This is a genomic window from Actinomadura sp. NPDC023710 (assembly GCF_040639875.1).
GTDB lineage: Bacteria > Actinomycetota > Actinomycetes > Streptosporangiales > Streptosporangiaceae > Spirillospora > Spirillospora citrea.
The window spans coordinates 1-57,671 of the sequence record NZ_JBFAGB010000051.1 but is presented as its reverse complement, the minus strand read 5'-3'; the positions used below and the strand labels follow the sequence as shown (position 1 = coordinate 57,671).

The 57,671-nt window shown below is 73.6% G+C and carries 47 protein-coding genes (1 of these 47 running past the window's edge); 18 read left to right on the top strand and 29 right to left on the bottom strand.

Annotated elements, in window-relative coordinates; translation table 11 throughout:
- The 3 genes from AB0H37_RS39345 to panD form a co-directional block, all read right to left on the bottom strand.
- Positions 1–280 carry the 5' portion of a protein kinase gene (locus AB0H37_RS39345; RefSeq protein WP_360617723.1) on the bottom strand. Its footprint begins 3,275 nt before the window's first position, so the window shows 280 of its 3,555 coding nt (coding positions 1–280); the start codon lies at positions 278–280; its stop codon lies beyond the left edge, outside the window.
- Between the two features lie 105 nt (positions 281–385).
- A complete protein-coding gene (locus AB0H37_RS39340; RefSeq protein WP_360617722.1) occupies positions 386–1,954 on the bottom strand; it encodes an AMP-binding protein in 1,569 nt (522 codons plus the stop codon).
- Between the two features lie 2 nt (positions 1,955–1,956).
- Positions 1,957–2,358, bottom strand: coding sequence for an aspartate 1-decarboxylase (gene panD, locus AB0H37_RS39335; RefSeq protein ID WP_179834583.1), 402 nt, complete (start codon positions 2,356–2,358; stop codon positions 1,957–1,959).
- Between the two features lie 73 nt (positions 2,359–2,431).
- On the opposite strand from panD, the gene entS reads away from it, so the two are divergent.
- Entirely contained in the window at positions 2,432–3,679 is a 1,248-nt protein-coding gene (gene entS, locus AB0H37_RS39330; RefSeq protein ID WP_329091447.1) for an enterobactin transporter EntS, read from the top strand.
- Between the two features lie 7 nt (positions 3,680–3,686).
- Here entS and AB0H37_RS39325 read toward each other — a convergent pair whose 3' ends face one another.
- The 3 genes from AB0H37_RS39325 to AB0H37_RS39315 are packed head-to-tail and all read right to left on the bottom strand — an operon-like array spanning position 3,687 to position 9,164.
- Positions 3,687–7,049 (bottom strand): amino acid adenylation domain-containing protein, encoded by a 3,363-nt coding sequence (locus tag AB0H37_RS39325; RefSeq protein ID WP_360617719.1) that lies wholly within the window; start codon positions 7,047–7,049, stop codon positions 3,687–3,689.
- Between the two features lie 52 nt (positions 7,050–7,101).
- Positions 7,102–8,118, bottom strand: a complete 1,017-nt coding sequence (locus AB0H37_RS39320) for an iron chelate uptake ABC transporter family permease subunit (protein WP_360617718.1) — start codon at positions 8,116–8,118, stop codon at positions 7,102–7,104.
- On the bottom strand, positions 8,115–9,164 hold the full coding sequence (locus tag AB0H37_RS39315) for an iron chelate uptake ABC transporter family permease subunit (RefSeq protein ID WP_360617717.1): 1,050 nt from the start codon (positions 9,162–9,164) through the stop codon (positions 8,115–8,117). Before AB0H37_RS39315 ends, AB0H37_RS39320 begins: the two co-directional genes overlap by 4 nt.
- A 125-nt stretch (positions 9,165–9,289) precedes the next feature.
- On the opposite strand from AB0H37_RS39315, the gene AB0H37_RS39310 reads away from it, so the two are divergent.
- The 6 genes from AB0H37_RS39310 to AB0H37_RS39285 all read left to right on the top strand — a co-directional run bounded on the left by AB0H37_RS39310 (position 9,290) and on the right by AB0H37_RS39285 (position 13,425).
- Complete coding sequence (locus tag AB0H37_RS39310; protein WP_329091454.1) at positions 9,290–9,964, top strand: TetR family transcriptional regulator; 675 nt, start codon at positions 9,290–9,292, stop codon at positions 9,962–9,964.
- Positions 9,957–10,859, top strand: a complete 903-nt coding sequence (locus AB0H37_RS39305) for an ABC transporter ATP-binding protein (protein WP_360617715.1) — start codon at positions 9,957–9,959, stop codon at positions 10,857–10,859. The genes AB0H37_RS39310 and AB0H37_RS39305 overlap by 8 nt, the downstream gene beginning before the upstream one ends.
- Positions 10,856–12,493: an ABC transporter permease gene (locus tag AB0H37_RS39300; protein ID WP_360617714.1), complete on the top strand. Its 1,638-nt coding sequence runs from the start codon at positions 10,856–10,858 to the stop codon at positions 12,491–12,493. Before AB0H37_RS39305 ends, AB0H37_RS39300 begins: the two co-directional genes overlap by 4 nt.
- A 114-nt stretch (positions 12,494–12,607) precedes the next feature.
- The gene (locus tag AB0H37_RS39295; protein WP_329091460.1) at positions 12,608–13,003 is read left to right on the top strand and encodes an STAS domain-containing protein; all 396 of its coding nucleotides are present in this window, start codon (positions 12,608–12,610) and stop codon (positions 13,001–13,003) included.
- Positions 13,004–13,022: 19 nt separating this feature from the next.
- Complete coding sequence (locus AB0H37_RS39290) at positions 13,023–13,205, top strand: hypothetical protein (RefSeq protein WP_360617713.1); 183 nt, start codon at positions 13,023–13,025, stop codon at positions 13,203–13,205.
- A gap of 13 nt (positions 13,206–13,218) precedes the next feature.
- The gene (locus tag AB0H37_RS39285; RefSeq protein WP_329091464.1) at positions 13,219–13,425 is read left to right on the top strand and encodes a hypothetical protein; all 207 of its coding nucleotides are present in this window, start codon (positions 13,219–13,221) and stop codon (positions 13,423–13,425) included.
- A 22-nt stretch (positions 13,426–13,447) separates the two neighbouring features.
- Here the strand turns inward: AB0H37_RS39285 and AB0H37_RS39280 are convergent, their stop codons facing one another.
- The 7 genes from AB0H37_RS39280 to AB0H37_RS39250 form a co-directional block, all read right to left on the bottom strand.
- Complete coding sequence (locus AB0H37_RS39280; protein ID WP_360617711.1) at positions 13,448–15,214, bottom strand: ATP-binding protein; 1,767 nt, start codon at positions 15,212–15,214, stop codon at positions 13,448–13,450.
- A gap of 312 nt (positions 15,215–15,526) precedes the next feature.
- Positions 15,527–16,201: a response regulator transcription factor gene (locus AB0H37_RS39275; protein ID WP_179834572.1), complete on the bottom strand. Its 675-nt coding sequence runs from the start codon at positions 16,199–16,201 to the stop codon at positions 15,527–15,529.
- Positions 16,192–17,991, bottom strand: a complete 1,800-nt coding sequence (locus AB0H37_RS39270; protein ID WP_360617709.1) for a histidine kinase — start codon at positions 17,989–17,991, stop codon at positions 16,192–16,194. Before AB0H37_RS39270 ends, AB0H37_RS39275 begins: the two co-directional genes overlap by 10 nt.
- A gap of 303 nt (positions 17,992–18,294) precedes the next feature.
- Entirely contained in the window at positions 18,295–18,975 is a 681-nt protein-coding gene (locus tag AB0H37_RS39265; protein WP_360617707.1) for a GntR family transcriptional regulator, read from the bottom strand.
- 171 nt (positions 18,976–19,146) lie between these two features.
- On the bottom strand, positions 19,147–20,322 hold the full coding sequence (dinB, locus tag AB0H37_RS39260; RefSeq protein ID WP_218935132.1) for a DNA polymerase IV: 1,176 nt from the start codon (positions 20,320–20,322) through the stop codon (positions 19,147–19,149).
- A 103-nt stretch (positions 20,323–20,425) separates the two neighbouring features.
- Positions 20,426–23,350: a glycoside hydrolase family 48 protein gene (locus tag AB0H37_RS39255; RefSeq protein WP_360617704.1), complete on the bottom strand. Its 2,925-nt coding sequence runs from the start codon at positions 23,348–23,350 to the stop codon at positions 20,426–20,428.
- A gap of 110 nt (positions 23,351–23,460) precedes the next feature.
- Entirely contained in the window at positions 23,461–24,498 is a 1,038-nt protein-coding gene (locus tag AB0H37_RS39250) for a LacI family DNA-binding transcriptional regulator (protein ID WP_179834568.1), read from the bottom strand.
- 292 nt (positions 24,499–24,790) lie between these two features.
- Here AB0H37_RS39250 and AB0H37_RS39245 point away from each other — a divergent pair, with 292 nt between their 5' ends.
- Together AB0H37_RS39245 and AB0H37_RS39240 are read left to right on the top strand one after the other, a co-directional pair.
- Complete coding sequence (locus AB0H37_RS39245; protein ID WP_360617703.1) at positions 24,791–26,284, top strand: cellulase family glycosylhydrolase; 1,494 nt, start codon at positions 24,791–24,793, stop codon at positions 26,282–26,284.
- Between the two features lie 41 nt (positions 26,285–26,325).
- Positions 26,326–28,056 (top strand): glycoside hydrolase family 6 protein, encoded by a 1,731-nt coding sequence (locus AB0H37_RS39240; RefSeq protein WP_360617702.1) that lies wholly within the window; start codon positions 26,326–26,328, stop codon positions 28,054–28,056.
- A 132-nt stretch (positions 28,057–28,188) separates the two neighbouring features.
- On the opposite strand, the gene AB0H37_RS39235 is transcribed toward AB0H37_RS39240, so the two are convergent.
- The 4 genes from AB0H37_RS39235 to AB0H37_RS39220 form a co-directional block, all read right to left on the bottom strand.
- Positions 28,189–29,256: a lytic polysaccharide monooxygenase gene (locus AB0H37_RS39235; protein ID WP_329091482.1), complete on the bottom strand. Its 1,068-nt coding sequence runs from the start codon at positions 29,254–29,256 to the stop codon at positions 28,189–28,191.
- A 123-nt stretch (positions 29,257–29,379) separates the two neighbouring features.
- Positions 29,380–30,207, bottom strand: coding sequence for a carbohydrate ABC transporter permease (locus AB0H37_RS39230; RefSeq protein ID WP_179834565.1), 828 nt, complete (start codon positions 30,205–30,207; stop codon positions 29,380–29,382).
- A complete protein-coding gene (locus AB0H37_RS39225) occupies positions 30,204–31,196 on the bottom strand; it encodes a sugar ABC transporter permease (protein WP_329091484.1) in 993 nt (330 codons plus the stop codon). The genes AB0H37_RS39230 and AB0H37_RS39225 overlap by 4 nt, the downstream gene beginning before the upstream one ends.
- Complete coding sequence (locus tag AB0H37_RS39220; RefSeq protein ID WP_360617700.1) at positions 31,193–32,494, bottom strand: extracellular solute-binding protein; 1,302 nt, start codon at positions 32,492–32,494, stop codon at positions 31,193–31,195. Before AB0H37_RS39220 ends, AB0H37_RS39225 begins: the two co-directional genes overlap by 4 nt.
- A gap of 268 nt (positions 32,495–32,762) precedes the next feature.
- On the opposite strand from AB0H37_RS39220, the gene AB0H37_RS39215 reads away from it, so the two are divergent.
- Genes AB0H37_RS39215 through AB0H37_RS39205 form a run of 3 tightly spaced genes read left to right on the top strand, consistent with a single transcriptional unit; the run spans position 32,763 to position 37,662 of the window.
- Positions 32,763–33,824 carry a LacI family DNA-binding transcriptional regulator gene (locus AB0H37_RS39215; RefSeq protein WP_360617730.1) on the top strand — a complete coding sequence of 354 codons (1,062 nt, stop codon included), beginning with the start codon at positions 32,763–32,765 and terminating at the stop codon, positions 33,822–33,824.
- Positions 33,821–36,142 carry a glycoside hydrolase family 3 N-terminal domain-containing protein gene (locus AB0H37_RS39210; protein WP_360617699.1) on the top strand — a complete coding sequence of 774 codons (2,322 nt, stop codon included), beginning with the start codon at positions 33,821–33,823 and terminating at the stop codon, positions 36,140–36,142. Before AB0H37_RS39215 ends, AB0H37_RS39210 begins: the two co-directional genes overlap by 4 nt.
- The gene (locus AB0H37_RS39205) at positions 36,139–37,662 is read left to right on the top strand and encodes a glycoside hydrolase family 43 protein (RefSeq protein WP_329091490.1); all 1,524 of its coding nucleotides are present in this window, start codon (positions 36,139–36,141) and stop codon (positions 37,660–37,662) included. Before AB0H37_RS39210 ends, AB0H37_RS39205 begins: the two co-directional genes overlap by 4 nt.
- Here the strand turns inward: AB0H37_RS39205 and AB0H37_RS39200 are convergent.
- Positions 37,659–38,864, bottom strand: coding sequence for an ROK family transcriptional regulator (locus AB0H37_RS39200; protein ID WP_360617698.1), 1,206 nt, complete (start codon positions 38,862–38,864; stop codon positions 37,659–37,661). The genes AB0H37_RS39205 and AB0H37_RS39200 overlap by 4 nt on opposite strands.
- Before the next feature lie 91 nt (positions 38,865–38,955).
- Between AB0H37_RS39200 and xylB the strand changes: the two genes are divergently transcribed.
- Both xylB and xylA read left to right on the top strand, forming a co-directional pair.
- The gene (gene xylB / locus AB0H37_RS39195) at positions 38,956–40,338 is read left to right on the top strand and encodes a xylulokinase (RefSeq protein WP_360617697.1); all 1,383 of its coding nucleotides are present in this window, start codon (positions 38,956–38,958) and stop codon (positions 40,336–40,338) included.
- A 10-nt stretch (positions 40,339–40,348) separates the two neighbouring features.
- Positions 40,349–41,509, top strand: a complete 1,161-nt coding sequence (gene xylA, locus AB0H37_RS39190) for a xylose isomerase (protein ID WP_329091494.1) — start codon at positions 40,349–40,351, stop codon at positions 41,507–41,509.
- Positions 41,510–41,642: 133 nt separating this feature from the next.
- Here xylA and AB0H37_RS39185 read toward each other — a convergent pair whose 3' ends face one another.
- Genes AB0H37_RS39185 through AB0H37_RS39170 form a run of 4 tightly spaced genes read right to left on the bottom strand, consistent with a single transcriptional unit; the run spans position 41,643 to position 45,122 of the window.
- Entirely contained in the window at positions 41,643–42,851 is a 1,209-nt protein-coding gene (locus tag AB0H37_RS39185) for an ABC transporter permease (RefSeq protein ID WP_229810546.1), read from the bottom strand.
- Positions 42,848–43,534, bottom strand: a complete 687-nt coding sequence (locus tag AB0H37_RS39180) for an ABC transporter ATP-binding protein (RefSeq protein WP_179834557.1) — start codon at positions 43,532–43,534, stop codon at positions 42,848–42,850. The genes AB0H37_RS39185 and AB0H37_RS39180 overlap by 4 nt, the downstream gene beginning before the upstream one ends.
- Positions 43,531–44,637 (bottom strand): peptidoglycan-binding protein, encoded by a 1,107-nt coding sequence (locus AB0H37_RS39175; protein WP_360617693.1) that lies wholly within the window; start codon positions 44,635–44,637, stop codon positions 43,531–43,533. Before AB0H37_RS39175 ends, AB0H37_RS39180 begins: the two co-directional genes overlap by 4 nt.
- On the bottom strand, positions 44,574–45,122 hold the full coding sequence (locus AB0H37_RS39170; RefSeq protein WP_360617691.1) for a hypothetical protein: 549 nt from the start codon (positions 45,120–45,122) through the stop codon (positions 44,574–44,576). The genes AB0H37_RS39175 and AB0H37_RS39170 overlap by 64 nt, the downstream gene beginning before the upstream one ends.
- A gap of 171 nt (positions 45,123–45,293) precedes the next feature.
- On the opposite strand from AB0H37_RS39170, the gene AB0H37_RS39165 reads away from it, so the two are divergent.
- Positions 45,294–45,950, top strand: a complete 657-nt coding sequence (locus tag AB0H37_RS39165; RefSeq protein WP_360617689.1) for a response regulator transcription factor — start codon at positions 45,294–45,296, stop codon at positions 45,948–45,950.
- Complete coding sequence (locus AB0H37_RS39160) at positions 45,947–47,215, top strand: HAMP domain-containing sensor histidine kinase (protein WP_360617687.1); 1,269 nt, start codon at positions 45,947–45,949, stop codon at positions 47,213–47,215. The genes AB0H37_RS39165 and AB0H37_RS39160 overlap by 4 nt, the downstream gene beginning before the upstream one ends.
- Here the strand turns inward: AB0H37_RS39160 and AB0H37_RS39155 are convergent.
- Positions 47,198–48,268, bottom strand: a complete 1,071-nt coding sequence (locus tag AB0H37_RS39155; RefSeq protein WP_360617685.1) for a hypothetical protein — start codon at positions 48,266–48,268, stop codon at positions 47,198–47,200. The genes AB0H37_RS39160 and AB0H37_RS39155 overlap by 18 nt on opposite strands.
- A gap of 49 nt (positions 48,269–48,317) precedes the next feature.
- A complete protein-coding gene (locus AB0H37_RS39150) occupies positions 48,318–49,271 on the bottom strand; it encodes a sensor histidine kinase (RefSeq protein ID WP_360617683.1) in 954 nt (317 codons plus the stop codon).
- A gap of 232 nt (positions 49,272–49,503) precedes the next feature.
- Here AB0H37_RS39150 and AB0H37_RS39145 point away from each other — a divergent pair, with 232 nt between their 5' ends.
- The gene (locus tag AB0H37_RS39145) at positions 49,504–50,010 is read left to right on the top strand and encodes a DUF664 domain-containing protein (RefSeq protein WP_360617681.1); all 507 of its coding nucleotides are present in this window, start codon (positions 49,504–49,506) and stop codon (positions 50,008–50,010) included.
- Here AB0H37_RS39145 and AB0H37_RS39140 read toward each other — a convergent pair.
- The 5 genes from AB0H37_RS39140 to AB0H37_RS39120 form a co-directional block, all read right to left on the bottom strand.
- The gene (locus tag AB0H37_RS39140) at positions 49,983–51,326 is read right to left on the bottom strand and encodes a glycosyltransferase family 4 protein (protein ID WP_360617679.1); all 1,344 of its coding nucleotides are present in this window, start codon (positions 51,324–51,326) and stop codon (positions 49,983–49,985) included. The two genes, AB0H37_RS39145 and AB0H37_RS39140, sit on opposite strands and share 28 nt — an antisense overlap.
- Positions 51,327–51,386: 60 nt before the next feature.
- Complete coding sequence (locus AB0H37_RS39135) at positions 51,387–52,580, bottom strand: Ig-like domain-containing protein (RefSeq protein WP_360617677.1); 1,194 nt, start codon at positions 52,578–52,580, stop codon at positions 51,387–51,389.
- Positions 52,581–52,772: 192 nt separating this feature from the next.
- Positions 52,773–53,915: an Ig-like domain-containing protein gene (locus AB0H37_RS39130; RefSeq protein WP_360617728.1), complete on the bottom strand. Its 1,143-nt coding sequence runs from the start codon at positions 53,913–53,915 to the stop codon at positions 52,773–52,775.
- A 227-nt stretch (positions 53,916–54,142) separates the two neighbouring features.
- Positions 54,143–54,865 (bottom strand): VC0807 family protein, encoded by a 723-nt coding sequence (locus AB0H37_RS39125; RefSeq protein ID WP_329091513.1) that lies wholly within the window; start codon positions 54,863–54,865, stop codon positions 54,143–54,145.
- Between the two features lie 279 nt (positions 54,866–55,144).
- A complete protein-coding gene (locus tag AB0H37_RS39120; RefSeq protein ID WP_179834547.1) occupies positions 55,145–56,071 on the bottom strand; it encodes a LysR family transcriptional regulator in 927 nt (308 codons plus the stop codon).
- Positions 56,072–56,216: 145 nt separating this feature from the next.
- Between AB0H37_RS39120 and AB0H37_RS39115 the strand changes: the two genes are divergently transcribed.
- Positions 56,217–57,551: a pyridoxal phosphate-dependent aminotransferase gene (locus AB0H37_RS39115; protein ID WP_329091515.1), complete on the top strand. Its 1,335-nt coding sequence runs from the start codon at positions 56,217–56,219 to the stop codon at positions 57,549–57,551.
- Positions 57,552–57,671 lie beyond the last annotated feature (120 nt).

Here is a 57,671-nt window from a genome sequence, read left to right as displayed (position 1 = left end):
CGTACTCGCTGACGACGTACGGGAGCGCGTTGTCCAGGTCGACGGCGAGGACGCGCGCCGTGCAGAACTGCGAGACGCGCCGCACCGCCTCGACCTCGCGGACGAACAGGTCGCGGTGCAGGGCCGAGTAGTCGCCGTGGAGCGCCTTGACCGCGACCCGCACGCCGTCCGGGCCGTACCCCTCGTACACGACACCCTGCCCGCCGGCGCCGAGCCGGCCTGCGAGAAGGTAGTCGCCGAGCCTCGTCGGATCACCGGGTCCCAGCGGATCGGCTGCCACAAAAGGTCTCCTCGCCTAATAGACATGATTGTCCATTAGGATGCCGACCCCGGCGGCGGCGTTCGCGTGAAACGGGTAACACCGGTCGACGAACCGGTGACGATCTCATCGGAGGCGGGCGGCGAGCGCCTTCTTGCTGATCTTGCCGACCGGTGTCCGGGGGAACGCGGTGGCCGTCTCCAGGCGGTCGGGGTGCTTGTAGGCGGCGACGCCGCGGGTGCGGAGGAAGTCCTTGATCTCGCGCAGGCCGGGCGCCTTCTCCCCCTCCCTGATGACCAGGAAGGCGCAGGTGCGCTCGCCCATGACCGCGTCGGGGACGCCGACCACGGCCGCGTCGTGGATCGCCGGGTGGGCCAGGAGGTGGTTCTCCAGTTCCTCGGCGGAGATCTTGTCGCCGCCCCGGTTGATCTGGTCCTTCTCGCGGCCCTCGACGATGAGGTGACCGGACGGCAGCTCCCTGACCAGGTCGCCGGTGCGGTAGAAGCCGTCCGGGGTGAAGGAGCGGGCGTTGTGCTCGGGGGCGCGGTAGTAGCCGCGGAGGGTGTACGGGCCCCGGGTCAGGAGTTCGCCCACGTCGCCTGGCGCCACCTGCTTGCCGTCCTCGTCCACGACGCGGATCTCGTCCGCCGGGGAGAGGGGGCGGCCCTGGGTCCGTTCGATCAGGTCGCGCGGGTCGTCCAGGCGGGTGTAGTTGAGGAGGCCCTCGGCCATGCCGAAGACCTGCTGGAGCTGGCAGTCCAGGGCGTCCGGGATCTCGGCGGCGCGTTCGGCGGCGAGCTTGGCGCCGCCCACCTGGAGCAGCTTCAGGGACGAGATGTCCTCGTCCGACCAGGTCACCGCGTCCTGCCAGAGGAGGGCGATCGGGGGGACGACCGCGCAGGCGGTGGCACGCTCGCGTTCGATGAGGGGGAACGCCTCGTCCGGGGAGCCGGAGGGCGAGAGGACGACCGTGCCGCCCGTGGCGAAGACGCCGAGGATGCCGGGGCAGGCCAGGGCGAAGTTGTGCGCGGCCGGGAGGACGACCAGGTAGACGGTGTCGCGGTCGAAGCCGCAGAGCTCGGCGCTGGCCTCCAGGTTGTAGACGTAGTCGCGGTGCGTCCGTGGGATCAGCTTCGGAAGGCCGGTGGTGCCGCCGGAGAGCAGGAAGACGCCCACGTCGGAGGGGGCGGGGGCGGGGGCCGCCGCCGGCTCGGCGTCGATGGAGGCCAGAGAGGTGAACTCCTCGGCCTCACCTTCGACGATCACGTGTTCCACGGGGAGCGTGCGGGCCAGCTCGCGGTAGTCGAAGTCGCCGTCGCGGTCGGCGCAGATGTAGGCGCGGGCCTCGGAGAGCTCGCAGAGGTAGCGGATCTCGCTCTCGCGGTGCGCGGGGAGCGCGAGGACGGGCGCGGCGCCGATGCGGACGAGGGCGAGGAACGCGACGATGAAGCCCGCGGTGTTCGGAAGCTGTACGACGACGCGGTCGCCGCGTCGCAGGCCCAGGGCGAGGAGACCGGCAGCGGTGCGGGCGGCACGGGCGTCCAGTTCGGCGTAGGTGAGGCGGTCGTGGCCGGCGACGAGGGCGGGGGCGGCCGGGTCGCCGCGCAGGACGTCCCCGAGGAGGCGGTCGGTCCAGTGGCCCTCGGCCTTGTAGCGGGCTTCGAGGTCGGCGGGCCAGGGGGTGAGGCCGTCCACGGTCACCGCCCCGCGAGCTGGGCGGGGGCGCCGGGGACCGGCTCGGCCGGGTCGGAGCCGAGGGCGACGATGCGGTTCGCGGCGTCGACGTGGACGACGCGGGGCTCGTGCCGGGACGGGTCCTCCACGCCGGCGTAGGTGATGATGATCACCAGGTCGCCGGGCTGGACGAGGCGGGCGGCCGCGCCGTTGACGCCGATGACGCCGCTGCCCGCCTCGCCGGTGATGGCGTAGGTGACGAGCCGGGCGCCGTTGTCGATGTCGACGAGGTGGACCTGCTCGCCCTCCACGATGTCGGCCGCGGCCATCAGGTCGGCGTCGATCGTCAGCGAGCCCACGTAGTGCAGGTCCGCCTGGGTGACGGTCGCTCGGTGGATCTTCCCGTTCATCAGCGTCCGCTGCACGGCTCCTCTTTCTCACGATCAACTAAGGCTAGGCTAACCTTAGCTACTCGATCGGCAGAGGAGAACCCCGAGGATGCTCCGGCGACTGGTCATCGACGTCGGGCCGCTGCGCGACAGCAGGCCGTTCCGCAACGTGTTCATCGCCCGCACCGTCTCGGTCTTCGGGATCGGCATGCTGGCGGTGGCCCTTCCGGTGCAGGTGTACGACCTCACCGGGTCCACCGTGCACGTGGGCGGGGTGTCCGCCGCCGAGGGCTTCGCGCTCCTCGCCGGGTTCCTTTGGGGCGGGGTGCTGGCCGACCGGCACGACCGGCGGCGCCTGATGCTGCGGGCGCGGGCGGCGGCCGGGATCGGGTTCGTCCTGCTGGCGCTCAACGCGTTCCTGCCCGCCCCCTCGCTGGCCGCCCTGTACGCGCTGGCGGCGTGGGACGGGCTGATGACCGGCGTCAGCATCACCGCGCTGCTGGCCGCGACACCGGCGCTGGTCGCACCCGACAAGCTCGTCGCGGCGGGGGCGCTGAACGCGCTGACCGTCCGGCTCGGGTCGATGGCCTCCCCCGCGCTCGGCGGGCTCGTGGTGTCGGCGTTCGGCGTGGGCTGGAACTACGCGGCCGCGGCGGCCGGGACGCTCGGCACCCTCGCGCTGCTGACCGGGCTGCCGCAGCTCAGGCCCGCCGCCGTGGAGGAGGCGGACGCCAATCCGCTGAGGTCCGTCTGGGACGGGTTCCGCTTCGTCGCCTCGCATCGGGTCGTCGGGTCGCTGATGCTCCTCGGCCTGCTGTTCATGGTCGCGGGCGGCATCCCCGTCCTGATGCCGGCGTTCGCGAGCCGGAGCCTTGACGGCGGCGCCACCACGGTGGGGCTGCTGTTCGCCGCGCCGGCCTGCGGCGCGGTGCTGGCCTCCCTGACGAGCGGCTGGGCCGGGCGGGCCCGGGCGCCGGGCCTGGCGCTGCTCGTCGCGTCCGTCTCCGGATTCGTCGCGCTCGCGTGCCTCGGCCTCGCCCGTCACCCGGCGCTCGCCGTCGCGATCCTGTTCGTCTACGGGTTCGTCCAGTCGATCGAGGAGATCCTGCGGTACGGGCTGATCCAGTCCCACACGCCCGACTCGCATCTCGGACGGGTGAACGCGCTGTGGTCGGCGCAGGAGACGGGCGGCGGCGCCATCGGGTCGCTCGGCGCCGGGGCGCTCGGCCGGTACCTCGCCCCGGGCGCCGCCATCGTCCTGTACGGGACGGTCAGCGCCGTCCTCGCGCTGGCACTGGCGCTGACCCTCACCGGACTCCGGACCGCGACGCTGCGGCCGGAGCCCGAGCCCGGCTGACCCTGGCTCACCCGAGGCGCGCGGTCAGTTCCTCCTCGGTCATGGCCTCGACCTCCAGCCAGATGGCGGCGACGGATTCCAGGCGCCCCGGCGTCTCCTCCAGTTCGGTGAAGCGGCGGCAGATCCGCGCGATCGTCCGCTCTGCGAACAGGACGCGGACGGGCAGCGCCGTCGTGTCGAGCGCCTCGCGCAGCCGCGCGAGCACGGTGGTGGCGAGAACGGAGTCGCCGCCGAGGGCGAAGAAGTCGGCGTCCGCGCCGACGCGTTCCCTCCCCAGCACCTCGGCGACGATCCGGGCCAGCACCTTCTCCAGGGACGTCTTCGGCTCGGCGCGGGTCGCGGACGCCCCGCCGGCCTCGGCGGCGGCGAGGGCCGTGAGCGCCCTGCGGTCGACCTTGCCGTTCGCGGTGAGCGGCAGTTCGTCCACGCGCACGAGCAGTTCCGGGACCATGTGCGGGGGCAGCAGGTCGCGGACGCGGGCGAGCACGGCGTCCCGGTCGGTCTCGGCGGGCGCCACCACGGCGGCGGCGAGGCGGCCGCCGGCGAGGAGCGCGACGGCGCGCGCCACGGCGGGATGGTCGCGCAGCGCGGCCTCGACCTCGCCGAGCTCGATCCGGAACCCGCGCACCTTCACCTGGTGGTCGCGGCGGCCGAGGAACTCGATGGTCCCGCCCGGGCGGTAGCGGGCGAGGTCGCCGGTCCGGTACCAGCGCGTGCCCTCCCAGAGGACGAACCGGTCGGCGGTCCGGGCCGGGTCGCGGGCGTAGCCGTCCGCGACGCCGGCGCCGCCGATCCACAGCTCGCCGGTGACCCAGTCGGGGCGGTCGCGGCCCAGCTCGTCCACCACCCGGCACGCGACCCCGCGCAGCGGCACCCCGTACGGGACGGCGTGCCAGTCGGCGGGGACGTCGCCGGCGACCTCCTGCACCGTCGAGTGGATCGCCGTCTCCGTCGTGCCTCCGAGGGCCACGAAGCGGCAGCCCGGCGCGTTCTCGCGCAGCAGGCCGGGCAGGTGCGTCCCCACCCAGTCGCCGCCGAGCAGGACGAGCCGCAGGCTCTCCGCCCGGCCCGCGCGCAGGAGCATCTCCAGGACGGACGGGACGCAGTTCAGCACGGTCACCGACCAGCGCCGCGCCAGTTCGCCCCACCGGGCGGCGTCGCGCCGCTCGTCCTCGTCCGGGACGACCACGGCGCCGCCCGCGTGCCAGGCGGCGAACAGGTCGAACACCGACAGGTCGAAGTCGAGCGCCGAGATCGCGAACGTGACGTCGTCCGCCCCCATCGCGAACCGCTCGACCAGGTCGCCGATGGTGTTCATCGCCGCTCCGTGCGAGACCTCCACGCCCTTGGGCTCGCCGGTCGACCCGGAGGTGAACAGCACGTAGGCGACCTGGTCGGGACGCACCGCGACCGGCCCGGGCGGCGGGTCGGCCTCGGCGACGCCGCCTGGGGTGAGCGAGGCGGCGACCCCGGCGCTCGCGCGGATCCTCGCGCGCCGCGCCTCCGGCTGCTCGGGGCCGATCGGGACGTAGGCGGCGCCGGCCGCCAGCACTCCGAGCGCGGCGGCGGCCTGGCCGGGCCCCTTGGGGAGTTCGATCGAGACCCGGTCGCCGGGGCGGACGCCCTCGGCCGCCAGCCCCGACGCGATCCGCAGGGCGCGGTCGGCGAGCTCGCCGTAGGTCATCGTCCCGTCGTCGCCCCAGTGCAGGGCCGCGGCGTCCGGGCGGCGCGCGGCGTGCTCGAAGAAGCCCTCGGTCAGCGTGCGGGGCGGCGGCGCGGGCGTGGCGTTCGACCCGTGCCTGACGCGGAGCTGGGACGGTGTGGCGGCGATGCCGAGGGGCGTGTCCCAGTCGGCGCCGGGCGCGCCGAGACGGGTGATCGCGGCGGTGTAGGCGTCGAACATCGCCTCCGCGACGCCGTCCGGGAACGCGGGCAGGCGCACGTCCCAGTTCAGCAGCAGGCCGCCGGACACCTCGGTCACCTGCGCGTCCAGCAGCACCTGCGGGCCCTGCGAGATGATCCATCCGGGTTCGCCGAACAGCTCGCGGACGCGGTCGCCGAACAGCTCGCCCAGGTTGAGGGCGCTCGTGTAGACGATCGGGGCGAGCACCTGCTCACCGCGCAACCGCGACAGGTCCCGCAGCACCTCCAGCCCCGAGTAGTCGCTGTGCGCGCCGGCCGTGTGCAGGTTCGATTGGAGAGCGCGGGCGCGCTCGACGAACGGGAGGTTCTCGGTGAGGTCGGCCTCCAGCATGATGGACCCGGTGAAGTCGCCGACGACCTTGTCGACGTCGGGGTGGACGGGCTCGCGGTGGAACAGCGGCAGGTTGAGCAGGAACCGGGGCGTCGCCGACCAGGCGCCCATCACCTCGGCGAACACCGCCGCGAGCGCCATGGCGGGGGTGACGCCCTCGGCGTGCGCGCGGGCGATGAAGCGGTCCTTGGCGTCCGGCGGCAGCCAGTGGTGCTTGCGCTCGACGCGGTTCCCCGGCTCCGCGACGACCGGCAGCTCGGGCGGGCCGGGGAGGTCGGCGAGGCGGTCGGCCCACCAGCGGCGGTCGGCGGCGCGGGCCTCCGCGCGGGGGTCGTCGGCGAGGTAGCGGGCGTAGCCGTAGCGGATCGGCGCGAGGGTCTCGCCCTCGTACAGCGCGGCGAGGTCGGCCAGCATGACGCGGTAGCTCATCGCGTCGGCGGCGACCATGTCGACGTCCAGGTGGAGGCGCGCGGCGCCGTCCGGGAGGAGGCTGAGCCGGGCGTCGAAGACGCGGCCGTCCTCGATGGGGAGCCGCTGCCGCGACATCTCGTCCCGGACGCGCTCCAGTTCGGCGTCCGGGTCGGAGGAGGAGCGCAGGTCGTGGACGGTGACGAGCGGACCGGGACGTTCGGGCAGGATCTGCTGCGTCCCGTCGTCGCGGACGGCGGCGCGCAGCATCGGGTGCCGCCGCACCAGAGCGCCCACGGCCGACTCGAAACGGGCCGGGTCGATCGCGCGCCCGTCCAGCTCGACGTACAGGTGGGCGGCGACCGAGCCGAGCTCCTGGCCCGGGTCGCGGCCGATCCAGTACGCGTGCTGCATCAGCGCCAGTGCGAAGGGGTCGTCCGATTCGACCGCGGCCGCGTCGGTGTCCGGGGCAGGCCCGGCCGAGGACTCCACCTGGCCCTTCTCGGCGAGAAGGTCCCACCACCCGGCGAGCGTCGGACGTTCGGCCAGCTCGGCGAAGCGGATCTCGATGCCCCTGCGCCGGAGCCGGCCGGTGAGCTGCATGAGCCGGATCGAGTCCATGCCCAGCTCGATGAGGTTGTCGTCCGCCTCCGCGCGCTCGCCCAGCACCTCGGCCAGCGCGGCGTGGAGCTCATCCCAGGTCAGCACGGAACTCCTCTCAAATTAGGTAAGGCTAACCTAATTGCGACGTCCGGCTCCGTCAACGCCGACCGGAGGCGGACAGCAGCCACGCGAGGTAGACGCCGCCGAGGACGCCGGTGACGACGCCGACCGGCACCGCGACCGGCAGGTGCAGCGAGACGAGGTCCGCGCTCGCCAGCAGCGCCGCGCCGGTCAGCGCGGCGGGCAGCAGCTGCGCGCCGGGGCGGCGGGTCAGCCGCCGGGCGAGCTGCGGCGCGGCGAGCGCCACGAACGGGACGGGACCGGCCGCCGCGGTCGCCGCCGCGACGAGGCCCACCCCGGCGACCGTCAGCAGCGCCCGCGTCCGCTGGACGGGCACGCCGAGCGCCCGCGCGGCGTCGTCGCCGAGCTCCCCCATGCCGAGCGGCCGGGCCAGCAGCAGCGCCGCGGGCACGAGGACGGCCAGCGCGAGCGCGAGCGGGACGGCCTGGTCCCAGTCCCGCCCGTTGAGGCTGCCGGTCAGCCAGAACGCGGCCTCGTACGCCTCGCGCAGTTCGGCGCGGGTGATGAGATAGGAGTTGAGCGCCTCCAGCATCGCCGCCGCCGCGACGCCGATCAGCACCAGCCGGACGCCGTGCACGCCGCCGCCCCGGCGGTAGGCGACCAGGTACACCGCGAGCGCGGTCAGCACGGCGCCCGCGACCGAGCTGACGGTGATCGCGACGGCCCCGCCGCCGAACACCAGGATCTGCAGCAGCGCACCGGACGCCGAGCCGGTGGTGAAGCCGATGAGGTCGGGGCTGCCGAGCGGGTTGCGGGAGATGCTCTGGAAGACGGCCCCGGACAAGCCGAGCGCCAGTCCGGCGAGCAGGCCGGTGACGGCGCGCGGCAGGCGCAGGGTCGTGACGATGAACTCGGTGGCCTGGTCGCCCCTGCCGAGGAGGACGCGCACCACGTCCGGCGGCGCGATGGGGAACTCCCCCGAGCCGACGACGAGGACGGCCGCGCAGACCGCGACCGCGGCCAGCACGCCGCACACCGCCGCCGAGCGCGGCTCCCAACGCAGTGACACCCCGGCCGTACGGATGACTCTCATAGGTCGCGCGTCCTCCCCCTCCGGACCATCACCGCGAACAACGGCGCCCCGAGGAAGGCGGTGACGATGCCGGTCTCCAGTTCTCCGGGCGTGACGACGCGGCCGATGATGTCCGCGCCGAGCAGCAGGACGGGCGCGAGCAGCAGCGAGTAGGGCAGGACGAGCCGCTGGTCCGGGCCGACCGCCGTCCGGACGATGAAGGGGACGGTCAGCCCGAGGAACGTGATGGGCCCGGCCGCCGCCGTCGCGGACCCGCACAGCAGCACCACCGCGAGCGCCCCGAGCGCCCTCGTCCACCCGGGGCGGGAGCCGAGGGCGCGACTCGCGTCGTCGCCCAGGCCGAGGGCGTTCAGCGGGCGGGCGAGCGCCAGCGCGAGCAGCGTCCCGGCGAGGACGAACGGCAGGACGCGCAGGAAGACGGGCACGTCGCGGCCGCCGAGCGAGCCGACCTGCCAGAACCGGAAGCCGCCGAAGGTGCGCGGGGTGAACAGCATCACGCCGGCCGTCATCGCGCTGAAGACGGCGTTGACGGCGGCGCCGGCGAGCACCAGCCGCGCCGGCGACGCGCCGCCGCGCCCGCGGGCGCCGATCAGGTAGACCAGGGCCGCCGCGCCCGCCGCTCCGGCGAAGGCCGCCCACACGTAGACGAGCAGGTCGTCCACGCGGAACGCGCCGATGACGAGGACGACCGCGAGGGCCGCGCCGCCGTTCACGCCGAGCAGGCCCGGCTCGGCGAGCGGGTTGCGGGTGAGCGCCTGCATCACCGCGCCCGCCAGACCGAGCGCCACGCCGACGGTGACGCCGAGGAGGGTGCGGGGCAGCCGCAGCTCATGGACGATCAGCTGCGCCCGGGAGCCGTCGTCCGGGGAGAAAACGCCCGGCAGCACGTCCGCGAGAGGGACATCCCCGGCGCCGATCGCGAGGCTCGCCCCGACGGTGAGCAGCAGCACCGCCGTGAGCAGGACGAACCACCACGGATGCGCGCCGCGCGACGGCCCGTGCCGTTCCGGGGATTTCGGCGGGCGTTCTCGCGCAGGGGAAAACACGAGGTAAGGCTAGCCTAAGCTAACCCCCCTCTCAACGCCCCGCCGCCTCCGTTCGCGCTCGCGACCATACAGACGTATGGTATACATGCATATTGGAAGCTGAACGCTTGTATTGGAGGTGGGGAATGGCGAGGACCGGCCGGGCCGCGGGCCCGGCGCCCGAGGACCTGACGGCGCGGGCCAAGATCCGGGACGCGGCGCTGCAGCAGTTCGCGGAGCACGGCATGAAGGGCGCGACGTTCCGCGGGATCGCCAAGGCCGCCGGGGTCTCGGTGGGGCTCGTCCAGCACCACTTCGGCTCGAAGGAGGAACTGCGCGAGGCGTGCGACGCCTACGCGCTCGACACCGTCCGCGAGCTCAGCTCGACCTCCGCCGGCGAGGCGATGGGCGACCCGGGATTCCTGGCCGCGGCCGTCCAGGCGGACCTGCCCGTCCGGCGCTACCTGGCCCGCGCGCTCGTCGACGGCTCGGCGGCGGCGGGCCGCGTGTTCGACGACCTGGTCGACGTGACCGAGCGGTACCTGGCGGATCCGCCGGCCGGGACCGCCGCGCCCACCACCCGCGACGCACAGGCCTACGCCGCCGCGATCGTCGCGATGACGACCGGGATCGAGGTGCTGCACCAGCACCTCAGCCGGGTCCTCGGCGTCGACACCTTCACCCCCGAGGGGTCGCTGCGGCTGCGCCGCGCGGTCCTGGAGATCTTCGACGACCAACTGCTCGACCGGGAGACCGTCACGCGCGCCCACGCGGCGATGGACCGGTACGAGGCGAGCATCAAGGGAGACGACGATGAATGACGTGGTCCGGGCCGACGGCCTGGTCAAGACGTTCGGCCGGACGCGCGCGCTCGACGGCCTCGACCTGCGCGTCGCCCCCGGCGAGGTGCACGGGTTCCTCGGCCCCAACGGCGCCGGGAAGTCCACGACCATCCGCGTCCTGCTCGGGCTGATGCGCGCCGACTCCGGCGCCGCGAGCCTGCTCGGCGGCGACCCGTGGCGCGACGCCACCGCCCTGCACCGCCGCATCGCCTACGTCCCGGGCGACGTCACGCTGTGGCCGAACCTGTCCGGCGGCGAGGTCATCGACCTGCTCGGGCGGTTGCGCGGCGGCCTCGACGGGAACCGGCGGGACGAGCTGCTCGGCCGCTTCGAACTCGACCCGAAGAAGAAGGGCCGCGCCTACTCCAAGGGCAACCGGCAGAAGGTCGCCCTCGTCGCGGCGTTCGCGTCCGACGCGGAACTGCTCATCCTGGACGAGCCCACCTCAGGACTCGACCCGCTCATGGAGGAGGTCTTCCAGGAGTGCGTGCGGGAGGAGAGGCGCGCCGGGCGCACCGTCCTTCTGTCCAGCCACATCCTCAGCGAGGTCGAGGCGCTCTGCGACCGCGTCACCATCATCCGCAAGGGCCGGACGGTCGAGACCGGCACGCTCGACGAGCTGCGGCACCTGACCCGCACGTCCATCCACGCCGAGCTCGCCGCCGCGGCGGACGGCGTCCCGCTGCCGGGGGCTCACGACGTCCGCATCGACGGCACCACCATCAGGTTCGAGGTCGACACCCCCGAGCTGGACGCCGCGCTCAAGGAGCTCACCCGGATCGGCGTGCGGACGCTGACGAGCCGGCCGCCCACGCTCGAAGAGCTGTTCCTGCGCCACTACGAGGACGACCTCGCCAGGGAGACCGCGTCATGACCGCCACGACCCTGCACGCCCCCGCGCGCGACGTCGGCCGCGACGGCGGCCTCGCCGGCGCGGGCATGCTGCTGAAGATCTGGCTGCGCCGCGACCGCGTCATGATGCCGGCCTGGATCTACGGGCTGACCGCGCTCGTCTCCAGCACCGTCTACAGCCTCAAGCACGAGTACGACACGCCCTCGGCGCTCGCGAGCTTCGCGCGCGGCATCAACGACAACCCGTCCACGCGGGCGCTCTACGGGCCCGTCCTGAACGACGGCAGCGTCGCGGGGCTCAGCGCGTGGCGGGTCGGCGCGACCGGCGCCGCGTTCACCGCGGTGATGTGCGTCCTGCTGGTCGTCCGGCACACGCGCGCCGAGGAGGAGGCCGGCCGGCTGGAGCTGGTCGGCGCCGCCGCCGTCGGGCGCCGCGCGCCGCTCACCGCGGCGCTCCTGACCGCGGTGACCGCCGCCGGGACCCTGGGGGCGGTGGCCGCGCTCGTCATGATCCTCTTCGGGCTGCCGGCGGCCGGTTCGGTCGCGTTCGGGCTGTCCTGGTTCGGCGCCGGGCTGGTGTTCTCCGGCGTCGCGGCGCTCACCGCCCAGATCGCCGAGACCTCGCGCCTGGCCAACGGCCTGGCGTTCGCCGTCCTCGGCGTGTCCTACCTGCTGCGCGGCGTGGCCGACGCGAGCTCGGCGCACTGGGTCTCGTGGCTGTCGCCGATCGGCTGGGCACAGCGCGTCCGCCCGTGCGCGGACGAGCAGTGGGCCGTCCTGCTGCTTCCCCTCGCCGCGTTCGTGCTGCTGGTCGCCGCCGCCTACCTGCTGACCGAGCGCCGCGACCTCGGCGCCGGGATCCTGGCTCCGTCCCTCGGCCCCGCGCACGCCCCGCCGTCCCTGCGCGGCCCGTTCTCTCTGTGGTGGCGGCTGCAGCGCGGGACGCTGCTCGGCTGGGCCGGCGGCTTCCTGGTCTACGGGCTGGCGATCGGCGGGGTCGCGGACGGCGTCGACGACCTGGTCAACGGCAGCGACGCCGTCCTGGACGACATCCGCAAGATGGGCGGCCAGCAGGACATCGCGGACGCGTTCCTCGCCACGGCCATGGGCCTCATGGCGCTGTTCACCGCCGCCTACGCGGTGCAGAGCCTCCTGCGGCTGCGCGCCGAGGAGAGCGCCGGACGCCTGGAACCCGTCCTCGCGACCGCCGTCGGACGCACCCGCTGGGCCGTCGCCGCCCTGGCGAACACCGTCGCGGGGACGGTGGTCATGCTCACCGCCACCGGCCTGGCCGTGGGCCTGGTCCACGGCGCCCGCTCGGACGACCTCGCCGGCCAGCTTCCCCGCCAGCTCGGCGCGGCGCTGGCCCAGCTCCCGTCGGTCTGGGTCGTCGCCGCCGCCGCGATGCTGCTGTTCGGCGCCCTCCCCCGCGCGGCGTCCGCCGGATGGGGCGTCCTCGCCGTCTTCCTGCTCCTCGGCCAGGTGGGACCGCTGCTGGGCCTCCCGCAGGCGGTCATGGACCTGTCCCCCTTCACCCACACCCCGAAGCTGCCCGGCGGCGACGCCGACCCGCTCCCCCTTCTCGCGCTCACCGCGGTGGCGGCCGGACTGGCCGCGGTCGGACTCGCCGCCTTCCGCCGCCGCGACGTCACCTGATCGACGCTCCGCCGGACGGTTCCCGGGCGGGCGCCGGCAGGCCCGCCCGGGAACCCGCATGACCTCCCCTTTCACGGGTACTCCGCAATCTTGCGACTACGGGAGGTGATGGTCATGTCCATCGGAGCCGGCGAGACGCCGGAGGGAACCCCCATCGATCCATTGCGGGTCCGCAGCGACGCCCGCGGCCCCTGCCTGCTGGTAGAGGCGGAAGGGGAGCTCACGATCCTGACGGCCGACGCGCTGCGCGAGCACGTCCTGGCCGACATGCGGGCCATGAGCGGGCCGGCCCTGATCGTCCTGGACGTCGGCGAGGTGAGCTTCTGCGACTCCTCGGGACTGAACGCGATGATCACTCTGTGGAAGGCCGCCCACGCCTCCGGGGGCGAGCTCGTCCTGGCCCGCCCGGAGCGCCGGTTCCGCACGATCATCGAACGCAGCGGCCTGGACCGGCACCTCATCGCCCACCCGACCACCGAGCAGGCCCTCGACGCGCTCTCCGCCCGCTGAACCCGCCGTCCGCCGCGGCGTGTTCACCAGCAGGTCCACCCTGCTCCTCCTGGTCGCGCACCCCGTCGTGGGCGCGGGCGTCGCCGACCGGTACTTCGCGCGCGGTGTGCGGCTCGCCCACACCGCGACCCCGCCCCCGCTGCGCCACTCCCCCGTCGCCGCCCGCGCCCTCCGCTCCGCCGGGCGGGCGCGCGGCGGCTAGAGTCGGCCGCACGATGACGAGCGACGACGAACTCCTGCGGAGCCTGCTCACCGGCGCCCCGGAGAGCGAGCCGCAGACCGACCGCATCCTGGACGCCGCCCTGCGTTCCTTCGAGACCTTCGTCCTCGCCCCGGACGGCCCCATCCCCCTCGACGACGCGGGCGCCCGCGACTTCGCCCGCCGCTACCTCCTGCCGATCGTCCGCAACACCCCCTCCTGAACGCGCGACGCGGCCGGAGGACTCAGGCGCCGTCTCCGGACGGGAGGACGATGCGGACCATGGTGCCCTCCCCCGGCGGGCTCTGGACGGTGACCCGGCCGCGCAGGGCGCGGATGCGGTCGGTGAGGCCCGCCAGGCCGCCGCCCGGGTCCGGGGCGGCACCGCCGACGCCGTCGTCGCGGACCTCGGCGGCGATCTCGTCCGGCCCCGTGCGGACGGTCAGGTGGATCGCGTCGGCCCGGGCGTGCTTGACGGCGTTGGTGAGGGCCTCGCAGAGCGCGAAGTAGAGCGTCGACTCGATCTCGGGCGGGAACCGGTCCGCGGGCAGGTCGAGATGGACGGGCACGGCCGTGCGGCTGGCGACCAGCTCCATCGCCGGGGCCAGCCCGGCGTCGGCGAGGATCGCCGGGTGCATGCCGCGGGCCAGTGCCTCCAGTTCGGCGACCGCCTCGGTCAGTTCGCGGCGGCAGGTCCCGGCCTGCTCGCGGGCCCGCGGGTCGGCCGCCGCGACCTCCAGCCGGACGAGCATCTCCTCCAGGTCGTGGAGCCGCTGCCGGGCACTGTGCTTCAGGTCGGCGGCGAGCCGCTCGCGCTCGGCCGCCTGGACGCGCACCAGGCGCTCGCGCGCCTCGCGCGCCCGCTCCAGATTGGCCTGCGCGGCGGCCTGGAGCCGGACCGTCTCCAGCGCGCGGCCGCCCGCGACCAGCGCCGCCTCGACGAGCGGCTCGTGGTCGCGGAGCGCGGCGGCGAGGTCGACGGTGGCGAGGGGCTCGCCGCCGGACGTGCGGACCTCGTGCCGCCAGCGGCCCGCCGCGCCTCCGGGCGCGTCGCGCATGCGGCGGCCGTCCACGTCGACGTAGCCGCCGTCCGCCCACATCCACAGGTCCAGGTCGCCGTCGCCCAGGACGGTGCGGAGCGCGCCGCGGACGCGCGCCACCGAGACGGGGGCGACGAGCAGGCGCTGCATCCGCTCGGCGACGATCAGCTCGGCCAGCCGGGCGCGCAGCGCGGCGCCGAGGAACGCCAGCGGCAGCACCGTGGCGAAGACGCCCTGGAAGAGGTAGACGTCCAGCACGTCCGCCAGTTCCGCGTCGCTGCCGATGAGGGTGCTCTGGACCGCCAGGGCGCCGGTGACGCCGAACGTCACGGCCACCGCGACGGGAACGGTGAGCGCGCGGTCCAGCCGCCCCGTGCGCTGCAGGCGGGCCACCAGGATCACCACGAGGGCGCCGGCCAGCACCGTCATCGCGCCGGCCAGCCCCCGCTGGACGCCGTGGAACGCCTGGTGGTCGGGGCGCAGCACCGGCCAGGTCACCGACGCCGCGAAGCCGTTCCAGGCCGGACGGGAGACGGCGCACAGCAGCGCCTGCCCGCCGATCATGATCACAACGGCGGCGGCGGTCCACGGCTTCGCGGCGGCGCCCTCCAGCCGCCCCGCCGGGTACAGCAGCACGCCGATGCCGATGGCGAGGAAGAACACCGACTGGGCGAATACCGACACCAGCGGCGCCGCGCCGGTGTTCCAGGCCGCCGCCCAGGTGACGGCCCAGGCCGCGGCGGCCGCGACGAACGCCGCGCCGGTGCGCCGGCCGGTGCGCCCCGCCGCGAACAGCCCGCCCGCGACGGCGAACCCGCCGCAGCAGACCAGGGTGACGGCGGCGGCGAGGGGCTGGGCGCGCCAGTGCGGCCAGCCAAAGGCCAGCGCCGCGACCGCGACCGCCGCCCCCGCGGCCAGGGCGCGTCGGACCCGCGCGCCGAGCCACGGCGGCCACCGGGGGACGGGCCTCACCGCGATCCTTCCGTGTCGTCCCGGGAAACCACCGTCCGGGACGGGGGTTTTCCCGGATGTGCGCGCAGGGCGCCGCCGGGAGCATGGGATCGTGCCGGGAACGGCCGCGTCACGAGCCCGAGGACGGGCCCGTGGCGCATCGCGGTGGCGTGCGGGGGCCACCACCGAGGTCACCTGACGCGACCGGACCCGCACAGGCAGTTTTCCCCACCGCCGCACCGCCGCGCGAGGGTCTGTTACCCGATCGATGCGTGGGACGCGGGTGGGCGCCGGTGGACGCGATGACCGCGCTCCCGGGGTGTCCGGTTGCGGTCAGCGGGTCTCGGCGGCGCGCAGCCACGTCAGGACGGCGAGCACGCGCTTGTTGCTGTCCTGGGGACCGGGCGGCCCGCCGGGCGTGGTGATCTTGAGCTTGGCGAAGATGGCCCGCACGTGGTCCTCGACCGTCCGGGCGGACAGGTGCAGCCGCTTTCCGATGCCGGCGTTGGAGTGGCCTTCCGCCATCAGCCCGAGGACCTCCCTCTCGCGCCCCGACAGCCTGGACAGCTCCTGCTCGCGGTGCCGCGCCTCGACCAGCCTGGTCACCACGTCGGGGTCGATGACGACCTCGCCGCGCATGACCCGCTCCAGCGCCGAACGCAGGTTCTCCACGTCCGTCACGTGGTCTTTCAGCAGGTATCCGACGCCGCGCGGCCTGCCGCGGAACAGCTCCATCGCCTGCGGGGTCTCGTTGAAGGCCGACAGGACCAGGACGCCGAGGCCGGGGTGGCGCTCCAAGAGCCGGCGTGCCGCCACGACGCCCTCGTTGGTGAACGTGGGCGGCATGTGCAGGTCGAGGATGGCGACGTCCGGCGGATCGTCGGCGACGCGGGCCAGCAGTTCCTCGCCGGAGCCGGCGGAGGCCACCACGTCGATCCCGACCGTGGTGAGAAGGGTGACCAGAGCCTGCCGGAAGATCCCGCTGTCCTCCGCCACGGCTACTCGCATGGAAGGTCCATCCTTACCGTCATGCCCGCGCGGGGGCCGCCGCCGACTTCCACCTCACCGCGCAGCGCCCGGATCAGGCCGGACGGACCGGCCAGATCGGCGGCGGGGTCGGCGGGGTCTCCGGGGCGGGCACCGTCGAGCCCGATCTCGGCGAGCACCCGCCCGTCCTCCTCGCCGACCCACACGGAGATCCGGGTGGCACGCGCGCGCTCGACAGCGTACGACAGCGTCTCGCACAGCGCGGAGTAAAGCGTGGACTCGATCTCGCGGGAGAACCGGCGCGGCGTGACGTCGAGCGCGACCCGGGTGCCGAGCCGCTCGGCGACGACCTCCAGCGCCGGGCCGAGACCGTGCTGGACGAGCAGCGCCGGCTGCACCTCTCTGGCCAGCGCCCGCAACTGGGCGAGGGCTTCCCTCAGCTCGGCGCGGCAGGCGCGGGCGTGCTCCTTGACCGCCGGGTCGCCGGTGACGGCCTCCAGCGTGCCGAGCATCGCGCCGACCGCCAGCAGCCGCTGCTGCGCGCCGTCGTGCAGGTCGCGGCCGAGCCGCTCGCGCTCGGCGGTCTCGGCCCGCACGAGGCGCCGGTAGGCGGCCCGGACCTGTTCGAGGCCCGCCTGCACGCCGGCCTGCAGCCGCGCCGTCTCCAGCGCCCGGCCGCCCGCGACGAGCGCGGCCTCCACGAGGGAGCCGTGGTCGCGCAGCGCGCCGCCGAGCTCGACGACCGCGAGCGGCTCACCGGCGGCGCCGCGCACCCGGTGCCGCCAGCGCCCGCCGTCCTCCGCCGGGCCGTCCGCGCCACCGGTCTGCGGGCCCAGGTCGACCGAGTGCCCGGCGATGTCGACGTAGACGCCCTCCGTCGGCGCCCAGAACCAGAGCTCCAGGGTCGGGTCGTGCAGGACGTCGCGCAGCGCGTCGCGGACCCGTTCCACCGACACCGGGGCGGTCAGCCGGAGCATCCGCCCCGCGACGGTCAGCTCGGCGATGCGGACCCGCAGCCCGGACGCCAGCAGCGTCAGGGGGACGAGGACGACGACCGCGCCCTGGATCACGTAGACGCGCAGCAGGTCGTCCAGCGGGATCGACGCCTCCATGATCGGCTTCTGCGTGAACGCCGCCGAGATGCCGACGAACCCGATCGCGACCGTCACGGGCAGGGCGAGCAGGCGCCGCAACCGGCCCATCCGCGGCAGCCGCAAGAGGAGGACGACGGCGAACGAGAGGGCGAGGAGGAGGTACAGGGCGGCGGAGACCTGAAGGACGACCTTGAAGGTGTCCAGGTCGGGGTAGAGGGCGGGCCACCACACCGACTCGCCCCGGAACGCGGCCCATTCCGGCTCGGACGTGACCCACAGCGCCGTGGGGCAGCCCCACAGGATCAGGCACGCCATGACCGTCCAGATCCGGTCTCCCAGGTACTCCAGCCGCCCGCCCGGGTAGAGCAGGACGCCGACGGCGAGGGCGAGGTAGAAGTCGGCCTGGGCGTAGGGCGACATGATGGGCCCGATGGTCGCATCCCAGCTCGCGGCCCAGTTGACCGCCCAGAACACCGACGCGGCCGCGAACAGCAGCCCGGTGCGGCGGGTGCGCGGCCCGGTCGCGAGCAGCACCCCCACCACGGCGATGGCGGCGCAGCTGGCCAGCGTGGTCGCCGCGGCGGCCGGATGGTCCCGCCAGTACGGCCAGCCTGCGAGGAGCGCCAGCCCCGCGACCGCCGCCCCGGCGACGAGGGCGCGCCTCGCCTCCGTCCCGAACCACGGCGGCGACCTGCGCCTGCGTGGCGCGGAAATCACCACGACCATCCTTTCCATGCTGGGACCTCGGCCCCCGTCCCGCCACCGCGAACCCACGGGAGGCGGGTCCGTGCTTTCCCGGGGCCGCGCGCCCCTCGGCGGGCGCACCGGCATCCTCCCGACTCGGGGCGCACTCCCGAAGGGGCGTTATCCGATCGATGCGCGAGCGGTTCCGGCGATTCCGTCCCTGCCTCACGGGACTCCGCGCCCCGGCTATGGGACCATCCACGGCGGCTTTCCCCTGACGCGGAACACCGCCGTGCTGCCCTGCGGATCCGGGCATCCTTCCGCCGGATCGCAGGTCTACTTGTGCGGGACGGGATGCGCGCCGTGGAGGGCGTCGGCGGTGGCGTTCTTGTGGGCGCAGGCGATGCGCTCGATCTCGGCGGGGCCGGCGCCGCCGGTGACGAGGTCGAGGATGTGCCCGTGCTCGGCCACGGAGCGGCGGGCGCGGCCGGGGGCGTAGCCGAAGGTCGAGCGGCGCATGTGGTCCAGCCGCGTCCACTCGGCTTCGAGCAGAGAGCGCAGGTGCGCGTCCGGGCAGTGCTCGTAGATCGAGAAGTGGAACGCGCGGTCGAGCGCGGTGAACGCGGTCGGGTCGAACACCTCCAGCGCCTCCACCATGCGATCGTTGATCTTGCGGGAGGCGGCGATGTGCGCGGCCGTCATGAGCGGTGCTGAGATCGCGGTGGCGTAGCCCTCCAGCCGGGCGAGGACTTGCAGCGTGTGCTCGACCTGCTCGGCGTCGAAGACCGCGACGCGGGCGCCGACGTTGCGCACCACCTCCACGAGCCCGTCGGACTGCAGCCGGCGCAGCGCCTCGCGCAACGGGATCGTGCTGACCCCGGCCTCCTGGGCGAGCTGGTTGATGACCAGCCGGTATCCGGGCACGTAGGTGCCTTCGAGGATGCGCGACCGCAGCAGCTCGTAGCAGAACTCGGCCTTGCCCGCCCTGGTCTGGTCCTGCTTCTTCGCGGCACCCACCCGGTTCTCCTCACCCTCGGCCCGCACCGCCCGGACGTGTTCGCCGGGCCGGTCACCGCGACAGCGCGTCATCATTCTCTCCGACGACGAAGACGAGAAGAACCTTCGCGTTCGACGGACCGCCCTCGAACGGCGTCGCGCGACGCCTGCCACTCCGGCGGGCCGCGCCGGTCAGTCGGGCAGCAGCGGCACCGAGTCGCCCTGGTCCCGGCCGAGAAGGACGGCTCGGGTGATGGCGGACGAGCCGAACCGGTCCCGGACGCCGTCCACCGCGCCGTCCACCGCCATCGCCTGGTCGAACGGCAGGGTGAGCTGGACGGCACGGTCGTCGTGCAGGTTGCCGAGCGAGAGGCCGATGAGCGTCAGGCCGCGCTCGTCGATCACGGGCACGGCGGCTGCGAGCAGGCCCCGCGCCGCCGCCAGGAGCACGGAGGTCTCGGCGGTGGCCTGGGCCAGCGTGTGCGAGCGCGTGGCCCGGGCGTAGTCGCCGAACCGCAGCCGGAGGGTGACCGTCCGGCAGACGCGGCGGGCCTTGCGCAGCCGTCCGCCGAGCCGGTCGGCCAGCCCGACGAGCATCACGTCCAGCTCCGCCGCCGAGCGTTCGCGGCGGCCGAGCGCCCGCTGCGCCCCCATCGACCGCCGCCGCACCCCCGTCCGCACGGGGCGCGGGTCGCGGTTGTGCGCCAGGGCGTACAGGTGGCGGCCCGCCCCCGGGCCGAGCATCGATACCAGGGTGGACTCCGGCATGCCGGCCACGTCCCCGACCGTCGCCACGCCGAACCCGGCGAGCTTGGCCGCGGTCGCGGGCCCCACGCCCCACAGCCGCCGCACCGGCAGCGGGCGCAGGAACTCCAGCTCGCCGTCCGGCGGCACCACCAGCAGCCCGTCGGGCTTGGCGACGCCGCTGGCGACCTTGGCGAGGAACTTGGTGCGGGCGACCCCGACCGTGATCGGCAGCCCGACCTCCTCGGCGATCTCGCGCCGCAGCCGGACGGCCACGTCCACCGGCGGGCGGCGCAGCCCGTCGGCGTCGAGGAACGCCTCGTCGATCGACAGGCCCTCCACCAGCGGCGTCGTGGCCCGGAACACCGCGAAGACCGCTTTGCTCGCCGCGCTGTAGGCGCTCATGCGCGGCGGGACGACGACCGCCCGCGGGCACAGCCGGCGGGCCTGCCCGCCGCTCATCGCCGTCCGCACGCCGCAGGCCTTGGCCTCGTAGCTCGCCGCCAGCACCACGCCCGTCCCGACGATCACCGGCCGCCCCCGCAGCGCGGGATCGTCCCGCTGCTCGACCGACGCGTAGAACGCGTCCAGGTCGGCATGCAGGATCGTCGCACCATCGGACACGAACATATGTTCGCATATTCGGCCGTCGCTCCTGGTGGCGGGCCCCTGGAACGAGCGGAGGGCCCGCCGCGACGAGCGTCGCGACGGGCCCTCGTGCGGGTGGTCACTCGTTGAAGAGGCGGCCGTAGTCGGCCATGGCCAGGGCTATGTCCGCCTGGGCCCAGAAGCGGTGGTAGGTGAAGGCCGGCGCCGTGGAGCTCTGGCCGCTGGCGTACGCCCACACGCGCGCGTAGTCGGGGTCGCTCTTGTAGAAGGAACGGATGGACATGAAGGTCGAGCTGGAGTTGATCGGGTCGCCGTTCGGCATCGTGCCGCTCCAGCCGGCGGGGACGTAGACCGGGTCGGTGAGGCGCTTGTAGTCGGACCTGGTCTCCTGGACGGAGACGCCCTTGGCGTCGGTGTGCTTCCAGATGGCGTCGAGCAGGTCCTTGGCGGCCTGCTTGGCGGCGGCGTCACCGGACTTGGCGGCGTAGTACGTCAGGGTCTTGGCGTACGCGGCGGCCACGCCGACGTCGTCGGTGTAGTCCTGTACCGAGACGTGCAGACCGGCGTTGGCGGGCGGCATCCCGGTGGAGCCCGACCAGTTCGCGTCCGGCTGCCCCGTCCACTTGAGAGTGGAGGGGATCTTGATTCCGCCCGTGGACGGGTCGACCGTCGTCTGCGACAGCGCCCAGGAGACCCACTTGTCGAGGATCGCCTTGGCGGACGCGTCGCCGGTGACCTGGTAGTACTCGGCCACGCGCTCCATCGACCACGCCTGGAAGCCGAACCACTGGTTGCTCGGCGGGTCGTGGTAGACGGGCTGCCAGTCGTAGGCCATGCCGAAGAACTCGGTCAGGCCGGCCGGGGGCGTGCTGTAGCTGCCCTCCCAGCTGTTGGTGACGCCTCCGGCGATCGCGCCCTCGGCGGACTGCAGCCACCTGTAGAGCTGGAGTTGCCGGGTGAGGCTCTTGCCCCAGTCGGCCTTGGCCGTCGCGCCCTTGGGCGCGAGCGCGGCGTCGTTCACCAGGGCGTAGGCGGCCAGGGGGTTCTGGTAGCCGAAGTGCGAGGCGCCGTCGCCGATGCGCCACGCCCAGCCGGCGCTCGTGTCCGTCGCGCCGCCCCACGCGTAGTACCAGGACAGCAGGTAGTGCTCGCTGTCCTTGCCCGACCCGGCCGGGCAGGACGAGGGCGAATGGCAGTCGCCGATCTTCTTGAAGTACTTGTCGAAGAATGAGTAGCGCAGGTAGTCGCCCATCTTGCCCGCCTTGGCCACGGTGGCCGAGACGTCACCGGACCTGCCCTGGTCCTTGGCCCAGGCGTTCGCCCAGTACGCGGCCTGGATGGCGCGCGCGTCGGCGTCCGGCGCGTCGGTGAACTTCCACTGCTTGGCGTAGGCGGAGTCCTTGATGAACAGGTCGAGATAGCCGTTGGTGCCGCCGAAGGCGAACTTGTCGCACGTCGGCTGCGGGACGGTCTCGAACACCGACTCCTGCGCCCCGCGCTGGTAGGTGTTGATGTAGGAGGGGCCGTCAGCGCTCGGGCCCTGCTCGCAGCCGCCGCCGGGCGTGTTGCCGTACCCGTAGACGTTGTCCACGTCCTGCAGCCAGTGCATGCCGTAGATGTCGTCGGTGCCGTAGGCGGACTTCAGCTCGCCCGCGATCGGGTCCTGGCCGACCGGGACGCTGCCGTCGATCAGTGACGGGTAGTCGCTCACGGCGGCGTGCTCGGCGGCGTAGGTGGCGGGCTTGGAGGCGTTGTAGAAGGAGTTCGTCGGCTGGTCCGCGTGCGTCGGGATCATGTACTTCTCCATCAGCGCCCAGGAGGCGTTGAAGGGGGCCCAGTTCTGCGTGACCTTGCCGTACATGGCCTCCAGCCAGATGAGGTAGCTGTAGGCCTCCGACGTCGTCTCGTGCCCGTGGTCGGGGGCCTCGACCATGAACGTCTCCACCGAGTGGTACGGGATGCCCTCGGGGCTGAAGTAGCCGTTCGCCGGATCCTTGATCTTGTTGTACTGGTCGAGGAAGCGCTGGGTGTAGGTGTCGCCGGAGGTCGCCACCTCGGTCGCGTTGACCTTGGCCGCCGCATGGCCGGGCGCGGCGGAGGTGAACGTCGCCTGGCCCGTCCCGGAGGCGTCCGCGGTGATCGTCACGTTCTGGGCGGTGGACCAGTTCTGCGGCGTGAAGGTCAGCGTCCCGCCGCCCGTCACCGACAGGCCGGAGTTCCCCGCGGTCCGGGTCGTCGTCACGGTCACCGTCGCGGACGGGGCCTGCGACAGCTTGACCGCGTACGTGGCCTTGGCGCCCTGCGCGACGGTCAGCGCAGCGGGGCTCGCCACGACGCTCGCCGCCGCCGTCACCGTGACGCCCACCGGCGCGGACTCGGCCGTCGCGCCGGTGCTGTCGGTCACCTTCGCGTAGATCGAGTACGAGCCGCCCGCGGTGGGCGTCCAGCTCAGCCCGTACGGGGCGGTGGTGTCGGCGGCGCCGAGCGCCCCGTCCTGGTCGAAGAACTCCACCTTGGAGACGGTCGCGCCGGAGCCGGCCGCCGCGGTGGCGGCGATCGGCACCGCGGAGCCCACCGAGTACGTCGCGCCGGCGGACGGGCTCGTCAGCGCCACCGTCGGGGCGGACGAGCTCTGGTTGCACGGCGTGCCGTTGAGGCTGAACGCGGTGGGGTCGGTGTTCGTCCCGCTGTAGGTGAACTGCGCGCCGACGTTCACCGAGGCGCCCGAGACGAGCGTCCTGTTCCAGTTCTCGTTCTCGACGGTGACCTGCTGGCCCGACTGCGACCACTTCGCCGACCAGCCGCTCGCCAGCTTCTGGTTCCCCGAGTAGGAGTAGGTCAGCTTCCAGCCGTCCAGCGCGTCGCCCTGGTTGGTGATGTCGATGCTCGCGGTGAAACCGCTGCCCCAGTCGTTCTTCTTGTAGACGACCTTGCACGCCGCTGCGGCGGCGTGCGCCGGGGCCATGACGCCCAGGCCGCCGCAGAGCAGGGCCAGCGTCGCGCCCACGGCCGTGAACGCGCGCCATCGTTGATGTCTTCTCACCTGTGTTCCTTCCAGTCGCGCCCGGCGTCCGGGCGTGGCGGTCTCCACCACCGGCGGAGCACGGCGGTGGTGGTGATGGGGTGGGCGGGGGCCACGCCGGCCCCGGTCCGTCAGCCGGACTCCCGGATGATCAACTTGGTGCGCAGCACGACGCCGCGCTCGGTGTTCGGCCTGCCGCCGGTGCAGGCGCGCAGCTCGCGCGCCAGGCGGGCGCCGAGGTCCTCGGCCGGCTGCCGGACGGTCGTCAGCCGGGGGCGTACCTGCTGGGCCACCGGGGCGTCGTCGAACCCGACGACCGCGACGTCGTCGGGGACGCGGCGGCCCGCGCGGCGCAGCGCGCTCAGCGCGCCGACCGCCATCTGGTCGGACGCGGCGAGCACGGCGTCGACGTCCGGCCGGCGCTCCAGCAGGCGGCGCATCGCCCGCTCACCGGACAGCCGGCCGAAGTCGCCCTGGCAGACCAGCCCGTTGACGCCCATCCCGGCCTCGCGCGCCGCGAGCCGGTAGCCGGCGAGCCGGTCGACGGCGGCGCCCATGTCGGCGGGCCCGGCGATGGTGCCGATCCGGCGGCGGCCCGAGGCCAGCAGGTGCCGGACGGCGGCATGCGCGCCGCCCCGGTTGTCGACGTCGACGTAGGGCAGCGCCACCTCGTCGAGGGGGCGCCCGGCGAGCACCACGGGAGCGCCGGCGGCGGCCTGCACGAGCGGGGCGACCTGGTCGCGGCGGGCGCTGACGAGCAGCACGCCTTCGGCCCGCCCGCCGCGCAGGTAGCCGGTGGTCGCCCGCCACTCGTCCGCCCGGCCGGCCATGAGGACGACGAGCGGCGCCCGGCCGCCGAGCTCGCGGCGCAGGCCCCACAGCAGGCGTGCGAAGAAGGGGTCGCCGAGGACGCGGCAGCCGTCCTCGCAGACGACGGCGGCGATGGTGCCGGACGACTCCCGGTCGGGAGGGCCGCTGCGGCGCCGGACGTAGCCGAGCCGCTCGACCGCCGCCTCGACCTGGAGGCGGGCCGCCTTGCTGACGCGCGCGGACCCGTTCAGCACGCGGGACGCCGTGGCCGGCGACACGCCGGCCAGCTGCGCGACGTGGGCGAGGGTGGGCGGTCGGTCGGGGAGGGCGGGGTCGTGCGGGGGGTGGGTGACGGTCACGCTTGCGGCACTCCCTTCGGGGGTTCCCGGCCTTTCGAGGGGGTGGACCGGGTCGGGAGTAGTGGGAGCGCTCCCAAGAATCTGATCGGACGCGCATCGTGTCAAGGGTCGCGACGAAACCGAATTCCGGGTCGCCCGCACCCGCCGCTCACCGCGCGCGCAAGGCGCCGTGAAAGTTCGTGAAAGGAATGGAACAAGGCTTCCCTCCCGCGTCCAAGGCGTTCTACGTTCACCGCAGTCCAGGAGTGGGAGCGCTCCCAAGCCCAATCATCCGACGTGAAGGCGGAGATCCATGAGATCGCTTTCCCCGCGCACCGCCGCGGTGGCGGCGCTGACCGGCGCGATCTGCGCGGCGGGCTCGCTCGTCGCGGGCACCGGGACCGTGCTCGGCGCGCCGCCCGCCCGCGCCGCCGTCGCCTGCGAGGTCGGCTACACCACCAACGACTGGGGCACCGGCTTCACCGCCGCCGTCACGATCACCAACCGGGGACCGGCCGTGAACGGCTGGACGCTGACGTACTCCTACACCGGGAACCAGCGCCTCACGGGCGGGTGGAACGGCCGGTGGACGCAGTCGGGCACGACCGTCACGGTCGCCAACGAGAGCTGGAACGCGGCCCTCTCGACGGGCGCGTCCGCGCAGGCCGGAGCGCAGTTCGCCTACAGCGGCACGAACGCGGCGCCGACCGCTTTCGCGCTCAACGGGACGGCCTGCAACGGCGGCGGCGAGCCCACCACCGATCCCCCGACCACTCCCCCGCCCGGCGGACCCGCCCCCAGGCTGAAGGTCTCCGGCAACACGTTCGTGAACGCCGCCGGCGCCGCGGTGCGCCTTCGCGGGGTGAACCGCTCGGGCGGCGAGTTCGCCTGCGTCCAGGGCAACGGGATATGGGACGGCCCCATGGACGCCGCCTCCGTCGCCGCGATCAAGAACTGGAATGTCAACGCCGTCCGGGTGCCGCTCAACTCCGACTGCTGGCTGGGCTTGGACAACGTCGATCCCGCCTACCGCGGAACCGCCTACCAGAACGCCGTCAAGAATTACGTGGGGCTGCTCGAAGAGAACGGCATCACCCCCATCCTGGAACTGCACTGGAGCCGCGGATTGTGGACCGGCTACGACAGCCATTGCCAGACCGCGGCGGCGGAATGCCAGAAACCGATGCCGGACGCCCAGTACGCACCGGAATTCTGGAAGCAGCTCGCCGCCGCCTACAAGGGCGACACGGCGGTCGTTTTCGATCTGTTCAACGAGCCTTACCCGAACAACCTCCAGGTCATGGACTACGCCCAGTCGTGGAAGTGCTGGCGTGACGGCGGCTCGGCCTGCACGGGCCTGACCTACGAGGCGGCCGGGATGCAGGACCTCCTCGACGCCGTCCGCTCGACCGGCGCGCAGAACGTCGTCATGGTCGCGGGCAGCAGCTACTCCAACGACCTCGGCCAGTGGCTCGCCCAGAAGCCGTCCGACCCCACCGGGAACCTGGCGGCCGCGTGGCACTCCTACAACTTCAACTACTGCAAGGACGCGTCCTGCTGGGACCAGCAGATCGCGCCCGTCGCCGCGCAGGTCCCGCTCGTCGCCGGCGAGATCGGCGAGAACACCTGCGGCCACTCCTACGTCGACTCGCTCATGACCTGGCTGGACGCGCGCGGAGCGTCCTACCTCGGCTGGACGTGGAACACCTGGGACTGCTCCAGCGGCCCGTCGCTGATCAGCTCCTACGACGGCACCCCGACCGCCTACGGCGCCGGGCTGCGCGACCACCTGCGCTCCGCTCCCTGACCCCCGATGGAAGCCCACCCCAACCAGATGGAGGAATCCGGATGAAACATCCCTCCGCGCGCAGCGGCCGCGGCGCCCGGCGCCGCGGCGCGGCGGCCGCCTCGGCGGCCGTGCTGCTCGCCTCAGGCATGGTCGCGCTGGCCCAGGCCCAGGCCAGCGCGGCCGCCGGCTGCAAGGTCGACTACACAACCAACGACTGGGGCACGGGCTTCACCGCCTCCGTGACGGTCACCAACCTCGGCGACCCGATCAGCGGCGGCTGGACGCTGGAGTGGGACTTCGCCGGCGACCAGCAGGTGACCTCCGGCTGGAACGGGACGTTCACGCAGTCCGGCAAGCACGTCACCGTGAAGAACCCGAGCTGGGCCCAGACGCTGGCGACCAACGCGACGGCCAACCCCGGCTTCCAGGGCACCTACTCCGGCGCCAACCAGGCGCCGGCGCAGTTCAAGCTGAACGGGACCCTCTGCACCGGGTCGGCGGGACCGACCGACCCGCCCACCGACCCGCCGACCGATCCGCCCCCGGGCAACCGCGTCGACAACCCCTACGCCGGGGTCAAGGCGTACGTGAACCCCGAGTGGTCGGCCAAGGCGGCGGCCGAGCCCGGCGGCAGCGCGGTGTCCAACCAGTCGACCGGCGTGTGGCTGGACAGGATCGCCGCGATCCAGGGGACGAGCGGCTCCATGGGCCTGCGCGCCCATCTCGACGAGGCCCTCGAACAGGGCGCCGGTGTGATCCAGCTCGTCGTCTACGACCTGCCCGGGCGTGACTGCTCCGCGCTGGCGTCCAACGGCGAACTCGGGCCGGACGACCTCGACAAGTACAAGACGCAGTTCATCGATCCGATCGCCCAGATCCTCGGCGACGCCAAGTACGCCGACCTGCGCGTCGTCACGGTCGTGGAGATCGACTCGCTGCCGAACCTCATCACCAACGCCGGGGGCCGGCCGACCGCCACTCCGGACTGCGACACCATGAAGGCCAACGGCAACTACGAGAAGGGCGTCGCCTACGCGCTGCAGAAGCTAGGCGCCATCTCCAACGTCTACAACTACCTCGACGTCGGCCACCACGGCTGGATCGGCTGGGACGACAACTTCGCCCCGACCGCGCAGCTGCTCGCCACCGTCGCGCAGGCGTCCGGCTCGAAGGGCAACATCGCCGGGTTCATCACCAACACCGCCAACTACGGAGCCTTGCAGGAGCCGTACTTCACCATCAACGACGCCGTGAACGGCACGTCCGTCCGGCAGTCCAAGTGGGTCGACTGGAACCGGTACGTCGACGAGCTGTCCTACGCGCAGGCGTTCCGGCAGGAACTCGTCAAGGACGGGTTCGACTCGGGCATCGGCATGCTGGTCGACACGAGCCGCAACGGCTGGGGCGGCGCGAACCGGCCGACCGGCCCCGGCCCGAAGACCAGCGTGGACGCCTATGTGGACGGCAGCCGGACCGACCGGCGCATCCACCTCGGCAACTGGTGCAACCAGGCGGGAGCCGGTCTCGGCGAGCGGCCCAAGGCGTCCCCCGCCGCCGGCATCGACGCCTACGTGTGGATGAAGCCCCCGGGAGAGTCGGACGGCGCCAGCAAGGAGATCCCGAACGACGAGGGCAAGGGCTTCGACCGGATGTGCGACCCCACCTACACCGGCAACCCGCGTAACAACAACAACATGAGCGGCGCGCTGGCGGACGCCCCGCTGTCCGGGCACTGGTTCTCCGCCCAGTTCCAGGAGCTGCTCAAGAACGCCAACCCGCCCGTCCGGTAACCGGCCACCACGGAAACGGCCCCGTGACCCGCTCCGGTCACGGGGCCTCCCCATCCTGGAGGCGGTGCCCCGGAAAGGAAGCGGCCCGCGGCGTCCCCTGTCGGACGCCGCGGGCCACGTTCTGCTCGGGACTCAGGAGGTCATGCAGTGGGGTTCGAGTGCGGTCGGCGAGCCCGGCGCCTTCACCGTGAACCCGAACGTGGTCGACGCGCCGACGGCGAGGGCGCCGTTGTAGTTCGCGTTCTTGACCGAGACGTCCGGGCCGGACTGCGTATGGCTGCCGTTCCACAGACTGTCGACCGTCTCGCCGTTGGCGAAGGTGAAGTGGGCCATCCACCCGCCGAGCGGGAGCGTGCCGGTGTTGGTGACGGTGATCTCGCCCTGGTAACCGCCGTTCCAGCTGCCGACGGAGCGGTACCCGGCCTTGCAGACCTTGCCGGGGTCGCCGGGCGGGTCGGTGGGCGGGTCGGTCGGGCCGCCGCCGTCCTCGCCGACGCCGGTCACCTCCCCGTTACCGCCGTCGAAGACCACGTCGGAGCAGCCGTAGAACGTCTCGTTGCTGTCCGAGCGCTGCCACACGGTGTAGAGGAGGTGGCGGCCGCTCTTGCCGGAGGGCAGCCTGGCGTTCCAGTGGTAGTAGGCGTCCTCGTTGCCGGGCGAGCCGACGCTCGGCGGGTCGGTGACGCTGTAGAACGGCTGGTCCTCCAGGTCGTCCCAGCTGAGGGGCCTGGTCGGGCTCCAGCTGTCCTTCGTGATGTAGGTGCGGAACGTTCCGGGATGGGCCGCCCACTTGTTGTACCGGAACTCGATGTCGGCGCCGGAGGTCAGGTGCGTGACCGGCCAGTCGTCGCGGGCGAGGTCGTAGCCGCTGAAGTCGTAGACGACCGCGCCGCCGCTGCACGGCTTCCCGTCGGGGATGAAGCCGCGGGTGCGGCCGGCCCCGTCCGAGCGCAGGACGGCGAACCAGTTGTAGAGCGAGTTGGGGCCGCTCTGCGCGACCGCCGCCGCGCAGGCCGGGTTGTGCGGGACGATCTGCCCGGTCGGGCTCAAGCCGTCCTTCCAGCACAGGTAGGTGCGGCTGCCGGGCACCATCATCGCGCCGTGCGCCGACGCCGGCGCGGCCGTCAGCAGCGCTCCGGCGATCATCGCGGGTCCGAGCACCGCGCCCGCGGCCAGTGCCCTTCGTCTTCGCCTGCCCATGGTCCTCCTGTCACCGGGCCGAGGAGAGTGCCGTCCAGCGGACGCTAACTCGGCCCCGGGCGGCCCGTGAACGGGCCTTTCAGGCTTTCATCGGCCGCCGGGGACACGGGCACGGCCGCGGGCTCAGCCCTTCGTCGCGCCCGCGGTGAGACCTCCGATCAGCTGCCGCTCGGCCACCGCGTAGAAGGCGATGGCGGGCACCATCGCCAGCACGATGTAGGCGATGACGAGCGCGTAGTTCGTCGAGTACTGCCCCTGGAACTGCTGGATGCCGACGGGGATCGTCTGCCATTTCGGGTCGGCCAGCACCAGCAGCGGAAGGAAGAAGTTGTTCCAGCTCGTCACGATGGCCAGGACCGACACGGTGCCGAGGGCGGGCCTCGCCATCGGCAGCAGGATGCGCCAGAAGAACCCGAACCGGCTGCAGCCGTCCATGATGGCGGCCTCCTCCAGCTCCGCCGGGATCGTCCGGAAGAACGACCGCAGGATGATGATCGTGATGGGCAGCGCGAACGCGGCCTGCGGCAGGATGATGCCGAGCGGGTTGTCCAGCAGCCCGAACGAGCGCAGCAGGACGAACAGCGGCAGCACCGCCACGGCGGGCGGGAACATCAGGCCGGCCGCGAACAGCGTGAAGAAGAACTCCCGGCCCCGGAAGGCGTAGCGGGCGAACGCGAACGCCGCCAGCGCCGCCGCCGCGACGGCGAGCAGCGTGGTGGCGACCGCGATCATCACGCTGTTGCCGATCTGCCGCCAGAAGTCGCCGGACGACAGGATGCCGGTGTAGTTCGACACCTTCCACGGCCCAGGCAGCCCGGCCGGGTCCGTGGTGAGGTCGCCCGTCGTCTTGAACCCGGAGAGGACCGCGTACAGCAGCGGGACGACGATGAAGGAGCCGAGCACCCACACCAGGGTGTGCCGGGACGCGCTGCGCGCGAGGCCCGCCCTCATCGGCGGCCTCCCGCGGAGGTGACGGCGCCCTGCAGGTCGCGGCGCAGCGCGTAACGCTGGTAGAGCAGGGAGAAGACCATGCTGATGAGGAACATGGCCACGCTGATCGCGCTTGCGTAGCCCATCTGGTACCGCTTGAACCCGAACTGGAACATGGTGACGGCCATCGTCTCCGTGGAATTCGTCGGCCCGCCGGTCGTCGTGACCCACACGAGGTCGAACAGCTGGATCGAGCCGATGACGGACAGGAACATGCTGATCCGCAGCGTCGGCCCGAGCAGCGGCAGCGTGACGGCGCGGAACCGCCGCCACGGCCCGGCCCCGTCGATCGAGGCCGCCTCCAGCACCTCGGCGGGGATGCCCTGCAGCCCGGCGAGGTAGATCATCATGTGGAAGCCGAAGTACTTCCAGGTCATGACGGCGAACAGGGTGGGCAGCGCGGTGCCCGGGTCGGAGAACCAGGTGCCGGCGAGGCCGCCGACGAGCGGCAGGCCGCCGACGAGCGTGTCGGCGAGCCCGGTGCCCGGCAGGAAGATGATGCCGAAGAGCACACCGGCGATCACCTCGGACAGGATGTAGGGCGCGAAGAAGACCGCCCGGTAGACCGCGCGGCCGCGCATCCGCTGGTTCAGCAGGACGGCCGTGCCGAGCGCGATCGGCAACTGGACGGCGATCGACAGGACGACCAGGACCAGGCCGCGCCACAGGTCGCCGCGGAAGACGGGGTCGGCGGACAGCTTCCGGTAGTTGTCCAGGCCGGCGAAGTCCTCGGGCCGGCCGAAGCCGCCCCAGGTGAAGAAGCTCGTGTAGAACGCGACGAAGATCGGGATCAGCACGAAGAAGAGGAACAGCAGCAGCGCCGGGAGGAGGAACCAGGTGGCCGACATCCAGTCGCGCAGCCGCCGCCCCGCCGGCGCGCCGCGGGCCCGCCCGCGCGGGGCCCGCACGGCGGGCCGCGGCCGGTCGTCGGTCGTGGCGGACAGCGTCATTGGCTCTTGGCCGCCTTGGTCACCTGCCGCACGACCTCGTCCGGGGTCCCCTTGCCGCCGACGAGGGCCGCGACGCTGTCGTTGACCTGCTGCCCGACGGCGGGCGGGAAGGCCTGGTCCAGGTAGAGCTGGAACCCGCTGGAGCCGTCCAGCGCCTGCGCGACCTGCTTGCGGTTCGGGTCGCCGAGCGCGCTCTCGGCGCCCTTGACGACCGGCATGAAGGCGCCCGAGGAGACGAGCTTGCGCTCGTTCTCGGCGTTCATCAGGAACGCCAGGAAGTCCAGTGCCTCCTTGGGCGCGTCCTTGCTGAGCGAGTGGCCGTTGCCGCCGCCGAACACGTCGGTGACGGTGCCCAGGCCTCCGTCGACGGTCGGGAAGGGGAACCAGCCGAGGTCGTCGCCGATGCCCTTGCCTGAGGCGTCCTTCTCCACCGACGGCGCCCACTGCCCCATCAGCTCCATGCCCGCCTTCCCGGCGCCCATGGTGGCGGCCTGGCCTCCCGGCGCGTCGTAGCCGGCGTTCTGGAAGCCGCCCTGGAAGGGCTGGAGGTCGACCAGTTCCTTGAGGTGCTGCCCGGCCTGGACGAACGCCGGGGCGGTGAAGTCGGCGGACCTGGCGGCCTGCTCCATCGCGGCCATGCCGCCGACGCGCATCGCCAGGTAGGCCCAGTAGTAGTGGCCGGGCCACTTGTCCTTGCCGCCCAGCGCGATGGGGGTGACCCCGGCGCCCTTGAGTTTGCGGACGGCGTCCAGGAACTCCGCCCAGGTCTTCGGGGTGTCCTTGATCCCGGCCTTGGCGAAGTGCCGCTTGTTGTACCAGAAGCCCACCATGCCCATGTCGTAGGGGATGGCGTAGGTCTTGCCGTCGAACTGGTACGCCTTCTGCGATACCGGCGTGATGGTGCCGAGCAGGCTCGCACCGTCGGAGGTGAGGTCCTTCACCAGCCCCGCGTCGATCTGCTGCTTGAGCACCCCGCCGCCCCAGGTCACGAAGACGTCCGGGAGCTTCCCGGAGGCGACGAGCGCCGTCATCTTCGACTTGTAGGCCTCGTTCTCCAGGTTGGTGAGCTTGATTCTGACGTTCGGGTGCGCGGCCTCGTAGGCCTTGGCGATCTGCGGGTAGAGCGACTTGGACGGCTCGGTGGTCGCGATGTCCATCCACTCGACGGTCACCTTGCCTCCTCCCGATCCGGAGTCGCCGTCGCCGCAGGCGGCGAGCAGGGGCGCGGCGGCGGCCAGCACGGCGCCCGCGGAGACTGCGGTGAGGAGGGAACGGCGCGACAGCGGTGGGATGCCCATGATGGCCTCCTGGATCGGGGGGTGGGCTCGGCCGGGAGCGGCGGCACGGGACCGCTCGATCGAAACTTTTCGAAATTCTTCGGGCTTGCCGTTGCCGTTGGACTCTAAGAAAGGGCCCCCTCACGGTCAAGGCTTCGGCCGTGAGTGACCTAAATGGAACGCTTGAGAAGTCCAGGACCGGGACTAGGAGAGCGCGAAACATTGCGATACTGTTCGCAATCGTTTCCTCGGGGAGGAGAGAAGCGTGCCCGTGCGCACCACCGACGAGATGCCGGACCCGCCGTCCCGGCCGACCCTGGCACTGATCGCGTCCGAGGCGGGGGTGTCCCCCGCCACGGTCTCCAAGGTCCTCAACGGCCGCACCGACGTGGCCGCCGCGACCCGCGAGCGCGTGGAGGCGCTGCTGCGCACCCACAACTACCCCGGCCCCGGCGGGTCCCGGCGCGCCCGCAGATCCGGTCTGATCGACCTGGTCCTGGCCGGGCTGGACAGCCCGTGGGCGGTGGAGATCCTGCGCGGGGTGGAGGCCGAGTGCGCCGAGCACGGCACCGGCGTGGTCGTCTCGCTGGTGCGCGAGGACGACGCCCGCCCGCCGAGCTGGCAGAACCTGCCCGCGCTGCACCACAGCGACGGGGTCATCCTGGTGACCTCCCGGATGACGCGGCGCCAGCGCGAGCAGCTGGAGCGGGCCGGCGTCGGGCTCGTCCTGGTCGATCCGGTGAACCTGCCGGACGCCGAGATCGCCAGCGTCGGCGCCACCAACTGGGCGGGCGGGCTGGCCGCGACCGAGCACCTGATCGGGCTCGGCCACCGCCGCATCGCGATGATCGGCGGCCCCGCCGACATGCTCTGCACGCAGGCCCGCGTGGACGGCTACCGGACCGCCCTGGAGCGCGCCGGGATCGAGGTCGACCGGGACCTCGTCCGGTACGGCGACTTCCACCACCGGGGCGGGTACGCCCGGACCCGCGAGCTGCTGGCGCTGCCCGAGCCGCCCACCGCGGTCTTCGCGGGCAGCGACGAGCAGGCCATGGGCGCCTACCAGGCGGCCCGGCTGGCCGGGCTGCGCATCCCCGAGGACCTGAGCGTCGTCGGCTTCGACGACCTGCCGACCTGCGAGTGGCTGTCGCCGCCGCTGACGACCGTCCGGCAGCCGCTGGAGGAGATGGGCCGCGTCGCGGCCCGCACCCTGCTCCAGCTGCTGGACGGCCGGCCGCCGCTGACCCCCCGCGTGGAGCTGGCCACCGACCTTCGGGTGCGCGCCTCCACCGCACCGCCGCCCCCGACCTCGCCGTCCCGCACCTCGCCGTCCCCCACGGAGGAGCGATGACCGAAGCCGTCCCGGCCCCGAGCACGATCCGCGGGCCCTGGCAGGACCGCGGGCTTCCGGTCGCCGAGCGGGTCGCCGCCCTGCTGGCCCGGATGACGCCCGAGGAGAAGGCGGGGCAGCTCGCCGGCTTCTGGGCGATGCCGGCCGGGCCGGGCGAGCCCGTCGCGCCGATGGAGGACGACTCCCACGAGACCGCCCCGCGCCTGGAGGAGATCCTGGACCGCGGCCTCGGACAGCTCACCCGCGTGTTCGGCACCGTGCCGGTCGGGGCGGCCGAGGGCGCCGCCCGGCTCCGCGAGCTGCAGGGCCGCGTCGCCGCGGGCAACCGGTTCGGCGTCCCGGCGATCGCGCACGAGGAGTGCCTCAACGGCTTCATGACGTGGGGCGCCACCGTGTTCCCCAGCCCGCCCGCCTGGGGCGCGACCTTCGACCCCGAGCTGGTCGGCGAGATGGCCGCCGCGATCGGGGAGAGCATGCGGGCGGCGGGCGTCCACCAGGGCCTCGCGCCCGTGCTGGACGTCGTCCGCGACGCCCGCTGGGGCCGTACGGAGGAGTGCATCGGCGAGGACCCGTATCTCGTCGGGGTCCTCGGCACGGCCTACGTGAGGGCCTTGGAGCGGTCCGGCGTCGTCACCACGCTCAAGCACTTCGCCGGCTACTCCGCCTCCCGCGCCGGACGCAACATGGCGCCGACGCCGATCGGTCCGCGCGAGTTCGCCGACGTCGTCCTGGAGCCGTTCATGATGGCGCTGCGCGACGGCGGCGCCCGCTCGGTCATGCACTCCTACACCGACGTGGACGGGATGCCCGCCGCGGCCGACGAGCGCCTGCTGACCGGCCTGCTGCGCGAGGACCTCGGCTTCGCGGGCGTCGTCGTCGCCGACTACTTCGGCATCTCGTTCCTGGAGAGCCGGCACCGGGTGGCCGGGTCGCGCGGCGAGGCCGCCGCGCTGGCGCTGCGCGCGGGGATCGACATGGAGCTGCCGACCGTCCGCTGCTACGGCACGCCGCTGATCGAGCTGATCCGGCGGGGGGACGTGCCCGAGGAACTGCTCGACCGCGCCGCCGGCCGCGTCCTGGCGCTGAAGGCCGAACTGGGTCTGCTGGACGGTGCGCCCGCCGGGGCAGGCGGGGCGGACCTGGACTTCGACCCTCCGGAGCACAGGGCGCTGGCGCGGCGGCTGGCCGAGGAGTCGGTCGTCCTGCTGGCGAACGACGGCGTGCTGCCGCTGCGCTCCGGTGAGGGGGTGGTGCTGGCGGGGCCGCTGGCGGACGACCCGTTCGCGATGCTGGGCTGCTACACGTTCCCGAGCCACGTGGGCCGCCAGCACCCGGAAATGCCGCTCGGCGTGAACATCCCGACGCTGGCGGAAGCGCTGCGCGCCGAGCTGCCCGGCGTGCGGGTCGCGGCCTCGGCCGACGTGTTCGTCGCCGCGGACGACGACATCGAGGCCGCCGTCGCGGCGGCGCGCGAGGCCGAGGTGTGCGTGCTCGCCCTCGGCGACCGGGCGGGGCTCTTCGGCCGCGGCACGTCCGGCGAGGGCTGCGACGCCGAGACGCTCGCGCTGCCGGGGCGGCAGGCCGAGCTGGCCGCGGCCGTCCTGGACACCGGCACGCCCACGGTCATCGTCATGCTGACCGGGCGCCCGTACGCGATCGAGTCCCTCGCCGACCGGGCCGCCGCCGTCGTGCAGGCGTTCTTTCCCGGCGAGGAGGGCGGCGGGGCCGTCGCGGGGGTCCTGTCGGGCCGGGTCGAGCCGTCGGGGCGGATGCCGATCAGCGTGCCGCGCCGCGCGTCCGGCCCGCCGGTCACCTACCTGCGGTCGCTGATGGACGGCGGGCACGACTGGAGCGTGGTCGACCCCGTCCCGCTCTACCCGTTCGGCCACGGTCTGACCTGGACGTCGTTCGAGTACGAGGACCTGCGCGCGGACGAGCGGGCGGCGACCGACGGCACGGTGACGGTCAGCGCGGTCGTCCGCAACACAGGGGAACGCGCCGGAACGGAGGTGGCGCAGCTGTACCTGTCCGACCCGGTCGCCTCGGTGGTGCGGCCCGCGCGCTGGCTCGCCGGGTGGGCCAGGATCCGGCTGGAGCCGGGCGCGGCGGCGCGGGTCGGGTTCCGGGTGCACGCCGACCGGACCTCCTTCACCGGCCCGGACCTGCGCCGCATCGTCGAGCCCGGCGTCGTCGAGGTCTCCGTGGGACGGTCGAGCGCCGACCTGCCGCTGCACGGCGCGTTCACGCTCGACGGACCCGTCCGCGAACTCGGCCCCGACCGGGTCCTCTCCGTCCCGGTGGAGGTCACGCCGCTGTGACCGCGTTCGGCAATCCCGTTCTGCCCGGCTGCCACCCCGACCCGTCGGTCTGCCGCGTGGGCGGCGACTTCTACCTGGTGACCTCGACCTTCGAGTGGTTCCCCGGGCTGCCGGTCTTCCACAGCCGCGATCTCGTGCACTGGCGTCAGGTCGGGCACGCGCTGGACCGGGCCGGCCAACTGCCGCTGGACGGCGTCCCGGCGTCCGGCGGCCTGTACGCCCCGACGCTGCGCCACCACGACGGCACCTTCTACCTGGTCTGCACGCTGGTGGACGGGACGAGGTGGTCGGGGCACTTCGTGATGACCGCGTCCGATCCCGCCGGGCCGTGGTCGGACGCGCGCCGGCTGGACGGCGAGGGCATCGATCCGTCCCTGTTCTTCGACGACGACGGGCGCGCATGGTGCACCGGCACCCGGCCGACGGGACGCTACGAGGGCCACACCGAGATCTGGCTGCGCGAGTTCGACCCGTCCGCCCTCGCCCTGACCGGCGAGGAGCACGTGGTCTGGGACGGGGCGGTGAAGGGGGCGATCTGGTCCGAGGGCTCCCACCTGTACAAGGTCGATGGCCGGTACGTGCTGCTCACGGCCGAGGGCGGCACCGCCCACGACCACGCCGTGATGGTCGCCCGCGCCGACGCCGTCACGGGTCCCTACGAGGGGAACCCGCGCAATCCGGTGCTGACGCACCGCAACCTCGGGTCCGGGCATCCGATCGTCGGGGCCGGGCACGCCGACCTCGTGGACACCCCGGACGGCGAATGGTGGATGGTGCTGCTCGCGATGCGCCCGCACCACCTCGACCGGTGCGCCCTCGGCCGGGAGACGTTCCTGACCCCGGTCACCTGGGAGGACGGCTGGCCGGTGACCGGCGGGCGGGTCGAGCCGCGCCACCCCGTCCCGTCGCTGCCGCCGCACCCGTGGCCGGCCGCTCCGGCGTGCGACCACTTCGACGGACCCGAACTGGGCCCGGCCTGGAACATGCTGCGGACGCCGCGCGAACGCTGGTGGAGCCTGACGGAGCGCCCCGGTCACCTGCGGCTCCGCGTCCGTCCGGAGACCCTCGCCGACGTGGCCAACCCGTCGTTCCTCGGACGGCGCCAGCAGCACCAGGACTTCGCCGCGTTCACCTCGCTCGACTTCGCACCGGCCGATGAGGAGCGGGCCGGGCTCGCCCTCGTGCAGAACAACGACTTCCATGTCCTTCTCGTGTCCACCAGCCAAGGACTGCGCTTGGTCGGACGCGAGCAGGGGGCCGAGACCGTGCTCGCCGCGGGCCCCGCCGTCCCGGGGCCCGTCCGGCTGGCCTTCGAGGCGCACGGACGCTGGTACCAGGCGTACTACGGCTCGACGCCGGGGGAATGGGCGCCGCTCGGCCCCCCGGTGGACGGCGACCTCCTCAGCAGCCAGGTCGCGGGCGGTTTCACCGGCGCCTACATCGGCCTCTACGCCACGTCCAACGGCCGGGCGGGCGGCGGCCACGCCGACTTCGCCTGGTTCGAGTACCGCCCGCTCTAGAGGAGCAGCGCGGGGTCGGCGATCACGCGATCCACGACGAGGCCCGCGGCGCCGAGGACCGCGGCGCCCTCCGCCAGGCCGGAGACCTCGACCGGTGGCACGCCGCGCCGCAGCGAGCCCGGCCCCTCCGCGAGGACGCCCTCCAGCGGGGGCCGGATCCAGGCGGCCAGCGGGGAGAAGACCCCGCCGAGCACGATGGTGTCCGGGTCGATCAGGTTGACGGCCGAGGCCAGCGCGCCGCCGAGCGCGCGGCCCGCCCGGGCCACCGCGTCCAGCGCCGCCGCGTCACCGGCGCCCAGCCGCTCGACCAGCCTGCTCACCGAACCCTCCGGCCCGGCGGCCGGCCGCGTCACCGGCAGGCCCGCCGCGCGCAGCATCGCCTCCTGTCCGGCGATCTGCTCCAGGCAGCCGCGCCCGCCGCAGGAGCACGCGGGGCCGGACGGGTCGGCGACCAGATGCCCGAGCTCGCCCGCGAAGCCGTGCGCGCCGCGGAACACCCGCCCGTCCACGACGATGCCGGCGCCGATCCCGATCTCCCCCGAGACGTGCACGAAGTCGCCGAACCGGGCGCCGTCGCCGAACCACAGCTCGCCGAGGGCCGCGAGGTTGGCCTCGTTGTCGTACTCGGCGGGCAGCGCCGTCGCCAGGCCCGGGGCGCCGGTGACGGGGACGTCCGTCCAGCCGAGGTTCGGGGCGTGCCGCATCACCCCGTTCTCGCGGTCGAGCAGGCCGGGCAGGGCGACCGCGGCGCCGGCGACGGTCAGGCCCTGCCCGGCGACGGCGGCGACCGCCTCGCCCGCGAGCGCGGACAGCGCGGCGAGCACGGCGCCGGGCTCGCGGCCGCGGTTGTCGGAGCTGACGACGTGCCGGTAGCGGACCTGCTTGGCGAGGTCGAGGACGCAGGCGGCGAGGTAGTCGACGTTGACCTCCAGGCCGAGCCCGGCGGCGCCGTCGCCGTGGACGGAGACGCCCACCCCGGGGCGGCCGCGCTCCCCCTCGTGCACCGGTGCGCCGTCCCGCACCAGGCCCGCGCCCTCCAGCAGGGAGACGAGGTTGGACACCGTCGTCTTGGTGAAGCCGGTGAGCTCGGCCAGGCGCGCCCGGGTCACGGGCTGGTGGCGGGCCACGTGCTCCAGGACGACGGCGAGGTTCCGCTCGCGCATCGTCGCGTGCCGGACGGGGGCGTTCGCGGACTTCGTCATGGATGAACCCTAAATGAATCACGTGTATAGGCAGGGCAGAGGCCCTCTGCTAGGTTAATTAGTCCACGCTCTTTACGAAAGGCGGGACCCGATGCCCGAGAGCCTGGTCGCGGGCGTCGACTCCTCGACGCAGTCGACGAAGGTCGTGCTGTGCCGGGCCGCGGACGGCGCCGTGGTCGCGACGGCGTCCGCCCCGCATCCGGACGGCACCGAGTGCCACCCCGACCACTGGTGGAGCGCGCTGAGCCAGGTCCAGGACCTGCTCGAACGCGCCGACGCGGTGGCCGTCGCCGCCCAGCAGCACGGCATGGTCGCGCTCGACGGCGCGGGCGAGCCCGTCCGTCCCGCCCTGCTCTGGAACGACACGCGCTCGGCGCCGCAGGCCCGCGCCCTCGTCGAGGAACTCGGCGGCGCGAAGGCCTGGGCGGAGCGGACCGGCAGCGTGCCGCTGGCGTCGTTCACGGTGACCAAGCTGCGCTGGATGGCCGAGCACGAGCCTGACCTCGCGCGCCGCACCGAGCAGGTCATGCTCCCCCATGACTGGCTGACGCTGCGGCTCGGCGCGTCCGAGCCGGTGACCGACCGGGGCGACGCGTCCGGCACCGGCTACTGGTCCCCCGCGACCGGCGCGTACCTGCCGGACCTGCTGCGCGCGGCGCTGGGCCACGACGCCGGGACGCCCCGCGTCGCCGCCCCCGGCGAGCGCGTCGGCGAGACGGCCTGGGGCGCGGCGCTCGGCCCAGGCACCGGCGACAACATGGGCGCCGCGCTCGGACTCGGGCTGGAGCCCGGCGACGTCGTCGTGTCGATCGGCACGTCCGGCACGGCGTTCGCGGTCACCGGGGAGCCCGCGGCCGACGCCTCCGGGCTGGTGGCGGGTTTCGCCGACGCGACCGGCCGGTTCCTGCCCCTCGTCTGCACGCTGAACGCCGCGCGGATCCTGTCGGCCGCCGCCTCGATGACCGGGGCCTCACTGGAGGAGCTGTCCGCTCTGGCCCTCGCCGCCGAACCCGGCGCGGGCGGCCTGACGCTGCTCCCCTACCTCGACGGCGAGCGCACCCCCGACCGGCCGGACGCCAGCGGCGTGCTCGCGGGGCTCAGCACCTCCAACGCGACGCGGGAGAACCTCGCGCGGGCCGCCGTGGAGGCGCTGCTGTGCTCGCTCGCCGACGCCGTCGACCATCTCGCCGCGCAGGGAGTCCGGCCGCGCCGCGTCCTGCTGATCGGGGGCGGCGCCCGCGCCGAGGCCGTGCGGGCCCTCGCGCCGGCGATCTTCGGCACGCCGGTGACCGTCCCCGAGCCCGCCGAGTACGTCGCGCTCGGCGCCGCCCGCCAGGCGGCCTGGGCCCTGGCCGCAACGCCGGAACCACCCGCCTGGCCGGCGCCGCCCGCGACCGAGCACACCGCCGACCGCACCGATGCCGGGGTCCGCGCACGCTACGCGGCGCTGCGCGACACCGCCCCGGAGATCTGAGGAGGAACCCATGAGCGACTACACGCCCACGCCCGAGGACCGCTTCTCGTTCGGCGTCTGGACGGTCGGCTGGCAGGGCGTCGACGTGTTCGGCCCGGGCACCCGCCCGCCGATGCCCGCCGACCGCGCCGTCCGCGAACTGGCCGAGATCGGCGCCTACGGCGTGAACTTCCACGACAACGACGTGTTCGACTTCGACGCCACGCCCGCCGAGCGGCAGGGCGCGATCGACGCGTTCCGCAAGGCCCTGGACGAGACGGGCCTGGTCGTCACCACCGCCACCACGAACCTGTTCGGCCACCCGATCTTCAAGGACGGCGCGTTCACCGCCAACGACCGCGACGTCCGCCGGTACGCGCTGCGCAAGGTCATGGACAACCTGGACCTGGCCGCCGAGCTGGGCGCCCGCACCTATGTGTGCTGGGGCGGGCGGGAGGGCGCCGAGTCCGGGGCCGCCAAGGACGTCCGGGCCGCGCTGGACCGCTACAAGGAGGCGTTCGACGTCCTCGGCGCCTACGTCGCCGACCAGGGGTACGACCTGCGCTTCGCGATCGAGCCGAAGCCGAACGAGCCGCGCGGCGACATCCTGCTCCCCACGATCGGCCACGCGCTCGCGTTCATCCAGACCCTGGAGCGCCCCGACACCGTCGGCCTGAACCCCGAGGTCGGGCACGAGGAGATGGCCGGGCTGAACTACGCGCACGGCCTGGCGCAGGCGCTGTGGCAGGGCAAGCTGTTCCACATCGACCTCAACGGGCAGCACGGCCCCCGCTACGACCAGGACCTGCGGTTCGGCGCCGGCAACGCGCGCGGCGCCTTCTGGGTCGTCGACCTGATCGACCAGAGCGACTACGACGGCCCGGTCCACTTCGACTTCAAGCCGCCGCGCACCGAGGACGACCGGGGCGTGTGGGAGTCGGCGGCAGCGTGCATGCGCAACTGGCTGATCCTGCGCGAGAAGGCCCGCGCGTTCCGCGCCGACCCCGACGTCCGGGCCGCCCTGCACGAGGCCAAGCTGGAAGAGCTCGCCCAGCCCACTCTGGCCGACGGTGAGGACTGGCGCTCCGTCCGCGACGCCACCGCCGACGCCGACGCCCTCGGCGCCCGCCGCACCGCCTTCGAACACCTCGACCAGCTCGCCCTGGAGCACCTCTACGGCGTGCGGAGCTAGCAGTGTCGTCCCAGGGGGGCGACCCCCTGGAACCCCGTCACGGGCCGGGCGGCCTCCAAGCGCCCAGTGCGCCTTCCAGCCGCCCGACCCGTGCCGTGGGCCAAGGCTCCTCCACTCTTACTGATCCCTGGGCTTATGGGGTCGCCAGGGCTTCGGTGGGGGCCAGGCGCGCTGCGCGTAGGGCGGGGTACAGGCCGGCGACGCCGCCGATGACGAGGGTGGCGAGGATGCCGCCGGCCATCGCCCACACCGGGACGACGGTCGGCCAGCCCTGGGTCATGGCGAAGACGGCGGTGACCACGATGCCCGCGGCCACGCCGCCGACGCCGCCCAGCACGGCCAGCAGTTGCGACTCGGCGAGGAACTGGAGCCGGATCTGGCCCCGGGTCGCGCCGAGGCTGCGGCGCAGGCCGATCTCGGCGCGGCGCTCCAGGACGGAGATCACCATCGTGTTGGCGACGCCGACGCCGCCGACCAGCAGCGCGACACCGCCGAGGCCGAGGAGCAGGCCGGTGAACGCCCGGTCGCCGGCCTGCTGCGCGGCCAGCGCGTCCGAGGGCCTGCTGACCTCGACCTCGTTCGGCGACTGCGGGTTCGCGGTCGCGGCGAGCAGGTCCCGCACCTTCGCCACGGCGTCCTTGCGGGCCCGGGTGTAGACGGTGGTCGGGTGGCCGTCGAAGCCGAGGCGGGACGCTGCGGCGTCCCAGCCGACGAGCGCGGCCGAGTCCAGTTCCGGCGCTAGCTGGTTCGGTTCCAGGACGCCGACGACGGTGAACCACTGGGAGCCGAGCCACACCTGCACGTTCGGCGTCGAGACGCCGAGCCGGTCGGCGGCCGCCGACCCGAGAACGACGGCCGGATACTTCGCCGTGCCCGCGTTGAGCCAGGTCCCGGCGGCCATGGTGAGGCCGACGGTCCGCGGCAGGTCGAGGCGGGCCGCCAGGACGCTGATGCCGCCGCTCTCCCCCTCCGGGATGTGGTCGTTGCGGTAGACGGCGGTGTCCTCCAGCTTCGCCGTCGCCGACGCCGACCGCACGTCCGGCATCCGCGCCACCATGCCGACGGACTCCTCCGGCAGCTTGGCGTCCCCGCCGAACAGGTCCCGGCCGGGGCCGACCGTGAGCAGGTTGGTGCCGAGCCGGTCGAGGGTGGCCTGCAGCTGCGCGCGGCTGGACGTCGAGATGCCGACCACGCCGATCATCGCGGCGATGCCGATCGCGATTCCGAGGGCCGACAGGAACACCCGCATCGGCCGGGACCGCAGGCCGGCGGCGCCGACGCGCAGCACGTCGCCGGGGCCGAGCCTCGCCGGGGCGTCCCCGGGAGCGGTTCTGTCGATCACGGCGCCCCCACCCGTGCGTCGTCGTGCACGATCCGGCCGTCGCGCATCCGCACCTGCCGGGGCAGCAGCGCGGCGATGTCCCGGTCGTGCGTGATCAGGACGACGGTGGTGCCGCCGCCGGACAGCTCGCGCAGCAGGTCCAGGACACCCGCGCCCGACGCCGAGTCCAGCGCGCCGGTCGGTTCGTCCGCCAGCAGCAGCGCGGGCTCCCCCACCACCGCGCGGGCGATCGCGACCCGCTGCCTCTCGCCGCCCGACAGCTGGTGCGGCCGGTGGCCGAGACGGTGCCCGAGCCCGACGCGCTCCAGCGCGCGGCGGGCCCGGCGGCGCCGCTGCGGCAGCGGCACGCCCCCGTACAGGAGCCCGTCGGCGACGTTGTCGAGCGCGCTCACGCCCGCGGCGAGGTGGAACTGCTGGAAGACGAAGCCGATCCGCCGGGCGCGCAGCGCGGACAGGCGCCGGTCCGGGAGCCTCGACACGTCCCCGCCCTCGACGAGGACGGTGCCGGCGCTCGGCCGGTCGAGCGTGCCGAGCAGGTGCAGCATCGTCGACTTCCCCGATCCGGACGGCCCGACGATCGCGAGGAGCTCGCGCTCCTCGACGGTCAGCGACACCGTGTCCAGCGCGGTGACCCCGCCCGGGTAGGTCTTGGTGACCTCCCTGAGCTCCACGACCGGGCTCATGACGGCACCCCGACCTTCATGCCCTCGGCGAGGCCCGCTCCGGAGATCTCGACCCGGCCTTCGGTGAACACGCCGGTCTCCACCGGCACCGTGCGGACCCGCCCGTCCTGGACGACCTGGACGGCGTAGCCGCCGTCGCCCCGGGCGATCAGCGCGCCGATCGGCACGGCGAAGACGTCGGGATGCCGGTTCGCGGTGAGGTGTACCTCGACGGGCGCCTTGTCGTAGGAGCCGAGCTTCGCGCGGCCGGCGACGGCGATCTCGACCTCCACGGTGGTCGGCCGGTCTTCCGCGCCCTCCTTGGCGACCTTCCCGACCGAGGAGATCCGCCCGGTGACGGTGTCGCCGGACGGCAGCTCGATCTCCACTTCCGCGCCCTTCCTCGCGAGCCGCTGGTACTCGACGTCCAGGTCGACGGACACGACCCGGGTCGTGCCGGTGTAGGTGAGGACGGGCCCGCCGACGCGGTCGCCGACGTTCGCCTTGCGCTCGGCGACCCGGATCCGGCCGGGCGCGACGACGGCCGCGCCGGGGGCGACCCGGCCGGTCTCGTCGACGCCGAGGGCGTCCTGCCAGCGCCGCACGGCCGCGGCGGTGGCGGCGTCGTAGGTTTTGTCGACGGTGAACCCGGTGTAGCCGAGGGCCCGCAGGTTCCGCTCGAACTGCAGGACGTCGGAGCCCTTCGTCCCCTCGGCGAGGGTCCTGTACAGCGGCAGCCCGCCGTACAGCAGCGGCACCGGCCGGTCGTCGACCCGGTACACCGCCCTGCCCCTGGAGACGACCGATCCGGGCCCGGCGAGCCACGTGAGGGTGCCCCGCCCGGCGCCGGCGACGGTGCGGGCACCGCCGTAGCCGAGCGTGCCGTCCACGTCCTGGGTCTCGACGAGCGTGGTGCGCTCGATCGCCGCCGTCGCGGGCGGCAGGGCGCTGCGGGCGGCGGCGGGGTCGCCGCCGCCGCCGAGACCGACCGTCGCCAGCCCCGCGCCGCCGGCGACGGCCACCCCGGCCGCGCCGAGGACGACGATGCGCGTCCGCGCCACTAGTCGCCGCCCCGGATCGTCGCGGGGCCCCTGCCGCCGCCGCCGGGTGAGAACTTGGCGCATGCCTTCTGCGCGCTCTCGAACTTCGGGCTCTCCGGGTTCAGCCCGGTGCCCTTCCCGGCCTTGATCTTGATGCCGCCGTCCGGCTCGGGGTCGGGGAACGCACTGATGCCGTTGTCGCGCATGCACTTGGAGAACGCGCGCATCTTCGCGAGTTCCTCGGGCTTGGGCTTGGGCGGCTTCCCGCCGTTCGGCATCAGGTGCGCGCACTTCTTCTGCGCCGCCTGGAGGCCGCGGTCGGTCTCCGGCCCGCCCTTGGCGGGGCTGCCCGGCCTGGCGGACGCCCTGATCTCCACCCGGCCGTCCTTCGGGTCGGGCATGTCCACCCCGTTGGCGCGCATGCACCGGGCGAACTCGCGCATCTTCTGGTCGTCGCTTGCGGCCTTGGCCTTGGCCTCGCCGCCCCCGCCGCCTTCGCCCCCGCAGCCCTGCAGGCCGAGGGCCAGGGCGGGGACGAGCGCCAGCGCGGCGAGCGTACGTCGTCGCATCGGTCGGTCTCCCGTCGTCTCCGCCGGACCGAGTGCCGGCGGCGACCGCAAGTCCAGCCCGCGACCGGTAACCCCCGCGTAACCGGATCGCGTTATGCCCGCGTTACGCCCCCTCCCCGAAGCTGGGGCGGCGAGACACGCCGGGGGCGGGTCCGAGGAGGGGTGGCGGACGTGCGAGTACTGATCGCCGAGGACGAGCGGATGCTCGCCGACTCGATCGCCGAGGGACTCCGGGCGGAGGCCCTCGCCGTGGACGTGGTCTACGACGGCGACGCCGCGCTGGAGCGGCTCGGCATGCACGACTACGACGTGCTCGTCCTGGACCGGGACCTGCCCGTCGTGCACGGCGACGACGTGTGCCGCGCGGTGGTGGAGTCCGGCGCGCTCGTGCGGGTGCTGATGCTCACCGCCGCCGTCACCGTCCCGGCCCGGGTCGACGGGCTGCGCATCGGCGCCGACGACTACCTCACCAAGCCGTTCGCGTTCGAGGAGCTGGTGGCGCGGATCCTCGCGCTCGGCCGGCGGGCCCGCCCGGCGGCGCCGCCGGCACTGGAGCGCGCCGGGATCCGGGTCGACCCGTCCCGCCAGGAGGTGTACCGCGACGGCCGGTACGTGCACCTGGCGCGCAAGGAGTTCGGGCTGCTGGCCGAGCTGCTGCGCGCGGACGGGACGATCGTGTCCGCCGAGCGGCTGCTGGAGAAGGTGTGGGACGAGCACACCGACCCGTTCACCAACACCGTCCGGGTGACGCTGATGAAGCTGCGCCGCAAGCTCGGCGATCCCCCGGTCATCGAGACCGTCCCGGGAGTGGGGTACCGAATTCCATGAGCGCTGCGAGGACCGCGAGGTTCACCGACCGGCTGCGGCCGACGATCCGGCTGCGGCTGACGATCCTCTACACGAGCCTGTTCCTCGGCGCGGGCATCGTCCTGCTCGGCCTGACCTACCTTCTCGTGCAGAACAACCTGCAGAGGCAGGAAAGGCCCCCGGAGGACCGCGCCTTCACGGCCGCTGCGGGACCCGCGATGAAGAGCGCGGCGCCGATGCCCGGCGAGGCGTCGCAGCTCACCGTGCAGCGGGTGCAGGGCGTGCTGATCAAGGGGCGTGAGGACTACCAGCGGGAGACCCTCAACGCACTGCTCACGCAGGGCGGGATCGCGCTCGGGCTGGTGGGCGCGGCCGGGCTCGGCTTCGGCTGGCTGCTCGCCGACCGTGCGCTGCGCCCCGTGCACGCGATCACCGAGACCGCGCGGCGCGTCGCGCGCAGCCACGACCTCACCGAGCGGATCGCCTACGAGGGCCCGCGCGACGACGTCAAGGAGCTGGCCGACACCTTCGACACCATGCTCGGCCGGCTGGCGCGGGCGTTCGACGGGCAGCGCCGGTTCGTCGCGAACGCCTCGCACGAGCTGCGCACCCCCCTCGCCATCAACCGGACGCTGGTCGACGTGGCGGTGCGGCGCCCCGACGCCACCGACGACGTCAAGCGGCTCGGCGAGTCGCTGCTGGTCGTCAACGGCAGGCACGAGCGGCTCATCGACGGGCTGCTCACCCTCGCCGGGACCGAGAACGTCGTGGTCGACGCCGGGCCGCTGGATCTGGCGGACGTCGCCGGGCACGTCCTGCGGCAGGCGGCCCCCGAGGCGCGGGCCCGCGGCGTGACCGCGGACCGCCTGTTCGGCCCGGCTCCCACCTCCGGCGACCCGGTGCTGGTGGAGCGGCTCGTGCAGAACCTGGTGGAGAACGCGATCCGGCACAACCGCGACGGCGGCGAGGTGCACGTCGCCACCCGGGGCCGGGACGGCTGGGCCGAGCTCACCATCGCCAACACCGGCCCGGTGGTCCCCGCCTACGAGGTCGAGACGATCTTCGAGCCGTTCCGGCGGCTCGGCAACGACCGGGTGCGCTCCGACCGCGGCTCGGGCCTCGGGCTGTCGATCGTCCGCGCGACGGCCACGGCCCACGGCGGCACGGTGACCGCGGCGCCGCGCCCGGAAGGCGGCCTCGTCGTGACCGTCCGCCTGCCCGGCCGGGCCGACGCCCCGCTGCGCGCCGCCCCCGCCGGAAGATCCGCGTCAACCGCCGCGAGCTGAGGCGATCCCCTCGGCGGGGGCGGGCGCCCGCGGGCGCAGCGCGGACACGGCCAGGGCGACGACCGTCCCGGCGAGGGCCCACCCGGCGAGCACCCACAGCGCGTGCGCCGTGGCGTTGCCGGAGAAGTAGACGGTGTTGCGGACGGCCGTCGTCGCCGCGCCCGTCGGCAGCCAGCCGCCGATCGCGCGCCAGAACGGCGGCAGCAGCGCGACCGGGTAGGCGCCGCCGGCGCTGGGGTTGCCGAGCACGACGAACAGCAGGATCGCCAGGCCGATCCCGACGAGTCCGAACAGCGTCTGGAGCGCGGCGGTGGCGGCCGCCGCCGCGAAGACCACGAGCGCCCCGATGCCCCACACCGGGAAGAAGTGGCCCGGCAGCGCGCCGAGGAGGGGGCCGGCGATGAGTGCGCCGCCGAGCCCCGACACGACCGAGTAGAGGGCGAGCGCCCCCAGCCGGATGACCGTGCGGCGCGCGTTCCCCGGGCGGGCGCCGCCCGCGACCGCGAGGATCGCGGCCGCCAGGTAGCCGCCCACGACCCAGCCGATGACGAGGTAGAAGGAGGACAGGCCGCGGCCGTCCTTGGGGCCGGGCGGCCGGATGTCGACGACCGTCACCTGCCGGCCCCGGGCGGTCTCCAGCCGGTGCGCGACGTCGGTGGCGGTGCCGGCGAGCGCCGGTCCGGCGGCGGAGGCGACCAGGAGCGTGTCGGTGCCGCCGCGCGGGTCCACGATGATCGCCGCGTCGACGTCCCGGTGCAGGATGTCCCGGCGGGCCTGCTGCGCGCCGGGGGCCGTGCGGGCCTTCAGTGGCCTGCCCGTCAGCGCGTTCACCTGCGCGACGGCCTGTCCCGCCACCGCGGGCGGCGCGACCACCGCGACGGGGATGCGGTGCGGGGTCGGTGAATGGAACGCGCCGATGTAGGACAGGATGAACCCGAACTGCAGCAGCAGGACCCCGGAGACCAGGGCGAACGAGCGCAGCGTCACCGCGTCGCGGAGTTCGGCCGCGAACCCGCGGTCGGGCGGCCGCCGGTCGGGCGCGCGAGTGCTCATGCCGGTCGCCTACCCATTCGGCGGCCCGCTAGCTGCGCGAACGCCCGGTTCAGGCACCGGCACCGCCTTCGGTGTCGCGCAGGGTGGGGGTGTGCAGCCGGATCGTGGTGCCGCCCGGGCCGGACCGCACGTCGAGGTGGTCGCAGATCTGCCGGGCGAGCCAGACGCCGTCGCCCGGCCGCGGGTCGAGCGTCGGCGGATGCAGGCCGATGAAGGGGTCCAGGGACGCGGTGGCGGGCAGGTCGACGTCGCAGACGACCTCCCCGGGCCGGCCCCACAGCGCGACGCTCGGGCGGCGGCCCCCGGCGCCGGACACGCCGATGAGCAGTTCGCCGACCGCCGCCGCGAAGATCATCAAGCGCTCGCCGGCCAGCCCGAGCAACGCGGTCTCTAGCACGACGGTGTGCCGCATCCGGGCGGGGTCGCCGGTGCACGGAACGGTGACGGCGTCGTCCGGGCGGACGGCCAGCGGCGCCGCCCGGCCGCGCACGAACGCGACCGGCTCGGTGTATCCGGGGCTCGCGGCAACGTCGGTGCCGGCCACCATGTGCGGGTGGGTGCGCAGGGCGTTGCCGACGATCTCCGGTTCGAGGGTGCGGGCGTCGTAGGGGCAGACCATGTGGATGCCGGTGCCGGCCAGCACCGCGTTGAGGGCGGAGTCCATGCACTCCCACGCCTCGACCTGCCGGGCCGACCGTCCCGCCCAGACGGGCTCGGCGAGGATGCGGACGCGCTCGGCGCCGGGGTGCCGGTGCCGGTAGCCGGTGAACGCGGCGACGCGCTGCGGCGGGCGGCGGCCGAAGAACGCGGACTCGGCGTAGTCGACGTTGCGGGCGTGCCGCCCGAGGGCGGTCTGCACCAGGCCGAGGTTGACGGGCGTGGTGGTCACCAGCACCGGTTCCTCCCGCCGGAGCCCCTCGTCGATGAACGGGACAGCCATCCGTAAGAAGTCGTCGTCGCTGGAGTAGACGCAGCCTTGGTGCACGAACGTGGAGCCGTTCACCCCCGGTCCCCCTCTTCCAACGGCACCGGTGCGTGCCGTTACGCCGTGGCCCGCGGGCGCGCCCAGGCAGGCGGGGGCGTCGCCGCGGCAGATGACCCCCGATCGACTACAGTAAGGATCGTATCGATCACAAGGAGTATCAAGCGGAACCCCGAAACACCCCTGCCGTCCCGTCCGGATGCCGGAGGCCGCGGGCCTGAAACCCGGGCCGGATCAAGGTAGCGTCGGACCAATGACCAGTGCTGAACTGCTCACCGACGCGTTCGACCGGATCCAGGAGGTCGTCCACGGGGCGGTCGGGGGCCTCTCCGGGCCGCAGCTCGCCCGGCGGCCCGCCGAGGACGCCAACTCGATCGCGTGGCTCGTCTGGCACCTCACCCGCATCCAGGACGACCACGTCGCCGGGGTCGCCGGCACCGACCAGGTGTGGACGCGGGACGGCTGGGCCGACCGTTTCGCCCTTCCGTTCGACGCGTCCGACACCGGATACGGCCACACCCCGGACGACGTCGCCGCCGTCCGGGTGGACTCGGCGGACCTGCTCACCGGCTATCACGACGCCGTGCACGACAGGACCGTCCAGTACGTGTCCACGCTGACCGACGCCGACCTGCCCCAGGTCGTCGACCGGGCATGGGACCCGCCGGTCACGCTGGCGGTCCGGCTGATCAGCGTGATCTCCGACGACCTCCAGCACGCGGGCCAGGCCGCCTACGTGCGCGGCCTGCTCACGGACTGACCTGCGGCCCGCCCGGCCCCTCCGGCCTGCTCCGGGGACGGGACGGCGGGGGCGAGATCGCGAATCAGGCGGGACCACCGGGGGCCGATGCGGTCCAGGTGATGGGCCCGCGCGGAGCGCAGGGCCGCCTCGCCCAGCCGGTCCCGCAGGCCGGGGTCCGCTATCACCGCGCGGAGCGCCTCGGTCAGGGCGTCCACCTCTTCGGCGGGGGCGAGCAGCCCGTCACGGCCATGGGCGATCATCTCGGCCGGCCCGGTGGGGCAGTCGAACGCCACCACGGCCAGCCCCATGCCCATGGCCTCGATGACGACCATGGGCATGCCCTCGCGGCGCGACGACAGCGCGTAGACCGACGCCCGCTCCATCTCCGCGTGCAGGTCGCGGGTGCGAGGGCGCAGCTCGGCCCGCCCGCCGAGGCCGAGGTCGTCGATCAGCGCCCGGAGCCGGTCGCGCCGGGGCCCGCCTCCGAAGACGCGCAGGGTCCAGTCGGGATGCTCGGCGGCGATCGGCGCGAACGCGCGCAGAAGCAGGTCGAAGCCCTTGGCGTGGACGAGCCGCCCGGCGGCCACGACGACCTTGTGCTCGCGCCGGGACGGCCGCTCCGGTAGCGCGGGCCCGGCGTTCGGGATGCGGACGACGCGCACCGCGGACCCCGCGAGCGCGGCCTGGTATTCGGCGCGGTCCGCCTCGGTGAGCGTGGTGACGACCGTGAGCCGGCGGTAGGCGCGGACGATCTGCCGCCGGAGGGCGGGCCGGTAGGCCCCGAGGTGCATGTGGTCCTGGCCGATCGTCGCGACCCCGGCCGGCGCCAGTTCGGCCGCCAGCAGGTTGAGGGACGGCCTGGTGCCGATGAGCACGTCGGGCGGCGCCCGCCAGATCGCGCGGCGCAGCAGGCACACGTCCGTCCAGAGGCTCATGTGGCGGAACGACGCCTCGTCCGCCGGTGTCAGAAGGCTCGGCAGCCTGGCCAGGACGCGGGCCGCGCGCGCCCGGGGAGCCAGGCCGTCGTCGGCGTAGGTGACCGTGACCTCGGCGGGGAGGGCGAAGAACGGCCTCCTGCTGCGCTTCAGCACGCTGACGATCTCGACGTCGTGGTCGCGGGCCAGATGGCCGCACAGGTTCAGGACCGTGCGGATCGTCCCGCCCGTCCCGTGCGCGTTCTGCAGCAGGACGCGGACGCGGAGCCGGTCACCGGGGGGCGGGGCGCCCCGGCGCCGCAGCGGGCGCAGCGCCCAGAGCGCCGCGCGGCGCAGGGCGCGGTGCGCCCTGCGCCGTACGCGGCGCCGCAGTCGCAGCGGGCGCGCTGGCTCGTTCACCGGGTCCCCGATCGCCGACGGCCGTGTCCGGGCCGTTCCCCGGGCGGGGCCCGGTCATCGTCACCCGGTGGTCACGGTTCGGTTGAGGGCGCTGCCCTTCACCCACCGGTCCCACGACATCTGGTAGTAGCTCCAGCCGTTCATCGGGTCCAGCTTGCGCTTGCTGCCGGTGATGATCACCGGGTCGCCGCGGTAGGACCACTGGTAGTACCAGCGGGCGGCGGCGGGCGGGGAGTTGAGGCAGCCGTGGCTGACGTTCTGGCGGCCCTGCGCCCAGGTGGTGGCGGCCATCGAGTGGATGTACTCGCCGCTGTTGGAGATCCGCACCGCGTGCGGGATGACCTCCTTGTAGCCGCCGTTCTTCTTGTCGTCCGGCTTGACGCCCATCCACTCCGACGTCATGATCGCCGGATTCTCCTTGCCCATGGTCAGGTGGACGCCGCTGGTGGTGAGGTAGGTGTCGACGCCGTTGACGACGCGGCCGCCGCGGCCGGCGCTGATCCCCCAGCTGCGGACCTTCTTGCCGTTCTTGGTGGCGACGAGCTTGTGCGTCTTGGTGCTGACCTTGACCATGTGCGCGTCCCCGATGCGGAACCCGCGGGCGACGTCCGACACGCCGTAGGTCTTCTTGCCCGACCTCACCCCGGCCAACTTGGCCGTGAACGTCACCTGCTGGTTGGGCGCCCACCAGGTCCCGTTCTTCGTGCGGAAGATCACCGTGGTGTCGCTCGTCCAGTACCAGGCGCCGGTGGCGGGCGTGGCCGACTTGACCTCGAGCGCGCTCTCGACGGCCTTCTTGTCGGCCACCGGGCGGTTGAAGGTCACCTGGATCGGCATGCCGACGCCGACCTTCTCGTTCTTGCTCGGGGTGATGTCGACGATGCTCAGCTCGTTCGCGGCCTTGAGCGTGGCGAACGCGGCGTTGACGGTGGCCGTCTTGCCCTTGGGGCTCTTGGCGACCGCGGTGACCTGGTACTTGGCGCCGGGGCGCAGCGTGCGCGACTTCCAGCTGGTCTTGTCGGCGGCCATCGCGCCGTCCACGGGCTTGCCCCTGAGCGTGACCGCGACCTGTTCGAGCGTCCCTCCCGCGGCGGTGACGACGACGCCGTCCTCGGGCTTGGCCTTGGTGTTGCCGTTGCCCGGGTTGATCGTCACCTGCGGGACGCTCGCGTCGCCCTTCTCTCCGACGGTGACGCCGGAGTCCTTCTCTCCCCCGCTGCAGGCCGTCGTGAAGAGGAGGACGACCCCCGCCATTCCCGCGCCAGCCCGAACCCCTGCGGAACGCCTCCGCTGCACCCTTGACCTCCAGAACCCGCCGTCTACCAGAGCGACATTAGCGACAAAAGTCGTCGATCATGCCATGTCCCAGGGTTTTTGCAGGCGCCTGAGATCAAAGCGTTGCACGACGGCGGTTTCGTCGGCCTCTCCCGGCCCCTGGCGACCGTCTCAGCGGAGCGCACTGCCCTGCCGCCACTTGTCGAAGGAGAGCTGCCAGACGCTCCAGCCGTTGTCCCACTCGACCTCGCGGTCGGTCCCGGACAGGTCGATCACGTCACCGCGCTGCATGACGTCGTAGAACCACTTGGCGTTGGCCGGGCTGACGTTCAGGCAGCCGTGGCTGACGTTCGCCGAGCCCTGCGAGCCGACCGACCAGGGCGCCGAGTGCACGTACTCACCGCTGTTGGAGAAGCGGACGGCGTAGTTCACGACGGTCTTGTAGTAGCCCGCGTCCCCCTCCTTGCGTCCGGGGGACGTCATCGTGACCGGATTGCCCTTCTCCATCAGGAGGTGGACGCCGCTGGTGGTGGTGAACTCCCGCGTCTGGCCGTTGCCGGCGCTGAACGGGACGGTGCGCAGCTTCTTGCCGTCCCGCGTCACCGTCATGTGGTGGTCGCCGATGTCACCGGTGGTGATCTGCGAGGCGCCGATGCTGATGGTCGCCTGCGCGTCCTTGGCCCCGTACACGCCGCCGCCCGCGTTCACTCCGGCGAGGTTCGCCTGGAAGCGGACCGTCTGGTGCGGCTGCCAGTACGTCTTCGTCCGGTAGATGACCTGATCGGAGCCGACCCAGCGCCACGCGCCCTCGACCGGCTTCTCCGGGCTGACGCGCAGCGTCCGCTCCACGGCGGCCTTGTCGGCGACCGGCCGGTTGAACCGGACGAAGATCGGCATGCCGACGCCGACCTTCTCTCCGGTCAGGTTCGGCGTGATGTCCGCGATCGACAGCGTCTCGGCGGGCTTCAGCGTCGTGAACGAACTGGTGGCCGTGCGGCTCTTCCCGCCGTCGCCGGCCTGGGCCGTGACCGTGTAGGACGTCCCGGGGGTCAGGGTGCGGGTGGACCGCCACGTCTTGCGGCCGTCCCCGTAGCTGCCGGAGATCGCGGCGCCCCCGCCCTGGACGGTGACGTTCCGCAGCTTCGCTCCGGAGGCCTTGACCTCGATCGTGCCGTCCGGCTTGACCTGGGCGGTCCCGTTCGCCGGCGTGATCGTCACGGCCGTGTCCGACCCGCCCGAGGCGAGCTTGCCCTCGCCCCCGATCGAGCAGCCGGTCACGAGCAGCGCCAGCGCTCCCGTCCCGCCGGCCACCACAGGTCCCAACCGACCCTTTGTCACCACTGACTCCCCCAACCCCAAACATTCACCCCGTGTAGGTGAAATCTATCTAAGGATGGAGACGCCCTGAATCACGCCCAGGTTCGGACATGAGCGAAGATTCGCTGCTCAGAGATGGTCAGAGACGGCCAGAGGGGCGCAGAGAGGCCGCAGAGAGGCCACAGAGGGGGCGAAGAGGGGATGAAGGGGGACGAAGCCGACGGTCAGGCGCCGGCCGCGGGGGCGGCCGCCGCCGCGGGCTCGCGGTTGACGCGATGCACCAGGCGCTTGAAGCCCCAGACCGAGACCGCGATGCCGATCGCGCCCAGCCCCGCGACGATCCCGGTGCGGATCCACAGGTACATGCTGATCGACTCGTTGAAGAGCATCCAGAGGCTGACGCCCACGTTCGTGAGCAGCACCGCCGACCACAGCAGCGAGATGCGCAGGAAGAACTGGTGGACCCGGGCGTTCTTGTAGAACGCGTCGGGGATCGGCGCCATGTCCTTGGCGAGCTTCATCGCGAGCGGGCGACGGAGCGGCACCGAGGCGAGGAAGGCGATGCTGACGGCGAGCGTGCCGAGGGTCGGCTGGAGGAAGTAGACGACGGCACTGTGCGTCGCGGCGGCGAGGGCCGCGCGCACGGTCACCCCGACCGCGGCGAGCATGAGCATCCCCGACACCGGGTGGCCGCGCACGTACCGGTACACGATCCCGCCGTACACCCAGGCGACGGCGGCGATGAGCGCGCCGTTCAGGCCGAGGACCATGAGGGCGGCGTAGAACACCGCGACGGGGGCGATGACCCCCTCGATGAAGCGCGGAAGCGCGTGCATCAGCAGCGCGGTCACCCGCGGCAGTTCGAAGATGTGGTGGCCGCCCGCGTGCCCCTGGCCGTCCTGCGGCTTCGGAGCGCGCACCAGGCCGGGCGGTTCTTCCGCGGTCATGGTCGCCGGTCGTTCCATAGAGCGCTGCGCTCCCCGATCGGTGTGCATGGTCTCGGATGTGCTCACGATTCGCCCCACCGTACGTGATGATCCGCTCGCGTCCGTCCGGTTTGGACGGATCCGTCCCTGTGCGGCCGTTCTCCTGTTAGTTCGGCTCTGACACCCCTGTGGTGCGAATCAAGGCCGGATGCGGCCAGGTTCGAACCCCGTCTCCCTGGCTTATTTCCGAGTTTCGGCAGAGGTCACGGCGGACTGCTTCCGGGTATCCCCAAAGCCTTCTCAGGACTCGGGCGCGGTGGGCTGGACCTCCTTCGCCGCTGCGTAGATCGCGCGTAGCGTGACCGCCACGGACGGCCTGCGCACGCTGGCGGTGCGGGTCACGGCGTAGACCTCCCGGGCCAGCGTGCATTCGGGGATGCGCCGGACCGCCACGCCCTGGTCGCCGGCGGCGAGCGCCAGCGCCGGCACCGCGGTGATGCCGATGCCGCGGGCCACGAGGCTCAGGATCGTGTGGAGGCCCTCGAACTCCCAGGGCACAGGGCGGGCGCCGCCGACCGTGTCCAGGAGCCGCTCGACGGCCTGCCGGGACGGTTCCCCGGCCGGCGCCGCCAACCACGGCTCCTCCCGCAGCTGCTGCAGGTCGACCGGACGGTCCGGCTGGGACATGGGGTGGGTGTCCGGTACGACCAGCACGAGGGGGTCGCGGCGCAGGTGGAAGAACTCCAGAGCGGCGGGCGCCTGGTCGGGGACCTTGCCCGTCCAGTCGTCGATCAGCGCGATGTCGACCTCGCCGTTCTGCACCCGGCGGATGCCGGCGCCGGGCGCGGTCTGCCGCAGCACGAACGTGAGCCCGGGGTGGTCGCCGAGGCTCTGCGCCAGGGCGGGGGCGAACGCGACGGCCGCGGTCGGGAACGCGGTGACCACGACCCGGCCCATGGGCGCGTCGGCCTGCGCGGACAGCTCCGCCTCGGCCGTCTCCACGAGGCCGAGGATCTCCTCGGCGCGCTCGGCGAGGCGGCGCCCGGCGTCGGTCAGCTCCGCGCTCCGCGCCGTCCGGTCCAGCAGCGGGACGCGGGCCTCCCGTTCGAGGGCGGCCAGTTGCTGGGAGACCGCCGAGGGCGTGTAGCCGAGGGCCGCGGCGGTGGCCGCGATGCTGCCGCGGCGGGCGAACTCGGCGAGCAGCCGCAGGCGGCGCAGCTCTAGCATCAGCCCAGCTTACGGTCAGCATCGATGAGACTCGCTTGTAATGATGCTCAGCGCGGGCAAGAGTTAGGCGAACCCGGCCGGGTCGCAACACACGGGGATTCCACGATTACCCACCGTGAATCAGTCATGCCCTTTTGGAGTGCTCATGCCCCAGAACCAGCCCTCAGCCGTCCGGCCGGTGTCGTTCGAGCCGCGTCCGGTCCCCCTGTCCGCCACGCTCGCGGTCAACGAGGCCATAGCCCGCAAACGCAGGCGGGGGGAGCGTGTGCTTCCCCTCGGCTTCGGGGAGGCCGGGATACCGATACATCCCGCCCTGACCCGCGAGCTCGGCGCGGCGGCGGGCCGGGGCGGCTACGGGCCGGTCGCCGGGAGCGCCGCGCTGCGCGCCGCCGCGGCCGGGTACTGGGGCCGACGCGGGCTGCCCACCGACCCGGGCACGGTCGTCGCGGGCCCCGGCAGCAAGCCGCTGCTGTTCGCCCTGCTGACCGCGCTGGGCGGCGACGTCGTCGTGGCCGCCCCGAGCTGGGTGAGCTACGCGGCGCAGGCGTCGCTGGCCGGGCTGGACCCGATCCGGGTGGCGACGCCTCCGGGCGAGGGCGGGGTCCCGAGCCCGGCGCTGCTGGCCGACGCGGTGGTGCGGGCCCGCGCCCGGGGCCGCGACGTGCGGGCCGTCGTGGTGACGCTGCCGGACAACCCGACCGGGACCATCGCCTCCGAGGCCACCGTCCGGCGACTGTGCGCGGTCGCGCGCGAACAGGATCTGGTCGTCATCTCCGACGAGATCTACCGCGACCTGGTGCACGCGCCGGGCGGGACGGTGCCGAGCCCGGCGCAGTACGCGCCCGAGCGGACCGTCGTGACGACCTCGCTGAGCAAGAGCCTGGCGGCCGGCGGCTGGCGGATCGGGGTGGCACGCCTACCGGAGGGGCCGTTCGGCCGGGCGCTGCGCGACAGCCTGATGGGGGTGGCCAGTGAGATCTGGTCGAGCGCGCCCGCCCCGATGCAGCACGCCGCCGCGTTCGCGTTCGCCGAGCCCCCCGAACTGGTCGAGCACGTCGACCGCAGCAGGCGCCTGCACGCCGCCGTCGCCGGCGCGGTCGCCGACCGGTTCGCCGCGGCCGGCGCGCGTGTCGTGCGTCCGGAAGCGGCCTTTTACCTCTACCCCGACTTCGGCCCTATGCGGGACGATCTGGAGGCGGCCCACGGCATCCGCACGGCGGCCGACCTCACGCACCTCCTCCTGGAGCGTTACGGGGTGGGTGTCCTGCCCGGAAGCTCGTTCGGGGACGCCCCGGCGGCGCTGCGCATGCGGGTGGCGCCCAGCCTGCTCTACGGAGAGGACGACGAGCAGCGCCTCGCGGCGCTGGCCTCCCCCGCCCCGGCCTCCCTGCCGTGGATCGCGGGGGCCCTGGACCGGCTGAGCGAGGTGCTCAGCGACCTGTCGGCGAGCGTCACGGCCGGTGAGCCGGCGCTCGCCTGAGGGGGAGAACGGTCCGCGGGCCGCCCGGCCGAGGCCCGGGGGTTGCGACCCAGATGCTGAACCTGCCCTCGCTCGGCCCGAGGAAGAGCGTGCGGGTCCAGATCGCCCACGCGCTGCGCG

Bases quoted from the DNA above. Each gene is read 5' to 3' on its own strand.
- entS (WP_329091447.1), top strand. From the start codon at position 2,432: ATGCTCCGGCGACTGGTCATCGACGTCGGGCCGCTGCGCGACAGCAGG.
- AB0H37_RS39320 (WP_360617718.1), bottom strand. From the start codon at position 8,118: ATGAGAGTCATCCGTACGGCCGGGGTGTCACTGCGTTGGGAGCCGCGC.
- AB0H37_RS39310 (WP_329091454.1), top strand. From the start codon at position 9,290: ATGGCGAGGACCGGCCGGGCCGCGGGCCCGGCGCCCGAGGACCTGACG.
- AB0H37_RS39305 (WP_360617715.1), top strand. From the start codon at position 9,957: ATGAATGACGTGGTCCGGGCCGACGGCCTGGTCAAGACGTTCGGCCGG.
- AB0H37_RS39300 (WP_360617714.1), top strand. From the start codon at position 10,856: ATGACCGCCACGACCCTGCACGCCCCCGCGCGCGACGTCGGCCGCGAC.
- AB0H37_RS39295 (WP_329091460.1), top strand. From the start codon at position 12,608: ATGTCCATCGGAGCCGGCGAGACGCCGGAGGGAACCCCCATCGATCCA.
- AB0H37_RS39285 (WP_329091464.1), top strand. From the start codon at position 13,219: ATGACGAGCGACGACGAACTCCTGCGGAGCCTGCTCACCGGCGCCCCG.
- AB0H37_RS39275 (WP_179834572.1), bottom strand. From the start codon at position 16,201: ATGCGAGTAGCCGTGGCGGAGGACAGCGGGATCTTCCGGCAGGCTCTG.
- AB0H37_RS39245 (WP_360617703.1), top strand. From the start codon at position 24,791: ATGAGATCGCTTTCCCCGCGCACCGCCGCGGTGGCGGCGCTGACCGGC.
- AB0H37_RS39240 (WP_360617702.1), top strand. From the start codon at position 26,326: ATGAAACATCCCTCCGCGCGCAGCGGCCGCGGCGCCCGGCGCCGCGGC.
- AB0H37_RS39235 (WP_329091482.1), bottom strand. From the start codon at position 29,256: ATGGGCAGGCGAAGACGAAGGGCACTGGCCGCGGGCGCGGTGCTCGGA.
- AB0H37_RS39230 (WP_179834565.1), bottom strand. From the start codon at position 30,207: ATGAGGGCGGGCCTCGCGCGCAGCGCGTCCCGGCACACCCTGGTGTGG.
- AB0H37_RS39225 (WP_329091484.1), bottom strand. From the start codon at position 31,196: ATGACGCTGTCCGCCACGACCGACGACCGGCCGCGGCCCGCCGTGCGG.
- AB0H37_RS39220 (WP_360617700.1), bottom strand. From the start codon at position 32,494: ATGGGCATCCCACCGCTGTCGCGCCGTTCCCTCCTCACCGCAGTCTCC.
- AB0H37_RS39215 (WP_360617730.1), top strand. From the start codon at position 32,763: ATGCCGGACCCGCCGTCCCGGCCGACCCTGGCACTGATCGCGTCCGAG.
- AB0H37_RS39210 (WP_360617699.1), top strand. From the start codon at position 33,821: ATGACCGAAGCCGTCCCGGCCCCGAGCACGATCCGCGGGCCCTGGCAG.
- AB0H37_RS39200 (WP_360617698.1), bottom strand. From the start codon at position 38,864: ATGACGAAGTCCGCGAACGCCCCCGTCCGGCACGCGACGATGCGCGAG.
- xylB (WP_360617697.1), top strand. From the start codon at position 38,956: ATGCCCGAGAGCCTGGTCGCGGGCGTCGACTCCTCGACGCAGTCGACG.
- xylA (WP_329091494.1), top strand. From the start codon at position 40,349: ATGAGCGACTACACGCCCACGCCCGAGGACCGCTTCTCGTTCGGCGTC.
- AB0H37_RS39180 (WP_179834557.1), bottom strand. From the start codon at position 43,534: ATGAGCCCGGTCGTGGAGCTCAGGGAGGTCACCAAGACCTACCCGGGC.
- AB0H37_RS39175 (WP_360617693.1), bottom strand. From the start codon at position 44,637: ATGCGCCAAGTTCTCACCCGGCGGCGGCGGCAGGGGCCCCGCGACGAT.
- AB0H37_RS39170 (WP_360617691.1), bottom strand. From the start codon at position 45,122: ATGCGACGACGTACGCTCGCCGCGCTGGCGCTCGTCCCCGCCCTGGCC.
- AB0H37_RS39160 (WP_360617687.1), top strand. From the start codon at position 45,947: ATGAGCGCTGCGAGGACCGCGAGGTTCACCGACCGGCTGCGGCCGACG.
- AB0H37_RS39155 (WP_360617685.1), bottom strand. From the start codon at position 48,268: ATGAGCACTCGCGCGCCCGACCGGCGGCCGCCCGACCGCGGGTTCGCG.
- AB0H37_RS39145 (WP_360617681.1), top strand. From the start codon at position 49,504: ATGACCAGTGCTGAACTGCTCACCGACGCGTTCGACCGGATCCAGGAG.
- AB0H37_RS39135 (WP_360617677.1), bottom strand. From the start codon at position 52,580: ATGGCGGGGGTCGTCCTCCTCTTCACGACGGCCTGCAGCGGGGGAGAG.
- AB0H37_RS39125 (WP_329091513.1), bottom strand. From the start codon at position 54,865: ATGACCGCGGAAGAACCGCCCGGCCTGGTGCGCGCTCCGAAGCCGCAG.
- AB0H37_RS39120 (WP_179834547.1), bottom strand. From the start codon at position 56,071: ATGCTAGAGCTGCGCCGCCTGCGGCTGCTCGCCGAGTTCGCCCGCCGC.
- AB0H37_RS39115 (WP_329091515.1), top strand. From the start codon at position 56,217: ATGCCCCAGAACCAGCCCTCAGCCGTCCGGCCGGTGTCGTTCGAGCCG.